Here is a 56,927-nt window from a genome sequence, read left to right as displayed (position 1 = left end):
ATCTAAAATAGAATTCATTAGTCTTTCCTTCATAAAATAGCTCATGTATTATCCCAATTTTAGCTATAGAAATAATAGATTAAAAAAGCTCACCGATACAATTGATGAGCTTTACAATATGAATAAGTTAATTACTGGTTCTGTTTTTAATAGTGCTGGAAGCACCTTCAATGTCTCTTACTTTTTTCACTTTCTGATTTCCAAAATTATAAGTGATGCTGAATGTCATTCCTTGTCTGTATTGGTCATTTCTGACATAATTGTAGTTTCCGTTAGATTGATAATCTTCTATTTCCACAATATTGGTTCTTAAAATATCATTTACATTTAGAGCAAAAGTCCAGTCGTTCCAGGTTTTTTTAATGCTTAAATCAAGGCTCATCAGATCTTTTAATAATCCAAGTTCTATCTGCTGTTTGTCCACATAGAAATAATTAACCCCTAAGAACCACGTTTTCTTTTTATCCAGACGGATCGTATTATTCGTCTGAATGATGAGGCTTGTAGTTTTTACCTTATTAATATAAGCTATAGGTCTTCCTTCAGCATCTTGGAAAGTGTCACCAGTAGTGGGATCTACGGCAAGCGTACCATTGTTGATGTTATGCTGCACACCTATATTGAAATTGGTTGTCCAATATTGTTTGAAGAAAGATTTTTGAAGTCCCAGCATAGCAGACATTTCCTGTTTGTTTCCAAAGTTGGTGCTTATATATCTCAAGACATTTTCTGTGCTTACCGTTCCGTTAGGAGAAATGGCATATCCCTGCAAAGGTACCTGAGTAATTACATCTTTGTAAAAGGAATGATTTAAAATTAAGAAATATGAATTTTTGTACATATAGGTTAATTCCTGATTATAGGTAGGAGATGCTTTTACAAAAGGATTGTTTTGAATATAATTCGTCTCTGTAAGATAAACTTTCACAGGATTTAATTGCCAGAAATTAGGCCTTCTCATTCTGCTTGAAAATGAATAGGAAATATTATTCTTATCATTAATAGCATAATTGGCGCTTAAGTAAGGAAGTAAATTATTATAGTTTCTTTCGATTCTCTGGTATTCCGGACTTGCATTGTCAGAGGTTCCCAGACTATTTGTGATTTCATATCTTGTTCCCACTTTTCCAGAGAATTTATCAGAAAACTTCTTTTCCAATGTTAAGTATACGCCATAGATATTTTCATCATAAATAAACCTGTTGGGTTCTGATGTGGAAACAGCTTCTGATAGTTCCTCATTATTATCATCTACATACTGATAAGTTGTATTGCCGGTATCATTATCAGTTTTGGTTTTATTATAATTTCCTCCTATAGAAACAGTGAAATCATTTTTAAATTTCTGGATATAGTCTACCGTTCCCGAGAAATTATTGATGATCTGAGGAATATTCTGTATGATTTTTTTACCTAAAATAAAATCTCCTGCCGGATTCTGAACAAGTGTTCTGTTGTCTGTAAACTGAAATCTTCTGTAGTTAAGATAAGAAGCATTAACGTTTAACTTACTGCCTAAGGAGTCCGTTTTCAGTTCATAGTTTAAATTTAAAGAGTTATTATAAGATCGTGAATTATCAAGGTTATCTGTTTTATTATATTGAGTAGAAGTTAAATTTCCATTAAGATCATATATTTTGACAGTATTGAATAGATTGATTGTTGATCCGTAGCTTCTATTAGCCCATGTGTTCCATGATAAAGCTAAATTACTTTTTTCCGTTAATTGATAATCAATATTCAGGTATCCTCCCAAGTTTTTATTAGGATCATCAACATCACCTACTGATTCATTTGTTGTAAGGGTTGTTCCGTTCCTTAATATATAACTTTGAGCCTGGATGTTTTCTCCTCCACTCAGGTTAGCACTGATTCCCAGCTTATCTTTTCTATAATTTAAAGAGAAACTTGCGGAACTTCCGTTATATTTGTTCTGAGAGTTGGACATTCTCATGTTTCCATTAAGGCCATCACTCATTTTTTTCTTTAACACAATATTAATGATTCCATCGGAAGACTCTACCTGATATTCACTTCCCGGAACCGTAATTACTTCAATTTTCTGAATGTTTTCTGCCGGAGTATTTTTCAGGAATTGCTCAAGGGAGTCAGCGTCCATATTGGTTTTTCTTCCGTTGATATAAATAACAGCATTGTTCTTTCCTGCAATTTTTAATGTCTTATCGTCTGTTGTAGATAGGAGAGGAGTTTGCTTTAAAAGATCGAATGTTGTATTTCCTTTTGCTACAGGTGAAGCTGCAACATCATATACGAAGCGGTCACTTTGTTTTTTGAATACCTGTTTCGTTAAAGTCACTCCTTCTATACTTTGAGTTTTTAAAGTATCTGTTTTTTTTTCCTGAGCGAAGGCAAATCCGCTGAAAAATAGGGCTGCTATGAGTAGAGGCGTTTTCATGACTGTAATTTTTAATTAGTAATAGCTTGTATTTGTTATTATTTTACATAGCAAAGATATATAATTAATTTAGTATCTTGCAATACAAAGTAGTAAATAAATCCAAAATAAATATTTAATTACTTGATAATCAGTAATTAAAATTTGGAATTAAATTTTCGATTAACTATATACTAAGACAACTATAATAGAGTTTCTATTACATTAAGAATGAAAATAAGCAAGAATTGAGTTCTTATTCTCTGTCGAAACGAGCTAATTTTTTATCTACCCAAATGGTAGCGAAAGGGAAAAATGCACATAATAATGCAATAACGAAATCTTCATCATCCCAAGTGAAAATCTTTCTTACCGGAAGACAAAGCAATAGATAAAGGGTAAAGAAAAGCCCATGAATATTTCCTATAAGGATAATGAAGAGAGTAGGCAGGAGACCTTCTTCATCATATCGTTTCCATACCATAGCCACACAATATAGCAGAAAGCATGAAATAGCTTCGGCTACACAAACCTGTCTGAACCATTTAATGATTTTTTCTTGTGGGTACTTTGAAAAGAATTTATCGATGAAGTTCATTGTGTTCAGTTATGAGTTATAAATTAGAGAATTCAATATAAATATTGATCTCCAGGTTTGATTTCTTGAATGCTAAATTACTTATAAAAGTTGCTTCCATCCAAATATTCGAAGACTTCCGGAGGAAGCATCGGGCGCACATTTTTACCGTCCTTTATCATATTACGGATTTCTGTGGCTGACAATTCTATGATGGGTGCTTTTACCAGATGAATATTGTCATGCTGAAAATAATTGGAATGTTGGTTTTCTTCCTGAAAAACTCTTGGATATACAATAATCTGGTGATTCTTAATAAGGGCTTCAGAATTTTTCCATTTGGGTAAACTCTTCAGATTATCTTCTCCCATAATTAAACTGAAGGAATATTCTGGATACTTTTCATGAAGGTAAGTAAGGGTGTCAACTGTATAGCTGGGTTTGGGCAAAGAAAACTCCACATTGGAAACTCTCATCTTTGGATAATTTTTAATAGCAAGCTGCACCATATCCAGCCGGTTATGATCATTCAATAATGATTTTTTATCCTTAAACGGATTTTGGGGACTTACCACAAACCATAATTCCTCCATGTCGGAATGTTCCAGAATGTAATTTGCTAAGATCAGATGTCCAATGTGAATAGGATTAAACGAACCGAAAAAGAGTCCAATTTTCTTCATTATATTGAGTTGGCATTTTAATCCCTGAACTTTACGTCTTTTATATTAAGATAGTGGGTAACATTCCCTTTCCAGTGATTCTCCTCCAAAGTGAAGGCTATGTCAAAGCTTTTATTTTTGAAATCCTCTGAAAACTGACCTAATTTAAAGCCGACACATTCGATATTTCTACCTGTTGATTCCTGTTTAATATAAAATTTAATGTGGTTGTTATCTTTTCCCATCGTTTTTATATAGCCTGAAACTTTTTGGTTTTTTAAAGCAAGAATGGGCTTCATATTATGAGGTCCGAAAGGAGCTAGTTTCCGATGGAAATTAATAAACTCCCGATTGATTTCATCAGCTTCAATTTCAGAATCAATAGTAATGGATGGTTCTTTCTGATATTCCTTTATTTTTTCTGAAACAATCTGCTCAAACTTGATTTTAAAATCTTCAAATTTCTCCTTTTCCATTGAAAGTCCGGCCGCAGCATGGTGTCCTCCGAATTTTAGAAAGTATTCAGAGCAAAGATCCAGTGCTTCGTGGACATCAAAATCTGAAACTGAACGGGCAGAAGCTACCATTTCCCCATTATTCCCATCTGTAAATACCAAGGTGGGCTTATAATATGTTTCAATAAGCCGGGAAGCAACAATTCCTATTACACCTTTATTCCATTCAGGATGATAAACGATAGTAGTAAGCTTACTCTGCTGCTGGGATTCAACAATCTGATCTAATGCAGCAAGTGTTGAATTCATATCCAGCTCTCTTCTTTCGTCATTGAGGTTCATGATATCATCTACAATCTGATGGGCATGTTTCAGGTTATCAGAAACCATGAGCTCTACAGCAGCTTTTCCATGAGAAATTCTTCCTGCAGCATTTATTTTTGGAGCAATCTCAAATACAATATTGGAAATTTCGAAGTGAGATAATTTTTCGTCAGGGATAAGTAATCTTAATCCTAAATTTCTTGTTTTTCTGAGTGTTTTTAATCCCATTTTTGCCAATACCCTGTTTTCTCCGGTCATGGAAACAATATCTGCAGCAATAGAAATCGCAAGAAGATCAGTAAGTTCAAACAGTTCAGCTTCCGGAATTTTATAGATGGTATTTAAACCCTGGCAGAGTTTAAATCCTACTCCACAGCCTGAAAGCTCTTTAAAAGGATATCTGCAGTCACTTCTTTTAGGATCTAAAACCGCAACAGCTTTTGGAATTTCTTCACCGGGTAAATGGTGATCACAAATAATAAAATCTATACCAAGGTCATTGGCATAGTTAATCATATCAATAGCTTTAATTCCACAGTCAAGGGCAATGATCAGTGAAAACCCATTTTCTTTAGCAAAGTCAATTCCTTCCGTTGAAATACCATATCCCTCAGAATTTCTGTCCGGAATATAAAAGTCAAGATATTTTTTCTCAACAATCTTGCTAAGATATAAATACATTAGGGCAACTGCTGTGGTTCCATCTACATCATAGTCTCCATACACCAGAATCTTTTCACCGTTTTCAATTGCTGTGGCAATTCGTTCTACGGCTTTTTGCATATCAGCCATTAAAAATGGACTATGGATATCATTAAGGTTGGGTTTGAAGAATTCTCTGGCCTTCTGATAGTTATCAATGCCACGTAGAACAAGCAATTTGGATTCAAAAGTTCCAAAACCGAGGGACGAAATTAATCCATCTACAATTTCTTCATCAGGTTCAGGTTTATAAATCCATTTTTGACTCATTTTACAAAAATAAGGAAAAAAAATAGCATTTTGAAGTGATGGGGAATAAGTTTTTAGTTTTGAATTTAACATAAAATACATACCTTTGTTGTCTGAAAAATATAAAATGATCATGAAAAAAATTACTCTCTGCCTGGTAATGCTGGGTGTATTCTCTACTGCTGAAGCTCAGAAAATCAATATTGGTAAAGCTGCCAATGCAGTTTCAAAAGGTGCTAAAGCTTTTACTTTCACAAACGAAGATGCGATCAAGCTTTCTAAAGAATCCGTAGACTGGATGGATAAAAATAATCCAGTAGCAACTGCTAAAGATCCCTATGCAATCCGATTGGAAAAACTTTTTGGAAAACATAAATCCCAGGACGGTTTGAATCTTAACTATAAAGTTTACAAAGTAATTGATATCAATGCTTTTGCCTGTGCAGACGGAAGTGTAAGAGTGTTCTCTTCCCTAATGGATATTATGACGGATAATGAATTGTTGGCAATAATTGGTCACGAAATCGGCCACGTTAAAAATCAAGATAGTAAGGATGCTATGAAGACGGCATATATGAAGGCGGCTGCAATAGAAGGTGCGTCTTCTGCTTCATCTACTGTATCTACACTTAACAATACTCAGATAGGGGAGATGGCTAATGCGATGCTGGATGCTTCATTCAGTAAAAAGCAAGAATCAGAAGCCGACGATTATTCTTATACCTTTATGAAATCAAATGGTTATGATGTAGTAGCAGCTTATACAGCATTCAGAAAATTAGCATTACTTTCAGAAAGTGGAGAAAAACAGTCCGGATTCCAGAAAATGTTTAATTCTCATCCTGATAGTGCAAAAAGAGCAGAGGCAATTAAAAAGAAAGCTGAAAAAGATGGCCTATGGAAGGATCCGGGAACAGTATCTCTTCCAAAAACTAAACTTACAAAATAGAAATTCTGACAATAAAAAATCCCACTTAAAGAGTTAAATGGGATTTTTTTTTATCATATAATTAAGTCTTAAGAATACATTTTATCTCTTAATTCTTTTACTTTTTTATCGGCAAGATATTCATCGTAAGACATTTCCCTGTCGATGATTCCTTTAGGAGTAAGTTCTACGATTCTGTTACAAACTGTTTGTAACATTTCGTGGTCATGGGAAGCTAATAAAAGGTTTCCTTTAAAGTTGGCCAAAGAGTTGTTTAAAGTCGTGATACTTTCCAGGTCTAAATGGTTCGTAGGCTCATCTAATAAAAGAACGTTAGCTTTTTGAAGCATCATTCTACTGAACATACATCTCATTTTTTCACCTCCGGAAAGAACTTTACAAGATTTTAAGGCCTCATCTCCGGAAAATAACATTCTTCCTAAGAATCCTCTCATAAATTCTTCATGACGCTCTTCATCATTTTTAGTGAATTGTCTTAACCAGTCTACAAGGCTTAAATCCTCTTGGAAGAAATCTGTGTTATCCAAAGGCATATAGGATTGAGAAGTGGTAACTCCCCATGCATACTGTCCCTTATCAGGTTCTGTATTTCCAGCTAAAATTTGGAAAAACTCAGTAATTGCTAAAGAGTTCTTGGAAATTACAGCTACTTTATCTCCTTTTTTAAGGTTAAGATCTATATTAGAGAAAAGCAATTCTCCGTCTTTTGTTTTCTCAAGACCTTTTACATCTAAAATTTGATCTCCGGCTTCTCTTTCCATATCGAAAATAATGGCAGGGTATCTTCTTGATGTGGGCTTAATATCATCTATATTAAGTTTATCGATCATTTTCTTTCTTGCAGTTGCTTGTTTAGCTTTCGCAACGTTTGAACTAAATCTTGCAATGAAATCCTGAAGTTCTTTTTTCTTTTCTTCAGCTTTCTTATTAGCCTGCGCTCTCTGCTTTGTAGCTAACTGAGATGCCTGATACCAGAAAGTATAGTTACCTGTATAAAGATTCAGTTTGGAATAATCCAAATCTCCAATATGGGTACAAACTGCATCTAAGAAGTGACGGTCGTGAGATACAACGATAACGGTATTTTCATAATCAGCAAGGAAATCTTCCAGCCATGCAATAGTATCGATATCCAAGTCATTGGTAGGCTCATCGAGGATAAGTACGTCAGGGTTTCCAAAAAGGGCCTGAGCCAAAAGAACTTTTACTTTGTCTTTATTTTCTAATTCACCCATCATCTGCCAATGCATGTCATCCTTAATTCCTACATTGGATAGCATAGTTTGAGCATCAGACTCAGAGTTCCATCCACCCATTTCATCATAAATAACCCCCAACTCTCCAGCTTTGATACCATCCTCATCAGAGAAGTCCTCTTTAGCATATAAGGCATCCATCTCTTCTTTTATCTCAAATAACTTACTATTACCTCTTAAAACAGTTTCAAGAACAGTATATTGGTCATAGGCAAAGTGATCCTGCTCTAAAACAGACATCCTTTTTCCCGGTTCGAGTGAAACATTTCCAGTAGTAGGTTCTTGTTTTCCTGTTAATATTTTCAGGAATGTAGACTTTCCTGCTCCATTTGCTCCGATAATTCCGTAGCAATTTCCTTTGGTAAACATGATGTTTACTTCATCGAAAAGAACTCTTTTCCCGAATTGTAAAGATAGGTTAGATACTGTTAACATATAGTTTTGTAAATTTGGTGCAAAAATACGAAAAGAATTTGGGTATTTTATAATAATGTAATACTCAACTTTTTAAATCACGGGTATTTTTAAGAGTTTCATTAATGAAAATTAACAGTAATGAAGATTGAAAAAACAGTAAATATATTAAACAGAAGAGCCAGGTTTGAATACGAAATTCTTGAGGAATATGAAGCAGGAATGGTTTTAACAGGTACAGAAATAAAATCTTTGAGGTCTTCTAAAGCATCCATTGCGGAATCCTTCTGTCAGTTTATTGATGGTGAATTATACATCATTAATATGATGATTGATGAATATAAATTAGGCACTTTTTATAATCACAAAACAAAAAGGGAACGGAAATTGCTCTTGCACAAAAGAGAATTGCAAAAACTTGAAAAAAAGTTAAAAGATGTTGGGAATACAATAATCCCCTTAAAATTATACATCAATAATAAGGGAAAAGCGAAAGTGCTCATAGCGCTGGGAAGAGGTAAAAAACTTTTTGATAAAAGGGATGCAATTAAAGATAGAGAAAACAAACGAAACCTCGATAGAATATTAAAGAAAAGTTAAAAATCATTTAAAAAACTTTGTGTATAAAGAAAAATTATATTTATTTTGCATTATCAATTATTTAATCATTTAATTCTATGAAAAATCTAAAATTAGGAATTTCAGCATTGGCACTTACTGTTGCCTCTACTGTTTTCGCACAGACTACCAATAATCCGTGGTTGATCGGGGTTGGTGCTCATGCGGAAAACCATATAGCGGCACGTACTAAATTTAGTAATACGTTCTCTGCTAGTAATTTAACGAAGAATATGTTCAATATGAACAACTTCTCCATTACTCCTCCATTATCTAAACTTACAGTTGCAAGAAATGTTGGTAAAGGATTAGTTGTTGACTGGCAAACTTCAGTAGGAAACGTTGAGAACCAGAAGTTCAATATGGGAAAAGAATTTTTCCTAATGACTGGTCTTGGTTTTCAAGCTAAAGCTGCAGGTCTTTTATGGAATGAAGAATCTTGGTTCGATCCATATTTAAGAGTTGGTGCTAACTACTTAAGACATGATTATACAGGTCTTAGCTTCCCTAGAGCTGCTGTTGATGGAAACGGTAATTATATGGAAACTGTTAGTAACGGAGATGCTGGAAACGAAAACGGAAAAGCTAACTTCTTTACAGTATCTACTGGTGCTGGTGCTAACTTCTGGGTGACTAAAAACTTCGGTCTTGGTATCCAAGGAGATTATGTTACAACTCCAGGGGATAAATCTACAGTTGCTAACTTCTGGCAAGCTTCTGCATCTTTATTATTTAGATTCGGAAACAGAGATAGAGATAAGGATGGTATCCTAGATAAAGATGACCTTTGTCCAGATACTCCAGGTTTACCAGAATTCCAAGGATGTCCTGATACGGATGGAGACGGAGTTCCAGATAAAGATGATCAATGTCCAGATGTTCCTGGTCCAGTTGAAAACAATGGTTGTCCTTGGCCAGATACAGATGGTGACGGTGTAATCGATAAAGATGATGCTTGTCCTACAGTTCCTGGTCCAGCTGAAAACAACGGTTGTCCTTGGCCAGATACAGACGGTGACGGAATCTTAGATAAAGACGATGCATGTCCTACAGTTCCTGGTTTACCAGAATACAACGGATGTCCTAAGCCTAAAGAAACTGCTGTTGTAGCTACTGAAGCGTTAAAAGATATCTTATTCGACTTTAACAAAGCTACTATCAGACCTGAATCTAATGCTAAATTAGATCAAGCTGCTAAAATCATTAAAGAAGCTCCAGCTGAAAACTTCGTTATCATCGGTACAACTGATGCTAAAGGAGCTGCTGCTTACAACTTGAACTTATCAAGACAAAGAGCTGCTTCTGTAGTTAAAGCTTTAGAAAGTAGAGGTGTTGATGGATCTAGATTAAAATCTATCGGTATCGGATCTCAAGAAGCTACAGTACCTGCTACTGCTTCTGATGCGGAAAGAATGATCGACAGAAAAGTTATTGTAAGAGCTATCTCTGGTTCAGAGTGGGAAACTTACAAAAAGTCTGATCTTCCAGCAAAAGCTACGCCTAAGAAAAAGGCTCCAGCTAAAAAAAGAAAATAATTGATTTTTCTAAATAATAAATACCTCCAAGTTTTTGGAGGTATTTTTTTTTAATTGACTTTTAAGTAATTTTGTAAAAATTTAAAATAAAATGGGAAGAGCGTTTGAATATAGAAAAGCTTCTAAAATGGCCCGTTGGGACAAGATGGCCAAAACATTCTCTAAAATAGGTAAAGATATTGCATTAGCTGTAAAAGCCGGAGGACCAGATCCGGAATCTAATCCCGCATTAAGAAGATGTATCCAAAATGCAAAAGGTGCTAATATGCCTAAAGACAATGTAGAAAGAGCTATTAAAAAGGCGAGTGGGGCAGATGCTGAAAATTATGAGGAGATTACTTATGAAGGATACGGGCAGGGTGGAGTAGCATTCTTTGTAGAATGTACCACTAATAACCCAACCAGAACTGTGGCTAATGTAAGAGCTGTTTTCAATAAGTTCGACGGTAACTTGGGAAAGAATGGTGAACTGGCATTTATTTTTGATAGAAAAGGAATCTTTAATATAGATTTGTCTCAGATTAAAATGGATTGGGATGATTTTGAAATGGAAATGATAGATGGTGGTGCGGAAGAAATCGATAAAGATGACGAAGAAGTAATGATCACTACAGCTTTTGAAGATTTTGGATCTTTATCACACAAATTGGATGAGCTGGGAATAGAGGTTAAAAGCGCTGAATTACAAAGAATACCTAATAATACCAAAGAGGTAAATGAGGAGCAATTTAAGGCTAATATGAAGATGCTGGAGCGTTTTGAAGAAGACGATGATGTACAGAATGTATATCATAATATGGAACTGACAGAAGATATGATGAACTCTTTGTAAAAAATAATATAACATTCATATACAGTTAACTTTCAATTAGTTTCTTTGCATAAAACTATGAAATGCTTTCTTTTGCTTTTATAAGTGAAAAAATAGAGAAGCGTTCCACCCAGCCCAATTAAAGCTGAAAATATACGGATGAAAAGAAACCTTGATTTAGTTGTTATTTCGGATGTTCATTTAGGTACTTATGGATGTAAGGCTAAGGAATTGCTGAGGTATCTGAATTCTATCAATCCTAAAACTTTGGTTTTAAATGGTGATATAATAGATATCTGGCAGTTTAAAAAGTCTTACTTCCCTAAACCTCATTTAAAGGTTATCAAGAAAATTATTTCTCTTGCTACCAAAGATACGGCGGTATATTATATTACAGGAAACCATGATGAGATGTTCAGAAAGTTTACTGATTTTGAGCTGGGAAAACTTAAAGTCTGTAATAAGCTTTGTCTGAATATGGACGAGAAGAATACTTGGATTTTCCACGGAGACGTATTCGATGCCTCGGTTCAGCATTCCAAATGGATTGCAAAGCTGGGTGGGAAAGGTTATGACTTACTTATAATTATTAATAATGTTGTAAATTGGTTTCTGGAAAAGATGGGTAAAGAAAAATACTCCTTTTCAAAGAAAATTAAAAACAATGTTAAAAAAGCAGTGAAGTATATTGGTGACTTTGAGCTTACAGCTTCTGAACTGGCAATAGATAATCATTACGACTATGTAATATGCGGTCATATTCATCAGCCCCAAATGCGTGAAGTTGTCAATAAAAAAGGATCATGCACCTACCTGAATTCCGGAGACTGGATTGAAAATCTATCAGCATTGGAATATGATAATAAAGAATGGAAACTTTTTTATTATGATGATCATAAGCATTTGCTGAAGGATGATGAAACAGAAGAAATACAGGATATGGATACTTCCGAGCTTTTCAAAATAGTAACCAATTTTTCTTCATGAAAATCTTATACGCATTTCAGGGAACCGGGAATGGGCATATGGCCAGAGCACAGGAAATAATTCCTATTCTTAAAAAATATGCTCAGGTGGATACTTTGATAAGTGGTCATCAATCTCAATTAAACGCTGATTTTGACATTAACTTTCAACATAAGGGAATTTCTCTTCTGTATAATAAATCAGGAGGATTATCCTATCGAAAAACCTTAATAGGAAATAACTTTTTAAGTGCCGTAAAAACGATCAAGGATTTGGATCTATCTCCTTATGATCTGATCATTAATGATTTTGAACCCTTAACGGGATGGGCCTGTAAATTGAAAAATTTACCAATGATTGAGTTAAGCCATCAGGCTTCACTGGCATTTAAGGAAACTCCAAAGCCTGATAAAAAAGATTTTTTTGGAGAAATGGTGCTGAAATACTACGTACCTAGTAAAGAGAAAATGGGTTTCCATTTTAAAAGTTATCACCCCAGAATCAAAAAGCCTGTTATAAGAAAGAAAATCAGAAATCTGGAACCGGATAAAAAGGGCTATTATATGGTTTATCTCCCTAGTTTTTCGGATGAAAATATTATGAAGGTTTTAAAACAGATTCCGGTTCAATGGAAAATTTTTTCTAAATATACTAAGGTTCAGGTAAAAGTGAAAAATATTGAAGTTTTTCCGATAGATGAAACCCAATATCTGAAATATTTTGAAAATTGTGAAGGGATTCTTTGTAATGCAGGTTTTGAAACTCCTGCAGAAGCTCTTTTTATGGATAAAAAGCTATTCGTTGTCCCAATTCATAATCAATATGAGCAGGAATGTAATGCTTGTGCTTTGGACCAGATGGGAATTTCGAACTCCTTAGTTTTGAAGCTGGAGGAAATTCAGGACTGGGTGGCTTCTGATCATCATGTAAGGGTAAGTTATCCTGACGACATAGAAGAAATTCTGGTGAATGAAGTTTTAATTCTTTAGGAATATGTCGTCTAAATCATTCATTCTTAGCATTACTGATCTTGCATAGGAGCAATGGGGATAAACTTTCCAGCTATTTTCCCTTGCAAACTTTATAGCTTCATCGACTAAGAATTTCCCCATTCCTCTTCCTTCAAATTCCGGATGTACTAATACAAACGAAATAATGAATTTACTTTCATCGGGAAAAATAGTGTAAGTGAGCCTGCCTACTTCTTTGACATCATTATTAAGTGTAATAACTCCACCATTTCCGGATTTATTATTTTCAAATCTCATAATTCAAAACATTATTAATTAAAGATACAAAATTTATTAATTATCTTTTCCAGTATAATAATTATAATCTTTAATAATAACTCCTATGAATTGCCTTTCTGTCATTTTAGTAGGGTCGATTTCAAGCTTTAAGATATTTTTGATCTTATCCGAAAGTTTAGTGATAATCTGTCTGTCGTCAATTCTTAAGGCCTTTGTATAATTATCCTTAATAATTCTCATGTCATTATCACTTAGAGCAATCACCTGAGGGAATAAAGGAATATAATCTTCATGAATATTTTCAAGAATGGTATGAGAGATATTAATGCTGTTTTTTAGAGAGATTACGGCTGTTCCTGATGCAATATCACCGAGGCGCTGGTTATTTTTGGAAACAATCATAGTGATTAGCCCGATCAATCCGCCCATCATCAAGATGTCTATCAGCCTGAAAATCCATCTGATCATATAGTCTCCGAAGCTGGCCTGGTAGCCGTCAATCTTTACCACTCTTATTTTCATGATTTTTTTTCCGGGAGTCTGTCCTTCCATAAGGCTTTCCAGTACCAGAGAATAAATGTGTATAGGAAATGTAATAGCGATGTATATAGCCATTTGGGACCACTGATCCAAGCCATTGAGTAAATAGCCTAAATCTAAAATGCCAAAGAACATATAAAAAATAATAAATACATAGGCCGCTTTTATTAAGAGGTCAATAATGAAAGCCAACATCCTTTCTCCTACACTTGCAGTAGTGAAATTAATATTTACATTTTGTGATGTATTAATCGCAATTTGAGACATATTTTTTACTATTTTAGCCTAACAATTATGAGAGAGATTTATTTCATTAAACAAAATAAAGAAAAATGGTTGGGAATTGAACAGGTTATCCAGGGGAAAGTCAAAAAAAATCCTGATGACCTCTCTTCTTTGTACATTAATCTCATTAATGATCTGGCTTTTGCCCAGACGTACTATCCAAAAAGTAATACTACCGTTTATCTGAATCACCTGTCATCACAGATTTTTCAAAAGATTTATAAAACCAGGAGAGTAGAACAAAACAGACTTACTTATTTTTTTAAAACGGAAGTGCCTTTACTTGTCTATCAATACAGAAGATATTTAGGGTACGCTTTTTTATTTTTCATTTTGTTCACCCTGATAGGAATTATTTCTGCAATTTACGATAAAGATTTTGTTAATATTATTCTGGGTGAAACTTATGTGAATCAGACTATAGAGAACATCAAGAACGATAATGCCGTAGGAGTTTACCAAAGTGGTTCTACATGGGGAAGTACTATTGGAATTATTTTTAATAATATCGGTGTTGGGGCTAAACTTTATATTTATGGAGTATTCGGAGGGGTAGGGACATTGTTTGCCTTACTTTCCAACAGTGTTATGCTGGGGTCTTTTCAGTATTTCTTTTATGATTATGGAGCTTTAAAAGAAAGTGCCCGCGGAATATGGCTTCATGGAGTTTTTGAGATCTTTGCTATGGTTGTGGAGGCAATGTGCGGTTTGATATTGGGAGCGTCTATCTTATTTCCTAAAACCTTATCGAGATTCAATTCTTTTAAAATTGGATTTAAGGATTCATTCAAGATATTTTTAAGTACGATTCCATTCACCATCTGTGCGGGAATCATTGAAGGCTATGTCACCAGACATGCATTAAAAATGCCTTTGGCTTTAAACCTTATTATTATTTTTGGTTCTTTGGCTATTATTGGATTTTACTATTTTGTGTATCCTTCCATTGTTAATAAAAAAATTAATACCCCCATACATGATGCAGTTTTATAAAAAAAGGGACTTCGGTACTTTTATAAGTGATAGTTTCAGCTTTTTCAAATTTTACGGCAAAAACTATTTTAAAGGTTATACCCTTATTAATGGTTTTCTTTTAATATTAATGGTTGTAATTACTATCATCGGTTACAGGGAGCTTTTTTTACAGCTGATGGGTTCCAACCTGAGTGGAGAAAGCTATTATTTTGAGCAGTATTTTTCAGAAAATACAGGAATGCTTATCCTCGTAGGATTTCTTCTGTTTTTGCTGTTTTCGGCTGTAAGTATAGTTTCCTACCTATATCCGGTTTTTTATATGAAAAGACTTACAGAAGGAAAAACGGATATTAAAACCGATGAGATTCTGGGGGACTTTAAAAAGAATGCTAAAAAGATAATCATCTATTATCTGGGAATGATGTTTGTAGTAATGCCGCTTTGTATTATTGTTATTTTGATTTCTTATGTGCTGATCTTAATTTTGATTGGGATTGTTTTAATGCTGTTTGTCTTCCCGTTTATATTTAATTTCATAACTTTCTTGTCCTACGATTATTTTAATACTGATAAGGGCTTTTTTGAAAGTATGGGTTATGCGATGAGAGCTCAGTTCTCTTATGATAATAAAAGGGAAAATAGCCCTTTCTGGAAATATTGGGGAGCAACTATAATCAATTTTCTTATTTATAACATCATCACTTCGATATTTACAATGATTCCAATGATGTTCTTTTACGCAGCTCTTTTAACCAATACCTCCAGCGGAGATTTTGAACAAAATCCTCTAACCGGAACTTTTGGAATTGTAATTTTTATAATTTATGGAGTATCCCTTCTTGTTTCGTTTATCCTGATGAATTTATTATATGTTAATTCTGGGTTAATGTACTATGACAGTAGAACAGATCTTCATCAAAAAATGGAATTTGCGGAAATAGAAACAATAGGTGTTAATGAATAAAATTCTTTTTTTCTTATTTTTTTTCTTCTCCATAGGGTTTCTGGTGGCTCAGGATGATGTGGAACCGACCGTCGTGGAAGAACAGGTAATATTGGATTCTTTACATGGTTATCCTTATAAAGGAATGATCTCTGCAGACTCCCTGTTAAAAAGAAAGCCTGTATCTGAAAATAAGGTATATCCTAAAAGATTTAAAGAAAATTTCCAGTCCAAATATCAGGGAAATGAATATGATTATTCTACCTCGAAACCGCGGGAATCTTTTTGGCAGAAACTCGAAAGAAAGATAGCGAAGATTATTCAGAGTATTTTTGGTGAGAATAGTTTTAGAAACTCCTCTGAAGTAACATGGGTTCTTATTCGTTTGTTTGCGATTATTTTAGTTGGCTTTCTGCTGTACTTTATCGTTAAATATATCATGTCGAAAGATGGGAGTTTTATTTTCGGAAAGAAGAATAAGAAAGTGATGATTAATGAGCAAGAGCTTCATGAAAATATCCACGAAATTAATTTCCCGGAAAGTATATCCAATTTTGAAAGAATCGCTGATTTTCGTTCGGCAGTTAGGTATCAGTTTTTATATACCCTCAAAAAACTGAGTGATAAAAAATTAATTATCTGGAATCCTGAAAAAACAAACAAAGATTATGTGGCAGAATTAAAAGCTCCGCATTTAAAAGAAGAGTTTTCTAAACTCTCTTATATTTTTGATTATGTATGGTATGGTGAATTCAGTATTAATGAGCAAGAATATCTCATATTTAAGAATCAATATCAATCCTTTAAAGCTTAATATAATTTTGCAATGAATAAGACCTTCAAAATATATGCTGCAATTTTCATCATTATTATGGTGATTTTGGCATTGCTTGAAGTGAATAAAAAAGAGGTCACGGATTGGCGGAAAAATTTTGATGTTTCTCAGAAATCACCTTTTGGATTGTACGTATTCAATGAGGAAGCTAAAGATCTTTTTAAAAATAAACTTAAAAAAATCAATCAGTCACCTTTTGAATATTACCAGGAAAAAAGAACTCCTCATAATATTTTAGTGATAGAAAGTGATCTGGATAGTGAGTCATGGCTCAAGATTTTAAATGAAGTAGCTAAAGGGTCGGATGCCATGTTACTGGTAAGTCGTATGCCAAAGGAAATTTCGGATACTATTGGGTATTATAGTGCACAGCTGTCGTTTGAAGAAAAAAGTGTATTAAAGTTTACAGATAAAAAATACTTAAATGATTTCATTATCCTAGATAAATTTCCTTCTGGAAGAGGATTCTCTTATGTAAAGAATCAGGTGGAGGTATTGGGTAAAACAGTTGACGAAAATAACCCAGATAGGGCTAATTTTATTAAAACCAAATTTGGGAAGGGAAACATCTATGTTCATTCTGAACCACTTTTCCTTACCAACTATTATTTGCTGAAACCCGGAAATATAAAATATGCTCAGAATGTATTTTCTTACCTTGATGATAAGGAAGTCCTTTGGTTTTCAGAAAGGAATTCTAAAGAATCACAATTCTTTATGAGGTTTATTTTATCCAATCCGGCGCTTAAATATGCCTGGTGGATATTTTTGGGAGGATTGATCTTATTTATTTTCTTTAATGCCAAACGGAAACAACGGATTGTTCCGGTAATTGAACCCTTGAAAAACACCTCGGTTGATTTCGTGAAAAGTATCGGTAATCTCTATTTACAGGAAGGGGATTTCCATGATATGATGGCTAAAAAAGCTCAGTATTTCCTAAATAAAGTGAGAATGGATCTTCTGATCGATACCAAAAATCTGGATGAAGAATTTGCTAAAAGACTTCACCTGAAAACAGGAAAACCTATGGAGATGATCAATGAAGCGATCAGCTATATTAAAAAAGGTCAGGATCCTTATGACAGTGTAATGAAAGAAGATCTTGGAAGAATGAATAGATTGCTGGATGAAATTTTAAAATAACTTAAATAATTATAACAGTTTGGTAGTTATAACTATTGAATTGGTAAACTAAATCATATGGAAAATTTTGAGAACCAGAATTTAGAAAATCAAACATCGACACCGCTTGATCATAAAGAAAACGAGTTTCAATCCAGAATTGATATGATTGAACTTCGTGAAAGTTTGAAAAAGGTAAAGTCTGAAATTGCAAAAGTGATTGTAGGTCAGGAAGATATGATAGAGCATCTTTTAGCAGCACTTTTGTCGAATGGACATGTGCTGATTGAAGGAGTTCCGGGAGTAGCTAAAACAGTAACTGCAAAATTACTGGCAAAAACCATAGATGTAGACTTTAGCAGAATTCAGTTTACACCGGATCTAATGCCTTCAGATATCTTAGGGACATCGGTTTTCAGTGTCAAGGATTCAGAATTTGAATTTAAAAAAGGACCGATTTTCTCCAATTTTATACTGATTGATGAAATTAACAGATCGCCGGCCAAAACACAGTCTGCATTATTTGAAGTAATGGAAGAAAGGCAGATTACGATGGATGGTACCCGTTATATAATGGAAGAGCCATTTTTAGTGGTGGCTACTCAAAATCCGATTGAGCATGAAGGAACTTACAGACTACCGGAAGCACAGCTGGATCGTTTTCTATTTAAAATTAATGTAGGTTATCCTAATCTTGAGCAGGAAGTCACCATTATCAAGAATCAGCACGAAAATAAAAAAGAAGATAAAACTGAAGTTGTGGAAAAAGTGGTTACTGCTCAGCAGCTTAAAAATTATCAGCAGCTGGTAAAAGATATTGTTGTAGAATATCAGTTGATAGAATATATTGCAAAGATTATTGTTAATACAAGAGAAAACCAGTTTCTATATCTTGGAGCTTCACCAAGAGCCAGTCTTGCCCTGCTTACGGCTTCGAAATCTTTTGCAGCCCTAAGAGGAAGAGACTTTGTTACACCTGAAGATATCAAAGAAGCCAGCTATGCAGTTTTAAGACACAGGGTAATAGTTTCTCCGGAAAGAGAAATGGAGGGACTGACAGCAGATGAAATTATACGTCAGATTTTAGAAGGAATAGAGATCCCGAGATAAAAAATGATCAAAAACCTGTATATCAACAATCGCTTTTTTTTCGCACTCATAGGAGTGGGGATAATATATGTTTTTGCATTTTTTTTCCCGCTTCTAATGATGGTTGCCCACATTATGTTATTGGTAATCTTTCTGGCGGTGATGGTTGATTATCTATTGCTGTTTAATCAGAAAGAAGGGATATGGGCACAACGGGTATTACCCGAAAAATTATCCAATGGAGATGAAAATCCTGTAAAAGTTGATATCAAAAATAATTATCAGTTTGATATTCGTGTAAAAGTGATTGATGAGATTCCTTTCCAGTTTCAGAAAAGAGATTTTTTAATTGAAAAGGGTATTAAGTCGGGAAAAAATACGTATTTCCAATATCTTTTAGAGCCTAAAGAGAGAGGAGAATATCACTTCGGAAGCTTAAATGTTTTTGCTACATCACCTTTAGGCTTGGTATCCAAAAGATATACTTTTCAAAAAGATGCAAATCTACCTTCTTATCCTTCCTTTATTCATCTCCGGAAATATGAACTGATGGCCCTGCAGAATGAATTTCTGTTAGGAGGAATCAAGAAGATCAGGAAGTTGGGGCATACTATGGAGTTTGAACAGATCAAAGAATATGTTCCCGGAGACGATATTAGAACCATTAACTGGAAAGCAACTTCTAAAACCAATCGTTTAATGGTGAACCAGTTTCAGGATGAAAAGTCTCAGAGGATTTACATGCTAATCGATACTGGAAGAACCATGAAGATGCCTTTTAATGGATTAAGTCTTTTGGATTATTCCATTAATGCAACGATGGCTTTGTCTCATATTATTCTGAAAAAGGGAGACAGAGCGGGTATGATGACCTTCTCGAAAAAAACTGAAAATAAAATTGCTGCCGATAACAAATCTGGACAGCTGAAAAAAATATCGGAAGCACTTTATAATATCAAAACCAATTTCTTTGAAAGTGATTATAATCGTTTATATCAGGATGTGAAGTTTTCTATCAATCAGAGAAGTCTTATCCTGCTTTTTACCAATTTTGAAACTTTAGACGGTCTCAACAGACAATTGAAATATCTCCGGGGAATAGCAAGAAATCACTTATTGGTAGTTGTTTTCTTTAGAAATGCAGAACTTCATACATTACTTCATAAAAATCCTGAAAACATGCAGGAAATTTATGATGAGATTATTGCTGAAAAATTTGAATTTGAAAAAAAACTGATCATACAGGAACTTAGAAAGTATGGAATTTATACAGTGTATACCCTTCCTGAAAATTTGAATATTGATGTCATCAATAAGTATCTTGAGATAAAAGCAAGGGGAATTTTATAAATACCTACACAAAATAAAAATAATATAATGGAATTAAAAGAAAAAGCAGGCTCCCTATTAAAAGTGGCAGCCTTAAATGAAGGTGCAAAAGAATATCTGCTTAATAATCCTGACCTTTTTAAGCTATTATTAAAAGCTGCTAAAAGATATATCGGAGGAGAGAATAGAGATGAGGCAATAGCTACAGCCAAAAGAATTAATAGGAAAGGGATTCCTGTTTCTTTAGAATTTATGGGGGAAAGTACTCGCTCAGTTGAAGAGTCAGAATCGGTAACAAAGCATTTCCTTGATTTGATTGGGAAGGTAAAAGAAGAACGTGTTAATTCTATTATTTCTCTGGATTTATCTCATATTGGGCTTGCTATAGATAAAGATATGGCGTATAATAATCTGCTGTCATTAGCCCAATCAGCAAAAGAAAAAAATATTGAAATTGTAATCAGTGCGGAAGGAATTGAAAGAACGGATGATATCATCAATACTTTCTGTAAGATTTCCCCAGACTATTCAAATGTGGGCATTACTCTTCAGGCTTATTTAAACCGCACTCCTGAAGATCTTGAAAGAATACTAAACGAAACACAGGGAAAAATAAGAATAGTAAAAGGTGCTTTTGCAGTTCCTCCAGGGCATGCTGTGGATAGAGGAGGCTATCTGGATGATCTTTATATTAAGTATGTGGAAACTCTTTTTCATAAAAACAGAAAATGTTCTATTGCTACTCATCATGATGAAATTCAAAGCAGGGTAAAAGAATTAATTAAACAATATGATGTTCCGGCATCTCAGTATGAATTTGAAATGTTATTGGGAATTAGGGAAGATTTGTTGAATAAAATTCATGAAGAAAACTATTCATGCAGACAATATATTGTCTACGGTGATGAATGGTATTTGTATATGTGTAACCGGATTGCAGAAAATCCTGATAACCTGTTTCAGGCTGTTGTGGATATTATGTCTTAGTATAGGTATTTCTAATATTTAAAGTTTTTTTATATTTGAATAACGATATTGAAAAATACTGAAATATAAATCCTTACAATGAAAATCACGCTCAACAGAATAAATGACGACTTTTTATTTGAATGTACCAATTCACAAGGGAATTCAATTTTACTGGATAATACCTCTCAGCCGGGAGCAAAAGGGGTTTCCCCTATGGAAAGTGTTTTAATGGCTGTAGCTGGCTGTAGTGGGATAGATGTTGTTTCTATCTTAAAAAAACAAAGGCAGGAAATTAAAAGTTTTAAAGCTGAAGTAGAAGGAGAAAGAGTACCTGTGGATGATGCTAAACCATTCAAGTCAATAACGGTAAAGTTCTTTTTGGAAGGAGATATTGATCCTAAAAAAGCATTGAAAGCAGCTCAGCTTTCTTTTGAAAAATATTGTTCTGTATCTAAAACATTGGAACCTAAGGTTCAGATCAATTATGAAGTCTATCTGAACGAAGAAAAAATATAGATAGTGACTAATGAAAAATAAGCGGGCGGACCTTTAGGTCCGCCCGCTTATTTTTCAAGTAGCTTGTTATATTGATAATCTTGGTTTCAAAAGTTTGGCAACTGTTGCTGTCCATCCCGTTTGATGGGAGGCTCCTACACCCCGCCCATTGTCACCATGGAAATATTCAAAAAAGGTAATATAATCCCTGAAATGTTCATCATAGTTGAGCTTATCATTTTCTCCGTTAAATGCTCTTTTGCCATCCTCATTTCTTAGGAAAATGGAACACAATCTGTTGCTTATATTGTAAGCTACTTCATCAAGATTTCTTTTATCCCCGCTTCCTGTAGGAAGTTCTACTTTTAGGCTGTTTCCATAATAATAATGAAATCTTTGTAAGCTTTCCACAATTAGGAAATTGATAGGAAACCAGATAGGCCCCCTCCAGTTACTGTTTCCTCCAAACATTCTGCTGTCGCTTTCCGCAGGAGTATAATAAACCATATTTTCATTTCCGTGAACAGAAAAGACAAAAGGATTCTCTTCATATACTTTGGACATTGCTCTGATTCCATAAGAGCTTAGAAATTCTTTTTCGTCCAGCATTCTGTTTAAAACTTTTTTAAGTCTGTTTTTCCTCAGGATACTCATTAAATGTTTTCTTCCTCTTCCCTCTTCATCCCAATGGGAAACCAGTTTAGTCAGTTCAGGCTTGTTCTTTAGTACCCAGTCCATTCTTTCTTTAAAATTGGGCATCTTTTCGAGAAGCTCGTGATCAATAATTTCTACAGCAAACAGGGGAATAAGCCCTACGATTGACCGTAGTCTTAAAGATACACTTTCACCATTTCCCAGTTGTAATACATCGTAAAAGAAACCATCCTCTTCATTCCACAGACCTTGCTGCTTATCTCCCATGTTTTCCATGGCTTCAGCAATATACAGATAATGTTCAAAGAATTTAATGGCCATATCCTCGTAAACCTGATAATATTGGGCAAGCTCCATGGCGATTCGCATCATATTCAGGGCATACATGGCCATCCAGCTGGTTCCGTCGGCTTGTTCCAGATGTTGTCCGTCTTTCAATTCCATATTACGGTCAAAAGCTCCGATATTATCCAGACCTAAAAATCCGCCTCCGAAAATATTTTTTCCGTTTTTATCTTTTCGGTTTACCCACCATGTGAAATTAAGAAGCAGTTTTTGAAAAACTTTTTCAAGAAACAGCAAATCCGGTTTTCCATTTGTTTTTTCATCAATTTTAAAAACTCTGAAACATGACCATGCATGTACCGGAGGATTAACATCGCTGAGGTTCCATTCATAAGCAGGAAGCTGGCCGTTAGGATGCATATACCATTCTTTTGTTAAAAGAAGAAGTTGGTTTTTAGCAAATTCAGCATCAATAATGGCAAAAGGAACGCAATGAAATGCAAGGTCCCATGTAGCATACCATGGATACTCCCATTTATCAGGCATGGAAATTATATCCTTGTTGTGCATATGATTCCATTCTGTATTCCTTACATAATCGTCGAAATTTCTGGGCGCTTCAAAATTAGGATCCCCTTTCAGCCATTTTCCAACATTATAGTGATAGAATTGCTTATTCCAAAGTAATCCTGCAAAAGCCTGTCTCTGAACATTTTTTTCATCCTCATTGTTAACATCATTCTGTATATCATCGTAGTATTCATTACATTCAGAGATTCTTTCATTGAAAATTTGATCAAAATCGTCAAATGGGGTTGCTGTTTCTTCAGGAGATAATCTGAATTCAAATGTTTTGGACCCTAGCGCCGGAATAATTTCATCAGCTAAAAAAGAAGCTTTAGTTCCTCTGTTTTCTGGGTTAACTGTATTTTTTTGTTGAATGATGTATTCATTAATCCCATCCTTAAAAAAAGAGTTGTCTATAATCGGAGTCCCATAAAGTTTAGGAGTATTGGTTTCATTATCACAAAATATACTCTTAACGCCGGCATTCCGGGAGTACAGTTTTTTTATAGGAAGACTTTCATGTACAATATCAATAGCTCCGTCCACTCCCTGAGTAAGTTCCGGGCGGTAAGTATTATAACCCCATTTCCAGTTATTCCTGTACCAAAGGGTAGGAGATACTACAATAGGAGCGTCTGTGTTGCTTCTGTTATGGATAGTAACCCTTACGAGAATATCATTAATTCCGGCTTTGCAGTATTCAATGAAAATATCAAAATATTCATTGTTGTTAAATATTCCGGTATCTATTAATTCATATTCCGGCTCCTTTTTGCTGCGGCTGCCATTTTCAGTGATGATCTGCTCATAAGGAAATTCATTAATAGGATATTTGTACACCATCTTCATATAGCTGTGAGTAGGCGTATTATCCAGATAATAGAATATTTCTTTGATGTCTTCCCCATGGTTTCCCTGGTGATTGCTTAAACCAAAAAATCTTTCCTTTACCATTTTATCTTTCTTATTCCAGAAAGAAAGAGCAAAGCATAGAAGTTGTTTAGTATCTGAAATTCCGGCAATACCTTCTTCCCCCCATCGGTAAGTGTAACTTTCCGCCTTATCATGTCCTGTAAATTCCCACGCGTCGCCATTAGGGCTATAATCCTCCCGGACATTCCCCCATTGGCGGTTGCTTACATAAGGTCCCCAATTTTGCCAGTTTTTATCTTGTAATCTTTGTTTTTCAGCATTCATAATCCACATTTTTCAACACGAAGGTAATTTTTTTGAAAAATAATTCCAATTTTTTCAATTTAAAGAATATTTAAGATTTGTAAAGTCGCCGTATTCAAAGGTTTTTCAGAATAAAATATTTTTTTTGTTTCATTTAAGAGAAAAATAAGTATCTTTGTCCCATCGTTCATTCAAATATTGAAAATGTTATCCAGAAAGGTTGAGGGAATAGACCCTGTGAAACCTTAGCAACCCTTTACGTAAGTAAAGAAGGTGCTACGTTCTACCAAAGTAATTTGGACAGATAACTTACTGAATTTTTTCAGCCATTTCTTGTGGCATTTTCAATTGTATTATCAAATAGTAATAGAATTGAAAACAGAACTTTTACATATAAATTTTACTTATCAGACCAATTCCGGAAAGGAATATCATATCCCGTTAAGCTATCAGCTTTTTGGGACAGAATTGTTTACAGCACCCATAATTTTAATTAATCATGCTTTAACCGGAAACTCTGATGTTTCAGGAGAAAAGGGATGGTGGAAAAAATTAATAGGAGAAGGGCAGGTAATAGATACTAATGCATATACTGTTTTATGCTTTAATATTCCTGGAAATGGATATGATCAGTTTCTTATTGATCAATATGAGGATTTTACAGCTTCGGATATAGCCGATATCTTTTTAAGGGGGCTTGAAATTCTTAAAATTAACCAATTATATGCTATTATCGGGGGTTCTTTAGGAGGTGGAATTGGATGGGAAATGTTGACCAAGAGTCCGTCACTTTCTCAATACTTTATTCCAATTGCCTGTGATTTCCGTACTCATGACTGGCTTCATGCGCAGTGCCTTGTTCAGAAATTTTTATTGGATAGTGATAATGAGCCTTTACAGAAAGCGAGAATTCATGCGATGCTTTGCTACAGAACACCTGAATCATTAAATCAGAGATTTCAGAATCAATATAATCAGGAAAAGAAACGGCTGGAATCTGAAGACTGGCTAGTTTATCATGGAAATGCATTGAATGGAAGGTTTAGCTTGCAATCCTACAAACTGATGAACCATCTTCTGATGAATATTAATGTGAAGGAAAATTTATTAGACAGGATAGAAGCGGAAATTCATTTAATATCAGTCGATACGGATTTATTTTTTCCACCTTCTGAAATCAAATCCTGTTTTGAAAAACTGAAAGAAAAGAAAAAGAATGTTTTCTATCAGGAAATACAATCTATCCACGGGCATGACGCTTTTTTAATGGAATACGAACAATTAAATAATATAATAAAAAACATTTTATAGGGATGAAAAATCATAACGAAATAAAGATTCTGAAAAACAGATCAATTATAAAATTTGAAGGGGAAGATTTTCTGGGGGAAATCGGTATTGATGGAAGAATTTTTAAAGCACTTACTTTAGCAAGAATCAGTGTGGGAGTAATTTCACAACAGGCTATAGAAAATGGAATTTCAATTCTGGTTCATGAAAATGACTCCGAGAATGCAGTGAACTGTCTGATTAATGAATTTGAAGAAGAAAGAAAATCAGGAAAAGTTTCCCAGATTTACAGTATTAATAATGTATCTGTACTAGGTTTTGTTGCAGAGGACTTTAATAAAATCTTAGCTGAATTAGCAAGGAACAACGTTTTTCCATTGCTTCTTAATCAGAATTCAAGCGAAAAAAGAGTGAATATAGTGGTGACTTCCTCACAGGATGAAAAAACCAGAAATATTATTGAATCTGAGATTTTCAAAAAACCTAAAACAGTTCATCTGGCAATTATAGGTCATGGGAATGTAGGAAAAACACTAATTGATCAGGTACTTGAATCTGCAGAAGAGATTAAAAGACGTAAAAAGATTGATCTGAAAGTAGTAGCAGTAGCCAATTCAAGAAAAATAGCATTCAATAAGAAAGGTTTTGATGAAGGATGGAAGAATGAAATTCAGGGAGCGGAAAGTCCGTCAGATATTAAAGAGTTGATTAGTTTCTCTAAAGATAATCAATTGGAAAACCTGATCGTAGTAGATAATACGGCAAGTAAAGATTTTGTAAAGAATTATCAGGCATTGGCAGAAAATGGGTTTGATCTGGTTTCTTCCAATAAAATCTTTAATACACTTCCGATAGAAGAATACAGAAAATTGAGATACACATTAAATAAAAATAACAGAAGGTACCTTTATGAAACCAATGTAGGAGCAGGTCTGCCCTTAATTGACACCATCAAACTATTACATCTCTCAGGGGAAAATATCACAAGAATAAAAGGGGTGTTTTCCGGATCTTTGAGCTATATATTTAATAATTTCTCTGTGAGAAACGATAAATTCTCTACGATAATCGGGGAGGCCATGGAAAAAGGATTTACAGAACCTGATCCGCGTGAAGATCTGTCAGGGAATGATGTGGCCCGTAAACTCTTGATTTTAGCAAGAGAGCTGGATCTGATTAATGAATTCACCGATATCAATATCCAGAATCTGATCCCTGAACATCTTCTTGCTGTGGATAAAAACGAATTTATTTCAAGATTGGAAGAGCTGGATGAAGAATATCAGAAGATTAAAGACCATCAGGAAAAGGATCATGTTTTACGTTATGTAGGAGATCTGCATGGAGATTTACAACAGGAGAAAGGTTTACTTGATGTGAAACTGGTTTCTGTTCCTGCAAGCTCAGCCTTAGGACAGTTGAAAGGTTCCGATTCTATCTTTGAAATTTATACTGAAAGCTATGGTGAAAATCCGATTGTAATAATGGGAGCCGGTGCCGGTGCAAAAGTTACGGCAAGAGGTGTTTTCGGAGATATTTTAAGAGTAAGCGAAACAAAATAAAAAATAAATAATGGAATAGTGTAACACTTTGCTAATGAGATTCTTCATTTCGTTCCGGATGACCAAACCTCATTTATTGCTACATTGTTAAACTGCTTCATTGTTATATTATATAAATTAAAACTATATGGAAAATTTTGAAACATTTGCAATAAGAACTCAGACTGAGAGAAGTCAGTTTGATGAGCATTCCACACCATTATATCTTACATCCAGTTTTATTTTTCAGGATGCTGAAGATATGAGGGCAAGTTTTGCAGAAGAAAAATCCAAGAATTTATACAGCCGTTTTTCCAATCCGAATGTTACCGAATTTACGGATAAGATCGTGAAAATGGAAGGTGCAGAAGCTGGATATGCTTTTGCTACAGGAATGGCAGCAATTTATTCCACATTTGCTACCTTATTAAATGCAGGAGATCATATTGTAAGTTGTCAGTCTGTTTTTGGATCTACCCATACCTTATTTACCAAGTATTTCCCAAAATGGAATATTGAAACCACTTATTTCAAAGCGGAAGATGCAGAAAATGTAGAAAAATATATTCAGGCTAATACTAAGATTTTATATCTGGAAACGCCTACCAATCCCGCAATTGAAGTTTTGGACCTTGAATATTTAGGGAAAATTGCCAAAAAACATAATCTGCTTTTTATTGTAGATAATTGTTTCGCAACTCCTTACCTTCAGCAGCCTATCAAATACGGAGCCGATGTTGTCGTCCATTCCGCTACAAAACTGATTGACGGACAGGGAAGAGTATTAGGTGGTGTAGCTGTAGGGAAGGCAGACCTGATAAGAGAAATTTATCTTTTTGCAAGAAATACAGGGCCGGCAATGTCTCCATTCAATGCATGGGTACTATCTAAAAGCTTGGAAACACTTGCTGTCAGAGTAGATAAGCATTGTGAAAATGCTTTGAAAGTAGCAGAGTTTTTGGAAGCCCATCCTAATGTGGAATTGGTGAAATATCCATTCCTACCTTCCCATCCTAATTACGAAGTTGCCAAGAAGCAGATGAAATTGGGAGGGAATATTGTAGCCTTTGAAATAAAAGGAGGCATAGAAGGAGGAAGAAAGTTTTTAGATAAAATAAAAATGTGTTCGCTTTCTGCCAATTTGGGAGATACGAGAACTATTGTAACGCATCCTGCATCTACAACGCATTCTAAGCTGAGTGATGAAGAGCGAAATGAAGTAGGAATTACCGCTGGACTGGTACGCTGTTCGGTAGGTTTGGAGAATGTGGAAGATATTATTGCAGACTTAAAGCAGGCATTAGATTAACTCAAAAATTTAAATCCATTTACTTGAAATAAGGTAAGTGGATTTTGACTGAAATGTAGACAATGAAAAATTCAAAACAATTATACAAAGCGCTTTCAGAAAGAATTTTAATTCTGGACGGAGCTATGGGGACCATGCTTCAGCGTTATAAGTTTGAAGAAGAAGATTACCGCGGGGAACGTTTCAAAGATTATCCATATCTGGTAAAGGGAAATAATGATCTTTTGTCCTTGACTCAGCCTCATGCCATAGAAGAAGTTCATAAGAAATACCTTGAAGCAGGAGCAGATATTATAGAAACAAATACATTTTCCGGAACGACTATTGCGATGGCAGATTATCATATGGAAGATCTGGTGTATGAACTCAACTATGAATCCGCAAAAATAGCAAGAAAAGCCTGTGATGAGTTTACGGCAAAGAATCCTGATAAACCAAGGTTTGTGGCAGGATCAATCGGTCCTACTAATAAAACAGCAAGTTTAAGTCCGGATGTTAATGACCCCGGATATAGAGCGATTACTTTTGATGAATTGAAAACAGCCTATAAGCAGCAGTCTGAAGCTTTGTTAGATGGTGGTTCGGATATCCTGTTGGTAGAAACCATTTTTGATACTTTGAATGCAAAAGCAGCTCTTTTTGCTATCGATGAAATTCAGGATGAAAGAGGAGTTGAAATTCCCATTATGGTTTCAGGTACAATTACAGATGCCTCAGGAAGAACATTAAGCGGACAGACAGCAGAAGCATTTTTAATTTCAGTATCCCATTTGAATTTGCTGAGTGTAGGATTTAACTGTGCTCTGGGGGCGAATCAGCTAACACCTTATCTGGAAACCCTGGCACATAATTCCGAGTTTTATATATCCGCCTATCCGAATGCCGGATTACCTAATGCTTTTGGACAATATGATGAAACTCCTGAGCATATGGCGGCACAGATAAGAGAGTATGTAGAAAAAAAATTAATTAATATAATAGGAGGTTGCTGTGGTACAACTCCCGATCATATTAAGGCGATCGCAGATCTTGTAAAAGGTTATAAACCAAGACAATTGGAAAAATTTTCATAAGAAAATAGTTTTTTTTGACTAAATTGAGTGTGAAAAAGAAGATTAGTAAAATAATATCTTGATTTACACGCACCAAAAAAAATAATAGTCATGGAAAAACCTAGTTATCTTAAAAATCCCGAGGAGATTAAATTATTTAACGAATTGAGAAAAAGAGTAAACGAGAGAATAGAAGCGATCCCAGAAAACCGGGATATTTATATCCGGATTAAGGCAATCCTTTTACCTGTAGTTTACTTTGGGCTGTATTTTATTGCTGTGTTTAACGGAGATCAGTCATGGGTGTATATTACAAGTTTTGTATTGATGGGAGTAACTCTGGTATTGATCTATCTGAACCTCATTCATGAGGCTGCTCACAACAATATTTATAAAAGCAAGAAAATGAATTGGCTGATCTTACATATTTTTGATTTTATAGGAGCTAATTCCTATATCTGGAAAAAAAGGCATATTTCGAGTCATCATGCTTACCCTAACGTAGACGGGTGGGATACGGATATTGAGCAGAGTGGACTCATATTGATTGTTCCCGGAGAAGAAGCAAAAGGAATACAAAAGTACCAGCACAAATTTTTCTTTTTTGTTTATCCGTTATATCTTTTTAATTGGATGTTTATCCGTGATTTCCGTGACTTTTTTGATAAAGACAGGGCGATTATTAAAACTCAGGGAGCTATTCCTGTAGGTGAAAAGATTAAAATGATAGTCTACAAGTTGTTTTATTTCACATATCAGATCATACTTCCAATTATTTTATTTAAAGTATCGGTAGGATTAGCTTTAGGAGCCTGGTTTTTACAAATCATCATAGCAAGTGTATTTGCCCTGTTTGTTTTGTTACCACTTCACCCTCTTCCGGATAATGCATTTCCGAAACTGGATAAGGAAAAGAATTTGCCTTTTACCTGGGTTCGCCATCAATTGGAGGTAACTAATGATTTAGCAGAAAATAACTGGTTGGTGAGAAATATACTGGGAAACTTTAATTTCCATGTAGCTCATCATCTGTTTCCTAATTATAGTTACGTTTACTATAATGAAATAACAGAGGAGATAGAAAAATTTGCAGAAGAGAACGGTTTAACTTATAAGAGATTCCCCTTGCTGAAAGCATTAGGCAAGCATCGGGATTTACTGAAACAAAATGCAACCAATGCATATTATATTTTAGAAGAATAGATATTAATGAAATACCTAAGATTATCGGGTCTTGAACCCCTTATTATAACCCCTCAGAGTAATTTTATCAATGTTGGCGAAAGAACAAACGTCGCTGGCTCAAAGAAGTTTCTGAGACTTATTAAAGAAGAGAAGTTTGCAGAAGCGTTAGATATAGCAAGGCATCAGGTAGAGGGTGGTGCCCAGATTTTAGATGTCAATTTTGATGATGGTCTGATAGATGGAAAGGCATCTATGATCAAATTTCTTAATCTCATTGCATCAGAGCCGGATATTGCAAGAATTCCTATCATGATAGATTCTTCCAAGTGGGAGATTCTGGAAGCGGGCTTACAGGTGGCACAAGGAAAATGTGTTGTGAACTCTATCAGCCTGAAAGGAGGTGAAGAAGAGTTTATCAGACAGGCAAAGGCAATCAAAAGATATGGTGCAGCAGTTATTGTCATGGCTTTTGATGAAGAAGGTCAGGCTGATAATCTGGATCGAAGGATCGAAATTTCAAAGAGATCCTATGATATTTTAGTTAATAAGCTAAAATTTCCGCCTGAAGATATTATTTTCGATCTTAATATTTTCCCGGTAGCAACTGGAATGGAAGAACATAGAAGAAATGCTCTGGATTTTATCGATGCTACAAGATGGGTAAGACAAAATCTTCCTTACGCTTCCGTAAGCGGAGGAGTCAGTAATGTATCCTTTTCATTCCGTGGAAATGATACAGTAAGAGAAGCCATGCACTCGGTTTTTCTTTATTATGCGATTCAGGCCGGAATGAATATGGGGATTGTAAACCCGGCCATGCTTGAAGTATATGATGAAATTAATAAAGAACTTTTAGAACTTGTAGAGGATGTTATTCTTGATAGAAGAGATGATGCTACAGAGAGGCTTTTAGATTATTCCGAAAAACATAAATCGGTTAAGAAAGAGAAAGTCGAGGATCTTGAATGGAGAAACCATCCGTTGCAGGATCGTATTACCCATGCTTTGGTGAAAGGAATTGACCGTTTTATCGAAGAAGATGTAGAAGAAGCGAGAAAACTTGCTGACAAGCCTCTGCATGTTATTGAAATTAACCTGATGACAGGAATGGGAGTGGTTGGAGACCTGTTTGGAAGTGGAAAAATGTTCCTGCCTCAGGTGGTAAAATCAGCCAGGGTAATGAAGAAAGCAGTAGCATATCTGCAACCTTTTATTGAAGCAGAAAAAGATGGGTCCAAGCCGGCCAACGGAAAGATTCTGATGGCTACGGTGAAAGGAGATGTTCACGATATCGGGAAGAATATTGTAAGTGTCGTTTTAGGATGTAATAACTATGAAATTGTAGATCTCGGAGTAATGGTTCCTGCAGAAAAAATCATTCAGACAGCTATTGAGGAAAAAGTGGATGTCATCGGATTGAGTGGTTTGATTACTCCTAGCTTGGATGAAATGGTTTATATCGCTGCTGAGTTGGATAGGCAGAATCTCAATTTTCCGTTATTAATAGGAGGGGCAACTACATCCAAAGCCCATACAGCAGTAAAAATTGACCCTAAATATAAAAATTCCGTTGTTCATGTAAATGATGCATCAAGAGCGGTAAATGTCGTAAGCTCTTTATTAGGAGACAGAAATAAAGAATATGTAGAAGACCTTAAAAGTGAATATTCCGATTTCCGTGAAAAATTCCTTAACAGGCAGGTTGAAAAAGAATATGTTTCTATAGGAGAGGCAAGGAAAAAGCATTTTACAATAGATTGGGAAAAGGAAAATATTTTCGTTCCTAAAAACCTGGGAGTAAAAGTTGTACAAAATCAGGATTTAAAGGATTTGGAGCCTTTTATCGATTGGTCACCTTTCTTCAGAAGCTGGGATTTGCATGGTAAGTTTCCTAATATTCTGGAAGATGAGATTGTGGGTGAACAAGCCAAAGAACTTTATCAGGATGGAAAGAAAATTCTAAAGAAAATAATAGATGAAAAATTACTTACGGCGAAAGCTGTTTTTGGAGTTTTTAAAGCGAATTCCAATGAGACAGATGATATTTTGATCCTTGATGATCATGATCAACCGATAAATAAATTTATTACTTTAAGACAGCAGGTTCAGAAGTCACAGGGGAAAGAATATCTCGCTTTAAGTGATTTTATTGCACCTCAAAGTTCAGGAAAGACTGATTATGTAGGAGCCTTTTGCGTAACTACAGGATTTGGTACCGATGAACTGGCTTCCCAATATGAAAAAGCGAATGACGATTATAATTCTATCATGGTGAAAGCGATTGCAGACAGATTAGCGGAAGCCTATGCGGAATTCTTGCATAAAAAAGTGAGAACCGAATATTGGGGATATGCGAATCAGGAGCAGCTTAATAATGAAGATCTTATCGCTGAAAAATATAAAGGAATAAGACCCGCTCCAGGGTATCCTGCATGTCCCGACCACTTGGAAAAGCACACCATTTGGGACCTTCTTAAAGTAGAAGAAAATATAGGAGTATTCCTTACTGAAAGCCTGGCTATGTTCCCTACGGCCTCTGTTTCCGGGTATTATTTCGGAAATCCGAATGCCAAATATTTCGGAGTGGGAAAAATAGCAGAAGACCAGTTGAAAGATTACTCAATAAGAAAAGGAATTACAGAAGAAGAAGCCAGAAAATGGTTGTCACCTAATTTAGCAGATTAATAAAGATATGAAGATTACTGAACATATAAAGAATGCCAATGGAAAAACGCTCTTTTCTCTGGAAGTTATTCCTCCGACAAAAGGGATTGGAATTGAAGATTTATATAAAAATATAGATCCATTGATGGAATTTAAACCTCCTTTTATCGATGTAACCACTTCTAGGGAAGAATACATTTATATCGATAAAGGAAACGGATTGATGGAGAGGAAAACTACCAGAATGCGCCCGGGAACATTAGGGATTTGCGCAGCTATTCAGCATAAATATGATGTGGATACAGTTCCTCACTTACTTTGTGGAGGATTTACAAAAGAAGAAACAGAATATCTTCTGGTAGATTGTATGTATCTGGGAATAGAGAATGTGATGGCGCTTCGCGGAGATGCTATGAAAGGGCATCAGTATTTTGAGCCAACGCCTGGAGGACATGAAAGTGCGATGGATCTTGTACATCAGATCAATGATCTGGGAAGAGGGAAATACCTTCATGATGAAGACCAGGTGTGTGATGAATTCAATAAATTCTGCATAGGAGTTGCCGGATATCCTGAAAAGCATATTGAAGCCCCTTCCATGAATTATGATTTGAAATGGCTGAAGCAAAAAGTAGATGCCGGAGCAGATTATATCGTAACTCAAATGTTTTTTGATAATAAAAAATACATAGAGTTCGTAAAGAAGGTCCGTGAAATGGGAATTAACATTCCTATTATTCCGGGAATTAAGCCTATTGCAACTAAAAAACATTTAAAAATATTACCTCAGGTATTTAAGATAGATCTTCCCGAAGATTTGATCACAGCAGTGGAAAGTGCTAAAAATAATGAAGCGGTTAAACAGATCGGTATAGAATGGGCAATTAACCAGTGTAAAGAGCTTCTTGATTTTGGAGTACCTGTACTGCACTTCTATTCAATGGGAAAAAGTGATAACATTAAAAAAGTAGCTAGTGAGCTATTTTGATATACATTTAACTAGGCTGCTTAATGAGCAGCCTTTTTTATTTCGATTTTAGAATAATGAAATAATAATGTAATCGGAATCGAAAATAAATCTAGTCTACTATTGGATGCCTTTCAAACTCTTTATTTCTGTCAAATAAATACCTGTAAGTAGCTAATCGTCTTGTAACAGTTGTATCCAGAGTTTCTGCAATTTTGATCATTTTAGGATTGAAATCGCCGATCCATTGCAGTTCTGTAACAGTAAAATCTGTGTTTTTTCTAAGATGTTGGGTGCCTTCCCAGATCATATAGCCTTCGATACCTTTCTTCTGCCATGCGGGAATTACTCCAAATACTAAACCCACCATCTTTTCATTTTTCTTAAAACTTTTATACCACAAGAATTTCAGTTTTTGAAGGAATCCGAATTTTCCATTCAGATATTTAAACCATTGGTTCAGATCCGGAATGTTTATCCACATGGCAATCGGCCTTTCGTTCTCATAGACAAACCATGAAATATGTTCATTGATGATAGGTTTCATTGTTTTGAATATCCTTATGGCTTTCGCTTTTTCCATCTGCTTTCCACCACCATGAGATGCCCAGGCCTGATTATAGATTTCAACGAAATCTGCTGCAAACTTTTCCAGATTATTTTTTTTTAAAGGTTTTGCAGAAATGGCAGGGTTTCGTGAATGTTTAGCGTGCATAAGGGTGAATACTCTAGAAACCTCAGCAAAAATGGGTCGTGAGAAACAAAGCTGCTCATAATAAATACGGAAACCGTAATTTTCAAGAAGTTCTTTATAGTAAGGGAAATTATAATTCATGCCGTATAAAGGTTCCATATAGCCCTCGGTGAGTAATCCCCAAAACTTATCCCGTTCCCCAAAGTTAATAGGGCCGTCCATCGCCTCCATTCCTCTTTCTCGCAGCCATTCCTTGCAATAATCAAATATAAAGTCGGCAGTTTGTTGATCATTGATACAGTCGAAAAAGCCAATCCCTCCTGTGGGTTGGTCTTGTTCGTAAAGTGTATTAATGAAAACGGCTACTTTACCTACAGTTTCATGGTCCTTGTTCAGAAACAAAAATCTTTTACATTCCCCGCTTTTAAAAAATTTATTTTTAGTAGGGTCGAAAAAAATTTCAATTTCGTGATTAAGGGGTCGGATATAATTTTTATCATGCTGGTAAAGCCTTACCGGAAATTCTAAAAATTCTTTTTTCTGCTTTTCATTTTGTACTTCTTCAACAAAAATCATGGTTAATATACAAATAGAATGGGAAGGTAATATTTTTTAGGCGAATTTAAAATATAATGAAGAAATATTATCCGTATTTTTGTCCCAAAATAAATGGAAATGGTTGATTTTACTGATAACGACGATGATATTTTTACAGGGAAAGAGCATACACCTATAAGGAAGGATGCTTTTGATAAATCGCCACAGGAAAAAGTAGAAAAAATTACTCAGCTTTTCGGAGAAATTATGGAAACATTGGGATTAGATATGACTGACGATTCCCTTAAGGATTCTCCGAAGCGTGTTGCTAAAATGTATGTGAATGAAATTTTTGGAGGACTTCTTCCCGAAAATAAACCGGGAATTTCTACTTTCTCCAATAAATATAAATATAGACAAATGTTAGTGGAAAAGGATATTACAGTTTATTCTTTCTGCGAGCACCATTTTTTACCTATTATTGGAAAAGCTCATGTTGCTTATATTTCCAATGGAGAAGTAATAGGGCTCTCTAAAATTAATAGAATTGTAGACTATTACGCTAAAAGGCCACAGGTTCAGGAAAGGCTGACCATGCAGATAGTGGAAGCTCTTAAAGAAGCATTAGGAACTAAAAATGTAGCGTGTATTATAGATGCCAAACATTTGTGTGTAAATTGCAGAGGAATAAAAGATACGGCAAGTTCTACCATTACAGCGGAACTAAGTGGTATTTTTAGAACAAACCCTATTACAAGACAGGAATTCCTGCATTACGTAGGAAGTCATGCTAAATTTGATTAAATTAAATCTATAATGAACTATCAGATTCTCAAAAATATAATAGAAAGTGAACTTCAAAGATTTGAAAAAATCTCTGAAGAGGATTGGTCATATAAACCTCAACCCGAAAAATGGTCTAAAAAAGAAGTTTTGGGACATCTGTGTGATAGTGCTTTGACTAATATCAGACGATTTGTAGTTACCCAATATAAAGAAAATGAAAATATCATTTATGACCAGGATTTTTGGGTAAAAGCTCAAAACTATCAGAATATTCCTACGGCTGAGGTGATCAGTTTATGGAAAGTTTTAAACCTTCAGATTGTACATACCGTTGAAAATATACCTGATGAAGCTTTAACCCGTATTTGTGATACTACGAAAGGGAAACCACAAGTTTTTACGCTGGAATTCCTCATCAGTGATTATGTAGATCATATGAATTATCATCTAAAAGCTATTTGATTATGATAAAATTTAAAAAAGTTTCAGACAAAATATTTTTAGTGACAATTGTCTGTTGTTGCTAATATCCTATGGACCGAACTCAATTAAATTTTAAAAATTAAAAAGAACATAATGCAGTTAAAAATATATAACTCGCTTACAGCAGAAAAAGAAATATTTAAACCTATTTTAGAAGGAAATATAGGGATGTATGTTTGTGGACCTACAGTTTACAGTAATGTGCATTTAGGAAATGTGAGAACATTCCTTTCCTTCGACTTTATCTACAGAACACTGATACATTTAGGATATAAGGTGAGATATGTAAGAAATATTACGGATGCAGGACACCTTACGGATGATGGGAATGTGGAAAATGACAGGTTCGTCAAGCAGACCCGTCTTGAAAAATTAGAACCCATGGAAATCGTACAGAAATATACGGTTGATTTTCATAAGGTACTTGAAATGTTTAATTTATTACCTCCTAATATAGAGCCTACGGCAACAGGACATATTGTAGAGCAGATTGAGCTGACTCAAAAGCTGATAGAGAAGGGATTTGCTTATGAAAGTAATGGTTCCGTTTACTTTGATGTAATTGAATATAATAAAAGAGGAATGAACTACGGAGAACTTTCCAAAAGAAATATCGAAGAATTGTTCGCTAATACCAGAGATCTTGATGGTCAGGGTGAAAAGAAGAATCCTCAGGATTTTGCTTTATGGAAAAAAGCATCTCCTGCTCATATCATGCGATGGAACTCTCCTTGGGGAGAAGGATTTCCTGGATGGCACCTCGAATGTACTGCAATGAGTACAAAATATCTGGGAGAGAACTTTGATATCCACGGAGGAGGAATGGATCTTAAATTTCCACATCATGAATGTGAAATAGCACAGGGAAAAGCCTGCAATGATACAAGTCCGGTAAATTACTGGATGCATGCCAATATGCTTACCATGAACGGGCAGCGTATGAGTAAATCTACAGGAAATTATATCCTGCCTATGCAATTGGTTTCTGGAGACAATAATTTCTTTGAAAAACCTTTTCATCCCACGATAGTACGTTTCTGCTTTTTACAGGCTCATTACCGAAGCGTATTGGATATTTCCAATGATGCAATGGTAGCCAGTGAAAAAGGGTATTTAAGATTAATGGAGGCCTATAAACTTCTTAATTCTATTACACCCGATGAGGTTAAGGAATCAGGATTTAATCTTCAGGATTGGAAAAATAAATGCTATGAAGCATTAACAGACGATTTTAATTCCCCGATTCTTATTGCTCATTTATTTGAAGTGGTAAAATATATTTTTGCTTTGAATGATGGAAAAGAAACAATTTCTACAAAAGATTTAGAGGAACTGAAAGAAATACTTAAGGCCTTTATTTTTGATGTGCTTGGATTACAGGCGATCGAAGAAAATAATAATGAAAAGTTAGACCAGACTTTGCAGGTTTTAATTGAATTGCGAAACCAAGCCAGAAAAGCCAAAAATTTTGAACTTTCCGACCAAATCAGAGACAGGCTTTTAGCAGAAGGGATTGAGCTGAAAGATGGCAGAGACGGAACATCTTATGTCCTGAACTAAATAAGAAATTAACAAATTATATATTCTCGCAAATTGAACAAATAGTATCATCTCAGTTTGCGAGATATTTTTTATACACAATTTGAAATTATGTAACTTAGTGCTGATAAAACCTTGTATATGAAAAAAAGATTACTACCTGTTTTTCTACTGTTATTGAATATTACTGCTCAGGCACAGCAGGATTTTTTTGCAATTACCGGGAAAGATTCCTCTAAAATAGCTTTTAATGATTTCAGAAGCCTTGATATGGGAAACGGGATGCAGGGGCAAAGTATATTTGGTGCTGATTCAGAGGCTAAAGTCTTTTCTCAAAACAGGAGAGGTGTTGTTACAGAAGATAAAAATACTTCTAATAATGCCCAGGCTCACATTATCGCTACATTAGGTTATAATTCCCTTGATAATACCTTGGTGTATATACCCTTATTATCATCAAATATTTATATCTTGAATCCGCAGACAAAAGAAATTGTGCTGGTGGAGAACAATGCCATCAATGTCACAGAATCTGATGTTAATTCGCAGATGACGAGAATGTCTTCTGGTTATGATGGAAATATATACGCTCTGAGTAATGCAGGAAACCAGTTTATTCAGATTACGAAAGTAAATAACCTATATATTGCTAATAATCTGGGATCTGTTAAAGATGATATCAATAATGGGATTAATTCATTTACCAATATAAAAACGGGGTTTGGTGGTGATATGGTAGGTGATACAGAAAATAATTTCTACGTTTTTTCAGCTTCGGGAAATGTTTTTAAAATCATAACCCCGGAATTAAGAGCTGTATTTGTCGGCAAAATTACCGGACTGCCCAATAACTATCCGATCAATGGTGCCGCAGTAAACTTCGATGGGAAAGTAATTATAGGAAGTGAAAAAGGAGGTGTACTCTATGAAATAAATTTAGAAACCCTTCAGGCCATGAAACTTCAGGGAAGTTTAAAGCTTCCGGTGTATGATCTGGCCAGCAAATATTATGTGAATTTTCAGGACGGACTGAATACCCTTTCTAATATTGATGTATATCCTACCAGAGTAGTGGAAGGTTTTATTACAGTGAAGGTAAATGATAGAACGGTAAAAGGAAATATAAAAGTTAATATGCTTGATAGCGTAGGCAGGAATGTTTTAAGCCAGACTTTATTTGTTAAAGACGGTTATCTGGATGAGCCTGTATATTTGAAAAATGTTAAAGCTGACAGCTATTTTTTAAATATTTCCGATGAAGCTGGCAGAATATTGTTGAATAAGAAAATACTGGTAACAGAATAATCTGTTAAATTTGTGATATAATACGACCTTTTCAAGTATTTGAGGAGGTTTTTTAATGAATATTTGATATTCAAGAAGTTTTATTTTTCGAGATTTAAATGTACTTTTATAAAAAATTGTAATGAAGTTATACTTTAATATAGGCTACATCGCAAAAGTCGGGGAGAACTTGCAGTTGCTGATCAATGAAGGAGCCACACCTCAGGTCCATACTATGTATTATACAGAAAATGGATGGTGGAAATGTGAAGTAGACTATTTTTCCAAATCAATTTCCTATCAGTATCAATTGATAGATGAAAAAGGAAATTTAGTTCGGGAAGAATTTGTCCAGCATCATCTGAATTTTCCGCATAATTATAAGGAATTTTTGATTTTTGATGAGTGGAATAATAAAAATTTCCCGGAGAATTATCTTAATAATAAAGTATTTCATAATAAACTTAATCAGTTTAGTCCCGATAAGTTTACAGTTCTAAAAAAACATACCCATCTGTTTAGAATAGAAGCACCCATTTATAATCCTGACTGGCATATCGTGCTCTTTGGAAATACAGAGTCTTTAGGTAAATGGGATTATGATAAAGCACTTCATTTAGCCCAGACCGATTTTGGAATCTGGGAAACCTCAGTTGAAATTCCGGAAGAACAGTCAGTGGAATACAAATATTGTATTTATGATAAAAAAGAAGGCAGAATTATAGATGTTGAAACCGGAGAAAACAGAACGACGATTCCGAATCTTCAAGATGATATCTTACAGATTGTTTCTAATCATTATTTTAGATTTAAAGCCTATCAGATGTACCATGCAGCAGGAGTAGCTGTCCCTGTTTTTTCATTAAGAAGTGAAGATGGCTTTGGAGTGGGAGAATTTTCCGATATAAAAAAATTGGCGGATTGGGCAAAAGTAACCAATCTGGGAATTATCCAGGTGCTTCCTATTAATGATACGACGGCTAATTATAGCTGGACAGATTCTTATCCTTACGCTGCCGTGTCTGTGTATGCATTACACCCACAATATATTTCTTTAGAAAGTTTAGATTTTCCTTTACCTGCTGAGGTTCAGGAAAAATATCAAGCGGATAAAAAAGCATTGAATGCCCTTGAACTGATAGATTATGAAAAAATGATCTCAGGAAAATGGAACTATTTAAAAGCTGTTTTTAATGCCGAAAAAGATAAAATTTATAAAGACAGGAGCTTTAAGAAATTCATAAAAGATAATGAAGATTGGCTAATTCCTTACTCTGCTTTTTGTGTTTTAAGAGATAAATATAAAACTCCAAACTTTAATGATTGGAAAACGCATAAGAAATATATAGCAGGGAAAATATCCCCTTTTTTCTCTGTAGGTAATAAAGAATATGATGACTCTATGCTTCATGCATGGGTACAGTTCCAATTACATAAACAATTAAAAGAAGCTATTGATTATGTGCATAGTCTTGGGGTTTCTGTTAAAGGGGATTTACCGATAGGGATTTACCGTTATTCTGTGGAGGCCTGGACAGAGCCTGAATTGTTTGGAATGGATTTCCAGGCAGGAGCACCACCTGATCAGTTTACGGAATTAGGACAAAACTGGGAATTTCCAACTTATAACTGGGAAGCCATGAAGGCTGAAGGATATAAATGGTGGAAGAACAGATTCAAAGCATTGGAGCAGTATTTTGATGCGATGAGAATCGATCATATTTTAGGATTCTTTAGAATATGGAGAATGCCTATTTCTGCTACTCAGGGAATTTTAGGATATTTTTATCCGGCTGTACCTATCGTTACTGATGAATTCAAAGCATGGAATATTCCTTTTAATTTTGACAGATATTGTAAACCCTTTATCAACGATGAGATTCTCTGGAACTATTTTGGTGAAGATAAGAATGAAGCTCTTCACTTTCTGAATGATCATACGGATGGGACTTACTCTTTTAAAGAAGAGTTTGATACCCAAAGAAAGTTGTCGGATTATTTTAAAGTTAATAGTAATGAAGAGCTGAAAGAAAAATTAATTTCTTTGTGTGCGAATGTCCTTTTCTTAACAGAAGAAAGAAACGGAGAAATTGTTTATCATCCCAGATTCAACGTTGCAGGGACTGATTCTTTCCGATACTTAACGGAATGGGAACAGAAAGCAATTTATGAACTGTATCATGATTACTTTTTCAGAAGGCAGGATTATCTTTGGTATGAGCAGGCTATGGAAAAGCTTCCAATGATATTAAATGCAACACAAATGCTTATTTGTGGGGAGGATTTAGGCTTGGTTCCGGCATGTGTACCTGTTGTAATGGATGAATTGGCTATTATTGCTTTAAAAGTACAGCGTATGCCTTCTGAGAATATCCCTTTCTATGATCCTAAAAATGCCAATTATATGAATGTGGTTACAGCATCTTCTCATGACAGCTCTACCTTAAGACAATGGTGGAAAGAATATCCTGCTTTAACTCAGAAATATTTTAATCAGCAGCTAGTTCAGTACGGAATGGCTCCTCAGGAACTAGATGCTCATTTGGCTGAAATCATTATGAAACAGCATCTTTATAATGATGCTATGCTTGCTATATTCCCATTACAGGAATTTTTGGCTACAGATAAGGAACTTACCAATGTTAATATGGATAATGAAAGAATTAATAATCCTGCAGTTTTTCCACATTATTGGAGATATCGAATGCATTTGAATCTGGAGGATCTTAAAGATAAAAAATCCTTTAATGAAAAAATAGCTTACTGGATAAAAGATAGTGGTAGGTTTTAATAATTTAATAATTGATTATCAGTTATTTATTGATAAATTAAAAGAAGTTTGATCAAATGATTTAACTTCTTTTTTTTATTTCCATCAAAGTAAATAGAATAGAGATATTCAACTATATGTAACCGATAAGATTATACCGATGAAAAAAATACTTTTAGGAATAGCGATGGGCTTAGCGACAATGTCGTTTGCTCAACAATATCCGGATAACAACGGATGGGGCGATGGCTCAGGGTATAGCAATGACTATTATGGAAATGATCAGTATGGAAATAATTTCCCAGATGATTACTATTATAATTACCCTCAGGATTATTATCCGAATTCATATTACCAAAGTTATTATAACGACTATAGAAACAGTATTGTTTCAATTAACTGGAATGTCTTCTTTCGCCAAAACAGATTATCCAATTGGCAGATTAATCAGATCATTCAGCTGAATGGGCTATATGCTAATTTTAGTGTTTGGAATAACTATTACAGATATAATCCGGACAGATGGTATTATGACAGATATTATGCTATGGAAAGAATTCTGGGCCCTAGATTATTTATTGTTTTCCAGAATAATTATTACAGAGGAAGCAGTCCTGTCGTTTACTTCCAAAATTACAGAAGAACGTACTACGCTCCAAGATATAGTGTAATGCCTCGTTATAGAAACGTTAATATTAATATTTATAGGGTAGACAGAAATAAATTCAGTCATAATAACAACCCGACATATAATATTGTAAGAAATAATAGACCCGGTAATAATGGTGGATTTAGAAATAATAATGATTCAGGATTCCGCAACCAGTCTAATAATGGGGTAAGAAATAATAACAACAATAATCAGGGAGGTTTCCGAGGTTCTAATAATAATTCCGGTAATAATAATGTTAGAAATAACAACAATAGCGGATTTAGAAACGGAACAGCTGATAACAGTGGTATAAGAAATAACGGAAATCAGGGAATAAGAAGAGAAGCAGCTCCTAGAACCAATAATGGTAATAGCGGATTTAGAAGTGAGAATAACAGAACTCAGCAAAGAACTGAAAACTCTGCTCCGAGAATTAAAAACTCAAGGGAGAACAACGGAAATGATAACAGAAATTCTGGGTTCAGACAGAGATTAGCAAATAATTAATATTTCATATATTATATTTTTAAGTGGTGTGAAGAGCAGATTTATCTGCTCTTTTTTTATTTTATGTTTTCAATAATAAAAATTAACATTTTTTATGAATATTCCCATTTAACTTGTTATTTATTTTGGTATCAAAAAGATGTATAACAATTATTTAAATATTTTTAAAGATGAAAAAATTAGTTTTAGCCATAGCGTTTATGGGAATGGGAAGTTTTGTAATGGCTCAGCAAACCCCATCGCAAGATAAAGACCGAGAAGCAAAAAGAGCTGAAATGCAACAGAAAAGACAACAAAAACAGCAGGAACATTTAGCGCAGATGCAGAAAGATCTTAACTTAAACCAATCTCAGGTTTCACAGATCAAAGCACTTCATGAAAAAAGAGATGCTGAAATGAAAGCCGAATTCGAACAGAATAAAGCGAAAAGACAAGCAGATATGGATAAAATGAAGCAGAAAAGAGAACAGATGGATGCTGATATGAAGAAAATATTGTCTACGGAGCAATATAACAAATGGCAGGCTGACAGAAAATCCAAAATGGAACAAAAAAAAGGAGATATGAAAGGAAAAGGAGGAAAGGGAATGAAAAAGCAAATGCAGGGAACATCTTCTGAGCAGACTAAATAATAGTTTATAATTTTGATTTTTTAATGTGAAAAAGAGCGAAACGAATTCGCTCTTTTTTATTAAATTTCATTAAAGTTTTGAGATTGGATATTTATTTCCTTAATTTTGGATATTAACTTTTTATTATGGTAAGCGAAAAAATAGCACAATTGATTAACGAACAGATTGCTAATGAACAATATGCTGCGCAATATTATCTTTCTATGTCTGCGTGGTTTTCTGCAAAGGATCTGGATGGAATTGCGAATTATTTCAGAGTACAAAGCAAAGAAGAATTAATGCATGCTGACAAAATGTTTGACTATTTAGATGATGTAGGCGGAGAAATTATTATAGGAGAAATTCCAAAACCCCCTCATGTATTTAAAGATGCAATAGAAATTTTTGAAAAAGCATTGGAACATGAAAAAATAGTAACAAAAAGTATCTTTAATATTGTGAAGAATGCAAATGATGAAGGTGATTTTGCAACAACTTCTTTCTTGCAGTGGTTTATCAATGAACAGGTAGAAGAAGAATCAAGTGCTTCTCAGTTGGTTACTAAAATCAAGATGGTCAGCGATAATCCTTCTGCATTATACCTTTTTGATCAGGAATTGGCTCAAAGAGTATTTACTGCGGATGAGGAAGCTTAAACTTTTATTAGAATTTCATATATAAAGGGGAACATGATTGTTCTCCTTATTTATTTATGACTTATGTAAGTATGTATTAGTAAATAAATATTTTATGATGTGTATTTGTGTAGTTGATTTTAGTTTGTTTTCGATTTTATGCATTAATTTTGTAAAAAATTCAGTGGTTGATTTTAAATTAAGCGTATGAAAAAACAATTTTTACTTATAATAACATTATTTTCTTGTATAGAAATTTCTGCTCAGATTTATACTCCATCAGGAGCAGTGACAGGAGCTACTACCAATCCCACCACGGGAAATATAGGAATTGGAATTTCAACACCCAAAAGGAAACTTCATATTGCGGGAGGTGATATCTGGGCTGAAGGATATGCAATGGTTAATTTCGGAGATGATGCAAGATTTTCGGTTACTAATACAGAGGTTCCCAACTTAAGCTCTTCTACATTTTCAATGGGACAATATGGAATTGCAGCAGTTCCCAGTCCTTATTCCGCAGAACTTTGGATTTCCGGAAATGATGGAATCCGAATGTTTACAAGAGGGTATGGAAAGCCGAGAATGACTATTCTGAATAATGGATATGTAGGAATAAATTCGACTACTCCTGATTCGGAATTAACAGTGAATGGTAAAATACATGCAAAAGAAGTTAAAGTGGATTTGAGCGTCCCTGCTGATTATGTGTTTGAAAAGTATTATACAGGAAAGTCCTCTTTAAATCCTCAGTATAAAATGCTGTCATTGGAAGAGGTAGAAACATTTACGAAAGACAATAATCATTTACCGGGAATACCTTCAGCAAAAACAATTCAGAAAGAAGGTTTAAATGTAGGGGAGGTTACCAATTTGTTATTACAAAAAATTGAAGAACTCACTTTATATACTATAGAGCTTAAAAAAGAAATCTCTGAGCAAAATAAAGAAATAGAAAAGTTAAAAAGTCTGAAAGACTAAGTTTTTCTATAAATTTTCAAAATATAAAATCATTCTAAAATAAATTAGGGTGATTTTTTATAAATAAATAAGCTGTGTGGTAATCACCTTTTTACCAAGACTTTCCAATACCCTTTTATAAGTTTCAATCTGAACTTCATGTTTTTCAGAAGCCTCTCCTGTTTTAAAATCTATAATAATATAATCTTCCCCATTTTTTAAGATGCGGTCGGGACGATAAACTTTACTTTCTCCATTTGTAGAGATCATAATATCCTGCTCATTGATAACTTCCCATTTCTCATCAAAGAAATCCGAATAAGTTGTAATGATACCTTTTAATATAGAGCTGATCTCTTCTTTTTCTTCCAGAGTAATCTGTCCCTCCAGAACATAGCTGCCCAAAACTTTCTGAATATCCTTTTCAGTATTGATTTTAGATAGGAGTTCGTGAACAAAAATACCGGTTCTCACTTTTTCATTTCTTACCTGATAGTTTTTGGAAGGAGTGGCAATTTTAATCGAAGTATTTTTCTCATTGATGTTTTTCAGATTCTGAATATCCCTGGTCTGAAAAGAAGAGGTTTTACTTTTGGAATGCTTTAATAATGTTTCAGGTTTTACTTCATAAAGATCAAATTCATCTTTATTCTCCGGATTTCTGGATTGAAGAAAGTCTAAAAGTTCTAGATTGTTAGAGGTTTTATTGGCTTTCTGAATAAAGAAAAATAATTGTTCAACAGGTCGGGTAGTGGCTACATATTGAAGGCATAGCCTGTCGATAAAATTTTTATATGAATTTTGCTGGTTAAATTTTCGTATTTCCTCATCATATACCTCTAGGTTTTTACTGAACTGATTGATATTAACAGATTTCAAAGCCTCATCATTATTCGTTTCAAACCAGTTGGTAAATTCATTATCACGGTTTTTGTTCATCATGGGAATGAAAACAATGGGAAATTCCAACCCTTTCGCTTTATGAATGGTCATGATCTGGATGGCATCAATATTTTCAGAGGCCTGAATAGTATATCCCGAAGCTTCTTCGTTCCAGTATTTCAGAAATTCTTTAACGCTGGCACCCGCATTTTGAGTAAAATTGAAAAGCATTTCCAAAAAATTCAACAGGAAATCGGTTTCTTTGTTTTCTACAGAAAATTCATTGATATAATATTCTACAAAATTGTATAGATTGAATTTAGGGAAGCTATCCTGTTTCAGGTGTAACTGATACCGGGATTTGATAAACTCTATAATTTCCTCATGTGCTTCTATACTTAGGATTTCATCCATTTCCCATGTGAAATCCAGCATATGGATTCGTCCCAGTCTGTTAAGATAATACATCATCATAATCAGATTCGGCTTACTTTTCGGATTGATTTCCCAATTTAAAAATTCAATGACAGCCTGCAAAGTATGAGATAGTTCTAAGGTAAGCCCTTTTTCTGAAATGGTTTTAATATTTGTTTCTTCACCCAGGTAATTGACTTTAAGGTTTCCCAATTTTTGGGAATAGCTGAAAATATCAAAATTTCCTCTACAAAGGATGGTGATATCAGAGAATGAAAAGCCATTATCCAAGCATTCCTGAATATCCCTTTGCATACTTTCGGAAGTGTCATTGTAGAAATCCTCGTTAGTAAGGTTTTCAATAAGATTAACTTTTACTCTTCCCTCAATAGATGACCTGGGATTCTGCTCGGCATCCATTCCAAAAATAGCCTTATGCTCTTCTTCTAAAGTTTCAGAATGATACCGATAGAGTTCATTATTAAACTGAACGATATTTTTTGCACTTCTCCAATTATCTTTTAAAACCAATAAATCTGCTTCTTTGGGAGAGAGTTCCTTTTTATTAATGATATCGAGCATGAGCTTGCTTTCTCCACCTCTGAATCGGTAAATACTCTGTTTAGGGTCTCCCACCAATGTAAAAGAAGTATTTTCTGTGGATACACTATGATCCCTCAGAGGAATAAAATTTTGCCACTGAAGCTCAGAAGTGTCCTGAAATTCATCGAAAAAGTAATGCTGGAACTGAGAGCCCACTTTCTCATAAATGAAGGCAGATGGTTCATTTTTGAGGTTTTCATTGATCAGGATATTGAATTTTGAGAGCAGTACAAGATCATTTTCTTCTTCGATCTTTTTGAGCTCATCCTGTATATCTTTATTTACTTTTAACGGGAGAAGGGCTGAAAGTATTTTTTCCTTTTTCTGTGTTTCGATGTACAGTACAATAAGCTGCATTCTATTTTCTAAAAGCTGATCGAGAATTTCAAAAATTTCAGGTTCTTTACTTTTAGATTTTGAAGAAGCACCTTTTCTGTAATTATTTATAACTGCTTCTTCCTGAGACGTAGGAAAAGGAAAACCCGGTCTTTTTTGCTGGTAGAAATCCAGAACTTTAGTGAAGAAACCTCCGATTCCGTTTTTTCCCTGGGCAAAATCTTCTACTTCTATGTTTCTGGATTTAAACAGCTCAATGGATTGGGTGGCTATGGCAAGCGATTGTTTTTTATTAAAAATAATTTCCTTCCGGATAGTATTTTTAATGTTTTCGTAATGATTCTCATCAAAGCCTTTATTATCCTTCAGATGTTCATAATGAATATCTTTTACAAACTCCTTTGCAGAATCATACAGGTTTTTATTAAGATTAATTCTCTCATTATTTTCCAGATTATAATCTACATAATCCATAAAAGAATGAGAAATAGCTTCATTTTCTCCGATTTGGTCCAGCATTTTATCAACAGCTTCAATCAGGAAAGGTTCCGCTTCGATTTCGAGGTTGAAATTTTTGGCTAACCCTAATTCATAAGAAAAACTTCTTACCAATCTGGAATTGAAACGGTCGATAGTTCCAATATTGAGTGTGGAATAGTTATGAAGAATGTAATCCAGTAATTTTTTAGACCGGAAGTGTAATTCATCCAGTGTTATTTTTATGCCTTCCTCCCCAAATGCTTTTTGGATGTTTTTAAGGTCGGTGTTCTCAGCATAATTATCAGAAGAAAAATTCCCCAGCCAGGTCAATATCCTTTCCTTCATTTCATTGGCTGCTTTATTGGTAAAAGTCAGAGCCAGTATATTCCTTATGGTTTGTTGCTGGTTAGGATAGCGAAGGCAGATCATTAAAAGTCTCTGTACCAGTGCGTAGGTCTTTCCTGACCCCGCAGAAGCATTAATGACTGTATAAGAATTTTGCATTGTATCCGAGAAATTTAAATGGCAAGTTAATTAAAATTTAAGTGAAAAGTCGACAAATTGGAATAGTGAAAATCTAAAATAAATGCTAAAACGCGTTAAGTGTGGTTAAACTTGTGAATTAATTTAAAAATATTTTTAGTTTTGTCTTAAAATTATAGCCTGTGAAACTTAAACTATTCTTTTTAATTTGCTCCCTCTTTTTTGTCGACACCTATGCTCAAGAATATATTTTCGGAAAAGTGACTTCTGAAGAAAATACAGAGATCGCAGGAGTTACCGTAATCAATATCAGAACAGATGAACGGGTTTCCACAAACCGTGATGGGCACTTTATGGTCTCAGGAAGGGTAGGTGATGAACTTCGTTTTATTAAACTAGGCTATGAACGTACCAGTAAAAAGATTACAAAAGAGAATATAGCGGGATCAGTTAATGTAATATTAGTGAGAGCAGCTCAAGATATTGCAGAAGTTCAGATAAAGAAAGGGCTTACAGGTGATTTGAAAATAGATGCCAAGAGTGTCGATAAATCTGATAAAGTAAAAAAGCTCTTGAGTGATATGGATCAATATATGGCTAAAAAGTCAGATCCCAGAATTCTGGCACCACGAGGCGGAGAGTTTGTACAGCCTGTTACCAAAGGAATATTTACGCTTGGTAAAGTCAAGAATAAATGGGATGATGTAGACTTTATGAACTATCTTATAGCCCATCTTGGAGAAAAATATTTTACTGATTTACAAATAGATAAGCCTTTGATTCAGAATTTTATATACTATGTTTTTGCAGGTGGATTTGAAAGAAAAAATATATTGAAATACGGGTATTGCAGCGATGCAGATCTGATAAGGTTTCAAAGGGCGGTTTTAACGAGGATAGCGTCCTATAGAGCACCTCAAACTCAAAAATAATTATATGGACATATTGAGAAAAGTGCTCTCTATAATGCCATATTTTATATTTTCTTATATGTTTTCCCAGATAAAAGTTACGGGTGAAGTTACGGATGATAATAAAATCAGTCTTGGAGTGGTTACTATTGTTAATATGTCTACCAATGAGAAGGTAACGACTAATAGTTCCGGACAGTTTTCCATTGAAGCCTCTTTCAATGATGAATTACGGTTTGTAAAAGCCGGATACGAAAGAGTTTCCCGAAGAGTTCCCGGAAATGGACTTAATTCTATGCTGTTTATTACACTAGTGAAGATTCCTGAAGATATTGAGGAAGTTAAATTACATCAGAAGCTTAGCGGTGATTTAAGTAAAGACTCCAAACTTGTCGCCAAAGTAAATAAAGGGGAAATTATACAGCAGGCAGTGGGACTTCCTCAGCCTGTAGGCAAGATGCGTGAAAAACCTGCGGAGGTAAAGCAGGTGCTCTTACCTATTCTCGTAGGGCACCTGGATGTTCAAGGGGCTTATGATCTGATAAGCGGTAAGGCCAGAAGACAAAAACGAAAATATAAATACGATGATCTTCAGTCTGATATCATGTGGATTAAAAGTCGGGTAGAAGAATTCTATTTTACAGAAAATGGAATTCCTAAAGAAAGAATATCTGAATTTCTGGAATTTTCCTTTACGACAAAACCTCACGTGCGGACGTATGTAAAAGCGAAAAACTTATCCGGAGTACTCCTAAGCCTGGAAGATACAATACCTCCTTATGTAGAAAGGTTAAAGTCTAAAGGAGGCCACAGTTCGGAATAGAAATTGATGGATTGATTCCACCAAATTAATTCACAAAACATGAGTAAAACTATTATTGCAATAACCATTGCTGCCCTGGGGTTTATCATAGGGCTGGCATTTTTAGGAAATGCTATTAAAAACAGGAATAAATTTGAAAATACAATTTCAGTAACAGGCTTGGGAACTAAGCAGTTTACCTCTGACCTTATTACATGGTCAGGGAGTTTTTCCAAAAATAATATCGATCTGAAGTCAGCATACGATGAGCTGGCATTGGATAGGAAGATTATTAATGATTATCTTATTTCAAAAGGAATAAAACAAAATGAGATTGTCTTTTCGGCAGTGGATATCCAGAAACAGTTCAGAAGTTATAATGATAGTAACGGGAACTATGTTCAGGGAGAATTTTCAGGTTATAACCTTACCCAAAAGGTCTCCATAGAAAGTAAAGAAGTTGCAAAGATTGAGAACCTTTCCAGAAATATTACAGAGATTATTAACCGTGGAGTAGAGTTTACTTCCTCATCCCCTCAATATTTTTATACAAAGTTAGCCAGTGTAAAACAGGAAATGATTGCCAATGCAACTAAAGATGCCAAAGAAAGAGCTGAAAAAATTGCAGAAAACTCAGGAAGCCATTTAGGAAACCTGAAAAAAGCAAGTATGGGAGTAATACAGATTACGGCACCTAATTCCAATGAAGATTATTCCTATGGAGGGACCTTTAATACTTCATCTAAAGAGAAAGAGGCAAGTATTACCATCAAGCTGGAATACGAAGTCGATTAGAAATATAATACGAATATCTGTGTAATCAGTAAAGTAAAAAAGCCGGATTTATTTCCCGGCTTTTTATATTCTAATGATAAACAATATCATAAATCTCATCCTTTACCTCTGTGAGGTTATCAGGTGTGTAGTTTGCCAATAGCCAGAGATCGAGTGGCTTTTTCCCTTCTCCATAGCTTGGCTGCACATACATTTCATCAATGAGCTTAAAACCATTTTTCTGATAAAATGAATAGCGTCTTTTTGCATCTTCTCCCAAATGTTCCGGCTCTATTTCTAAAATAATACGAGGATAATTTCTGAATAAATAACCTGTAATATGAGAACCCAGTTTCTGGCTTCGGAATGCTTCAAAAACCTCAAAATGTTCTACGAAGATATAATTACTCAGTTCCCATAAAATGAGATATCCGATAGATTGGGATCCATTTAAAACTGAAATTACTTTTACATAGGGATTAGAAAATAATTCAATAAATTGCTCATCATCTCTCCTTTCACTTTCCGGGAAAGTGGTGGAATAAGAATCGTAAATATTCTGTACCAGATAATGATCTGATGAGGTAATAGGTAAAAACTCCATAATTATAAATCAAAAACACTAGGCCTTCTTGTAATAAAAATATCTTTAATCCATAATGTAAACGCCAATCCCAGATAGATCAGGAAGAAAAATCCAGCGGTAGCAAAAGTGGAATAAATGAAAAAGATTCTTAGTCTCGATACAGGAATTCCCAGTTTAGCTCCCATTCTTGTTAAGACACCAAACCATTCCCTTTCCATTTTATGGCGAATATTGTCAAACATTTTATTTCTCTTTTAAAAGTCTAAAACCAATATCGCAATTTAAGCAATTTTTTTGTTCACAATAGTTTTTATTATGATAAATAAGGCTTTGGCTTTCTAACGCGTTCTGAGGAATCATTCCCAGTTTTTTCCATTGATTGATGACAGTATTTTTTTCCGGAGGCAGTTCACGGTAAACTTGTAAAATAGCATCCATAACATCTTCATTATGGTATTGATGATAAACATATTTTACAGGAAGAATAGTATTTAATAAGAGCAGTTCAATAAATTCTCTGCTTATGGTTTTAGTCTGATCAACTTCAGATATTTTCCCAAAAGTAAAACGGGTATTCCAATATTCTGAAGCATGGATATCTTTAAAAATATTCATCAGTTCGGTGAAGTCATTGGCCAGAACCAGTTTTGAAAATAAATTTTGGTGGGAGGAATAAAGATGGGCGAGCTGAGATAGACGGATGGTAGGGAAGTTGGGAGGGCGTAACCTTAAAAATTTAGGATGAAACTGCAGATCGGGAAGATTAAACTTTATTTTAATAAACTCAAATTCTTTTTTCCATAATTGTGTTTGTTCATCTACCGGGTTTTCCAGCCAACCCGAGAGACCGAATAATAAAGCTTCCAGTTGCATATGATTCTGACGGATTTTATTAATCACTTTAAAATCTATACTTTCTGCAATAAGTCTGAATAGAGAAGCATTCACTTTTAAACCAAAAGAATAGGCAAGATTATGGAAAAGGACTGCTTCAAAATCATTTTTATACTGCTGTAAGCTATTTTCCAATTGGGTGGTTTTCTCATTAAGCTTTTTCAGGAGATTCTTTTCATGGAAGTTAGAAGGAACCTTATCAATAGTGAAAATTTTTTCACAGCTGATGAATTGATGCTCTTCTGTCCAATACTTATAGCTTTCCAATTTGTTTTCATCAATATGATTTTTGAGCTCCAGTGTTGGAATTTGGCTAAGATTGAATTCCGGAATTTCTACATCATGATGATAAACAACATGAAGGATGATGTTTTGATAATTAGGGTCTTGGGAATGATTGTGGAAGATCCAGTCGGAAGATTTTAAGTGTAATTCAATATTACCTGCTAAAATAATTCCTTTTATCCTGATTTTAGCCGTTAGAAAATCAGGTCCTGCATTGGTATTCCATTGCCCGGAATCTAAGATTTCAACCGGATTTCCTTCAATATCCTTGAAGTCAAAATTTTTGAAAACTTTAAAGTTCCAAAGATATTGAAGTAATTTTTCTGTCATAGGTGTTTAAGGCAAATATAATAGAATATATTATACCTTAGACACTTCTTTTTTAAAATTTTCAATAGTGGTCTTATACATTTCTTCGTAGACCGGAAGAACATTTTTAAGATCGAATTTAACGGCCTGCTCTTTGGCATTTTGCTTCATTCGGACTAAAAGATCATCGTTGCTTAATAATTTGATAGTATAATTACTCATAGCCTCTACATTTCCGATTTCGGCCAAATATCCGGTTTCCCCCTGAATATTCACCTCGGGAATTCCTCCGGCATTGGAGCTGATAACGGGTGTGTAAGCGGCCATTGCTTCTAAAGCTGCTAATCCGAAACTTTCCTGCTCAGAAGGAAGAAGGAAAACATCAGATAATTGTAATATTTTATATAAATCATTAACCTTTCCTAGTAAGCGTATCTTGGAAATCAGTTCAGGATTCTCTTCTAAGAACTGATTGATTTTCTCCATATCAGGTCCTTCTCCGATGATAATCAGTTTGGATTTTACCTTTTTCTGAACATTTTTAAATATCTGAAGTACTTCATCCACACGCTTAACCGGTCTGAGGTTGGATACGTGAATTAATATTTTTTCATCAGGATCCGCAAATTGGGTTCTTTGACATTCTGTACAGTCATCGAATTCTGAATTATCTATAAAATTGGTAATTACCTGAATATCCTTTTTTATTTTGAAAAACTGGAGTGTATCCCTTTTTAAGCTTTCCGAAACAGAAGTAATGGTGTCAGACTGATTAATGGAGAATTCAACAGCGTGTTTATAACTTGGATGTTGACCAACCAATGTGATATCTGTTCCGTGGAGAGTGGTTACCAGGGGAACGTCATTATTGTCTTCTTTAAGCATTTGTTTTGCTGTAAATGCAGCATATGCATAAGGGATGGCATAATGTGCGTGAAGAAGATCAAGCTTATATAAATTAACCACACGGTAGATCATCGAGCTTAGTGCAATATCATAAGGCTGATACTGAAAAAGCGGATAGGTCTGGACATTTACCCGGTGAAAGAAAATATTAGGGTTGGTAATATCTAATCTTGCAGGAAGAGCATTGCTTATAAAATGTACTTCATAGCCTTTATTGGCCAAGGACATTCCAAGCTCTGTTGCTACTATTCCGCTTCCTCCATAGGTAGGATAGCAAAGGATACCTATTTTCATTATAGTATTTTCTATTTTGATGTTGTTGTAAATATAACCGGATTAGAAGATGAATCAGTTGCTTCAAGATCCATTCCCATTCCGGCCTTTAAATTATCATTAACCAAAACCGGAAGCCTTCCCCAGATTTTAGTTTTTCCCTGAAGTGCATCAGCAGTTGCATTCATCGAATCGTCGTTGTTCTCATAAGAGATCAGCACCGTAGAGATATTGGAGATATTGATGTCTTTTAATGCATAAGCACTTCCGAAAACATTTAAGATGATATTTTGATTTTTGCTCAGATTAGCTAATACTTTTTTGGAAGCATCTGAGATTTTATAAGGTTTATATGCTGTTGAATTATCTTTATGAAATCCTACAATTACTGTAGAGTTGGCAGGAATCGTATTAATCTCATCTGCTTTTTTTAGGATCACCTTTGAACCTAGCCGATCGGCAAAAGTTTGAAAGGGAGCTTCTTCCAGAGGAACATAATAAATGGTTTCATCTTTCCTAAGGGGAAGCAGTTTTTTATCGTCTTTTAATAATGTTAAAGCATTTGAATAAAGATTCTGAACCAATGCTTTATGAGAATCATTATTAAGGTCATTATTGATATTTTGAGGATTTCGTGGAGTGTAAGAATCAAGTCCCAGAAAATATTTTGTCAATAAAATTTTCTTTACGCTTTCCTCTACTCTGGATTGAGGAATTTTCCCATTTTCTATAGCATTTTGAATGAGCCTTTTTCCTTCTGCCACTCCCTGAGAAAATAACATGATGTCATTTCCGGCTTCAAAGGCCATGGCATCAAGTTCACCGGGCTTGTATTTGTTAGCAACAGCTCCCATATTTAAAGCATCTGTTATGATAAGACCTTTATATCCCAGGTTTTCTTTTAATAATCCGGTGATAATGTTTTTTGAAACCGAAGCAGGAATCCCTTTTCCTGATTCGAGGTTTGGAACATAAAGGTGGGCTACCATTACTCCTCCTATTCCTTTATTCATTAATGCTTTGAACGGTGCCAGCTCCACAGCATTCAATCGGTCTATCTTATGTGATACAACCGGTAAATCTAAATGAGAATCCGTATTGGTATCTCCATGTCCGGGAAAGTGCTTGATGGCAGCCAGTATATTATTATCCTGCAATCCGTTGGAATAAGCTAATGCAGAACTAATAACATTGGGAACTTCAGAACCGAAACTTCTATTACCGATAATAGGATTATTGGGATTGGTATTGACATCTACCACCGGGGCAAAATCCCAGTTGATCCCCATTCTTTTACAATCTTCTGCTATTTTGGCAGACATTTGATGAATAAGGCTTTTGTCCTGGATGGCTCCCAAAGTAATAGCCCATGGAAATTTATGTGCTGTAGCAATTCGTTGATACAATCCCCATTCAGCGTCCATCCCTATTATTAATGGCACTTTTGATTTTTGCTGGAATTCGTTAACCAGATTAATTTCTCTGGCAGCATCATCCTGCATAAGAATCAAACCTCCGATTTTATCTTTTAAAACAATATTTCTTACCTCATTAATGTAGCCTTCGCCTTTATTAGTATATAATGCAATAATGAACAATTGTCCCAGCTTCTCATCTTGTGAAAGAGAATTGTAGGTTTTGTTAACCCACTCATGAGCTTTATTAAGATCAGATGGACTCATACTCTTAGGCTGATACTGTGCAGAGAATTTTGTGCTGATTAATGAAAATATGAAGAGGGAGGTATAAATTATTTTGCTCATAATTTTGAATATGAACAAAAATACGATTAAAAAAATCATGATAAAAAATGTTTTTTGATTTTTTGGTATATGTTTTGAATATGCTTATTGAATAACAACTAAACTTTTGTGAAAATGAAAAAACTACTTCCCTTTTTTCTTATGGCTTTCGTAAGCTTTTTTATTTATAGCTGTGATAGTAATGATGATGTGATTGTGCAGCAAGGCTCAGATACTTATCCTGTAGCATATGATATCAATAATGCTGTTTTTACCAAAAATACTGATTACGAATATGTATATAATAAAGAATTCAAAAGTGCCTTAGTGGAGTCAGATATGGTTCTTATT

General features: G+C 34.6%; 48 protein-coding genes, 1 pseudogene and 1 riboswitch. Of the genes and pseudogenes, 34 read left to right on the top strand and 15 right to left on the bottom strand.

Annotation, left to right across the window (positions count from 1 at the left end):
- Positions 1-127: 127 nt before the first annotated feature.
- From Q0A18_RS04685 to recJ, 4 genes are all read right to left on the bottom strand, one after another.
- Complete coding sequence (locus tag Q0A18_RS04685) at positions 128-2,416, bottom strand: outer membrane beta-barrel family protein (protein ID WP_292009013.1); 2,289 nt, start codon at positions 2,414-2,416, stop codon at positions 128-130.
- A gap of 235 nt (positions 2,417-2,651) precedes the next feature.
- The gene (locus Q0A18_RS04680; RefSeq protein WP_292009012.1) at positions 2,652-2,993 is read right to left on the bottom strand and encodes a DUF3817 domain-containing protein; all 342 of its coding nucleotides are present in this window, start codon (positions 2,991-2,993) and stop codon (positions 2,652-2,654) included.
- Positions 2,994-3,070: 77 nt separating this feature from the next.
- The gene (gene nadD, locus Q0A18_RS04675) at positions 3,071-3,655 is read right to left on the bottom strand and encodes a nicotinate (nicotinamide) nucleotide adenylyltransferase (RefSeq protein ID WP_292009011.1); all 585 of its coding nucleotides are present in this window, start codon (positions 3,653-3,655) and stop codon (positions 3,071-3,073) included.
- 17 nt (positions 3,656-3,672) lie between these two features.
- Complete coding sequence (recJ, locus tag Q0A18_RS04670; protein WP_292009010.1) at positions 3,673-5,385, bottom strand: single-stranded-DNA-specific exonuclease RecJ; 1,713 nt, start codon at positions 5,383-5,385, stop codon at positions 3,673-3,675.
- 112 nt (positions 5,386-5,497) lie between these two features.
- Between recJ and Q0A18_RS04665 the strand changes: the two genes are divergently transcribed.
- Positions 5,498-6,313: a M48 family metallopeptidase gene (locus Q0A18_RS04665; protein ID WP_292009009.1), complete on the top strand. Its 816-nt coding sequence runs from the start codon at positions 5,498-5,500 to the stop codon at positions 6,311-6,313.
- Positions 6,314-6,381: 68 nt separating this feature from the next.
- Here the strand turns inward: Q0A18_RS04665 and Q0A18_RS04660 are convergent, their stop codons facing one another.
- Positions 6,382-8,004 (bottom strand): ATP-binding cassette domain-containing protein, encoded by a 1,623-nt coding sequence (locus tag Q0A18_RS04660; protein ID WP_292009008.1) that lies wholly within the window; start codon positions 8,002-8,004, stop codon positions 6,382-6,384.
- 120 nt (positions 8,005-8,124) lie between these two features.
- Here Q0A18_RS04660 and smpB point away from each other — a divergent pair, with 120 nt between their 5' ends.
- From smpB to Q0A18_RS04635, 5 genes are all read left to right on the top strand, one after another.
- Positions 8,125-8,583, top strand: coding sequence for an SsrA-binding protein SmpB (smpB, locus tag Q0A18_RS04655; protein WP_292009007.1), 459 nt, complete (start codon positions 8,125-8,127; stop codon positions 8,581-8,583).
- Positions 8,584-8,660: 77 nt separating this feature from the next.
- Positions 8,661-10,136 carry an OmpA family protein gene (locus tag Q0A18_RS04650; protein ID WP_292009006.1) on the top strand — a complete coding sequence of 492 codons (1,476 nt, stop codon included), beginning with the start codon at positions 8,661-8,663 and terminating at the stop codon, positions 10,134-10,136.
- A gap of 91 nt (positions 10,137-10,227) precedes the next feature.
- On the top strand, positions 10,228-10,968 hold the full coding sequence (locus Q0A18_RS04645; protein ID WP_292009005.1) for a YebC/PmpR family DNA-binding transcriptional regulator: 741 nt from the start codon (positions 10,228-10,230) through the stop codon (positions 10,966-10,968).
- Between the two features lie 138 nt (positions 10,969-11,106).
- The gene (locus Q0A18_RS04640) at positions 11,107-11,934 is read left to right on the top strand and encodes a UDP-2,3-diacylglucosamine diphosphatase (protein WP_292009004.1); all 828 of its coding nucleotides are present in this window, start codon (positions 11,107-11,109) and stop codon (positions 11,932-11,934) included.
- Positions 11,931-12,902, top strand: a complete 972-nt coding sequence (locus Q0A18_RS04635) for a glycosyltransferase family protein (RefSeq protein ID WP_292009003.1) — start codon at positions 11,931-11,933, stop codon at positions 12,900-12,902. Before Q0A18_RS04640 ends, Q0A18_RS04635 begins: the two co-directional genes overlap by 4 nt.
- Here Q0A18_RS04635 and Q0A18_RS04630 read toward each other — a convergent pair.
- Both Q0A18_RS04630 and Q0A18_RS04625 read right to left on the bottom strand, forming a co-directional pair.
- Positions 12,891-13,181, bottom strand: a complete 291-nt coding sequence (locus Q0A18_RS04630; protein WP_292009002.1) for a GNAT family N-acetyltransferase — start codon at positions 13,179-13,181, stop codon at positions 12,891-12,893. The two genes, Q0A18_RS04635 and Q0A18_RS04630, sit on opposite strands and share 12 nt — an antisense overlap.
- Positions 13,182-13,217: 36 nt before the next feature.
- Entirely contained in the window at positions 13,218-13,970 is a 753-nt protein-coding gene (locus Q0A18_RS04625; RefSeq protein ID WP_292009001.1) for an RDD family protein, read from the bottom strand.
- Positions 13,971-13,997: 27 nt separating this feature from the next.
- On the opposite strand from Q0A18_RS04625, the gene Q0A18_RS04620 reads away from it, so the two are divergent.
- The 8 genes from Q0A18_RS04620 (at position 13,998) to Q0A18_RS04585 (ending at position 21,769) form a co-directional block, all read left to right on the top strand.
- Complete coding sequence (locus Q0A18_RS04620; RefSeq protein ID WP_292009000.1) at positions 13,998-14,981, top strand: stage II sporulation protein M; 984 nt, start codon at positions 13,998-14,000, stop codon at positions 14,979-14,981.
- A 109-nt stretch (positions 14,982-15,090) separates the two neighbouring features.
- Entirely contained in the window at positions 15,091-15,927 is an 837-nt protein-coding gene (locus Q0A18_RS04615; protein ID WP_292008999.1) for a DUF4013 domain-containing protein, read from the top strand.
- Positions 15,920-16,720 (top strand): DUF4129 domain-containing protein, encoded by an 801-nt coding sequence (locus tag Q0A18_RS04610; RefSeq protein ID WP_292008998.1) that lies wholly within the window; start codon positions 15,920-15,922, stop codon positions 16,718-16,720. The genes Q0A18_RS04615 and Q0A18_RS04610 overlap by 8 nt, the downstream gene beginning before the upstream one ends.
- A 12-nt stretch (positions 16,721-16,732) precedes the next feature.
- On the top strand, positions 16,733-17,887 hold the full coding sequence (locus tag Q0A18_RS04605; protein WP_292008997.1) for a DUF4350 domain-containing protein: 1,155 nt from the start codon (positions 16,733-16,735) through the stop codon (positions 17,885-17,887).
- 57 nt (positions 17,888-17,944) lie between these two features.
- Complete coding sequence (locus Q0A18_RS04600) at positions 17,945-18,976, top strand: MoxR family ATPase (RefSeq protein WP_292008996.1); 1,032 nt, start codon at positions 17,945-17,947, stop codon at positions 18,974-18,976.
- 6 nt (positions 18,977-18,982) lie between these two features.
- Entirely contained in the window at positions 18,983-20,305 is a 1,323-nt protein-coding gene (locus Q0A18_RS04595) for a DUF58 domain-containing protein (RefSeq protein WP_292009014.1), read from the top strand.
- A 27-nt stretch (positions 20,306-20,332) separates the two neighbouring features.
- Positions 20,333-21,271, top strand: a complete 939-nt coding sequence (locus Q0A18_RS04590; RefSeq protein ID WP_292008995.1) for a proline dehydrogenase family protein — start codon at positions 20,333-20,335, stop codon at positions 21,269-21,271.
- Positions 21,272-21,349: 78 nt separating this feature from the next.
- Positions 21,350-21,769 carry an OsmC family protein gene (locus tag Q0A18_RS04585; protein ID WP_292008994.1) on the top strand — a complete coding sequence of 140 codons (420 nt, stop codon included), beginning with the start codon at positions 21,350-21,352 and terminating at the stop codon, positions 21,767-21,769.
- Between the two features lie 66 nt (positions 21,770-21,835).
- On the opposite strand, the gene Q0A18_RS04580 is transcribed toward Q0A18_RS04585, so the two are convergent.
- Complete coding sequence (locus Q0A18_RS04580; RefSeq protein ID WP_292008993.1) at positions 21,836-24,451, bottom strand: glucosidase; 2,616 nt, start codon at positions 24,449-24,451, stop codon at positions 21,836-21,838.
- Positions 24,452-24,634: 183 nt separating this feature from the next.
- A riboswitch (SAM riboswitch) is annotated at positions 24,635-24,741 on the top strand.
- 61 nt (positions 24,742-24,802) lie between these two features.
- Between Q0A18_RS04580 and Q0A18_RS04575 the strand changes: the two genes are divergently transcribed.
- The 7 genes from Q0A18_RS04575 to metF all read left to right on the top strand — a co-directional run bounded on the left by Q0A18_RS04575 (position 24,803) and on the right by metF (position 34,459).
- Positions 24,803-25,741: an alpha/beta fold hydrolase gene (locus Q0A18_RS04575; RefSeq protein WP_292008992.1), complete on the top strand. Its 939-nt coding sequence runs from the start codon at positions 24,803-24,805 to the stop codon at positions 25,739-25,741.
- A 2-nt stretch (positions 25,742-25,743) separates the two neighbouring features.
- Complete coding sequence (locus Q0A18_RS04570; RefSeq protein ID WP_292008991.1) at positions 25,744-27,282, top strand: homoserine dehydrogenase; 1,539 nt, start codon at positions 25,744-25,746, stop codon at positions 27,280-27,282.
- A 127-nt stretch (positions 27,283-27,409) separates the two neighbouring features.
- A complete protein-coding gene (locus Q0A18_RS04565) occupies positions 27,410-28,570 on the top strand; it encodes an O-succinylhomoserine sulfhydrylase (RefSeq protein WP_292008990.1) in 1,161 nt (386 codons plus the stop codon).
- A gap of 62 nt (positions 28,571-28,632) precedes the next feature.
- A complete protein-coding gene (locus Q0A18_RS04560) occupies positions 28,633-29,643 on the top strand; it encodes a homocysteine S-methyltransferase family protein (protein ID WP_292008989.1) in 1,011 nt (336 codons plus the stop codon).
- 90 nt (positions 29,644-29,733) lie between these two features.
- Positions 29,734-30,825 (top strand): fatty acid desaturase, encoded by a 1,092-nt coding sequence (locus tag Q0A18_RS04555; RefSeq protein ID WP_292008988.1) that lies wholly within the window; start codon positions 29,734-29,736, stop codon positions 30,823-30,825.
- 6 nt (positions 30,826-30,831) lie between these two features.
- Entirely contained in the window at positions 30,832-33,492 is a 2,661-nt protein-coding gene (gene metH / locus Q0A18_RS04550; protein WP_292008987.1) for a methionine synthase, read from the top strand.
- Positions 33,493-33,499: 7 nt separating this feature from the next.
- On the top strand, positions 33,500-34,459 hold the full coding sequence (gene metF, locus Q0A18_RS04545) for a methylenetetrahydrofolate reductase [NAD(P)H] (protein WP_292008986.1): 960 nt from the start codon (positions 33,500-33,502) through the stop codon (positions 34,457-34,459).
- A gap of 91 nt (positions 34,460-34,550) precedes the next feature.
- Here the strand turns inward: metF and Q0A18_RS04540 are convergent, their stop codons facing one another.
- Positions 34,551-35,708: a hypothetical protein gene (locus Q0A18_RS04540; RefSeq protein ID WP_292008985.1), complete on the bottom strand. Its 1,158-nt coding sequence runs from the start codon at positions 35,706-35,708 to the stop codon at positions 34,551-34,553.
- A gap of 99 nt (positions 35,709-35,807) precedes the next feature.
- Between Q0A18_RS04540 and folE the strand changes: the two genes are divergently transcribed.
- From folE to Q0A18_RS04495, 9 genes are all read left to right on the top strand, one after another.
- Positions 35,808-36,473 carry a GTP cyclohydrolase I FolE gene (gene folE / locus Q0A18_RS04535; protein ID WP_292008984.1) on the top strand — a complete coding sequence of 222 codons (666 nt, stop codon included), beginning with the start codon at positions 35,808-35,810 and terminating at the stop codon, positions 36,471-36,473.
- 12 nt (positions 36,474-36,485) lie between these two features.
- Positions 36,486-36,917: a DinB family protein gene (locus Q0A18_RS04530; RefSeq protein ID WP_292008983.1), complete on the top strand. Its 432-nt coding sequence runs from the start codon at positions 36,486-36,488 to the stop codon at positions 36,915-36,917.
- 114 nt (positions 36,918-37,031) lie between these two features.
- On the top strand, positions 37,032-38,498 hold the full coding sequence (gene cysS, locus Q0A18_RS04525; RefSeq protein WP_292008982.1) for a cysteine--tRNA ligase: 1,467 nt from the start codon (positions 37,032-37,034) through the stop codon (positions 38,496-38,498).
- Between the two features lie 120 nt (positions 38,499-38,618).
- Positions 38,619-39,782 carry a T9SS C-terminal target domain-containing protein gene (locus tag Q0A18_RS04520; RefSeq protein ID WP_292008981.1) on the top strand — a complete coding sequence of 388 codons (1,164 nt, stop codon included), beginning with the start codon at positions 38,619-38,621 and terminating at the stop codon, positions 39,780-39,782.
- Between the two features lie 121 nt (positions 39,783-39,903).
- Positions 39,904-42,552 carry a 4-alpha-glucanotransferase gene (locus tag Q0A18_RS04515; protein WP_292008980.1) on the top strand — a complete coding sequence of 883 codons (2,649 nt, stop codon included), beginning with the start codon at positions 39,904-39,906 and terminating at the stop codon, positions 42,550-42,552.
- A gap of 139 nt (positions 42,553-42,691) precedes the next feature.
- Positions 42,692-43,690, top strand: a complete 999-nt coding sequence (locus Q0A18_RS04510) for a hypothetical protein (protein WP_292008979.1) — start codon at positions 42,692-42,694, stop codon at positions 43,688-43,690.
- 170 nt (positions 43,691-43,860) lie between these two features.
- Positions 43,861-44,322, top strand: coding sequence for a hypothetical protein (locus Q0A18_RS04505; RefSeq protein ID WP_292008978.1), 462 nt, complete (start codon positions 43,861-43,863; stop codon positions 44,320-44,322).
- A gap of 125 nt (positions 44,323-44,447) precedes the next feature.
- Entirely contained in the window at positions 44,448-44,957 is a 510-nt protein-coding gene (locus Q0A18_RS04500) for a ferritin (protein WP_292008977.1), read from the top strand.
- Between the two features lie 186 nt (positions 44,958-45,143).
- A complete protein-coding gene (locus Q0A18_RS04495; RefSeq protein WP_292008976.1) occupies positions 45,144-45,917 on the top strand; it encodes a hypothetical protein in 774 nt (257 codons plus the stop codon).
- 57 nt (positions 45,918-45,974) lie between these two features.
- On the opposite strand, the gene Q0A18_RS04490 is transcribed toward Q0A18_RS04495, so the two are convergent.
- Entirely contained in the window at positions 45,975-49,115 is a 3,141-nt protein-coding gene (locus Q0A18_RS04490) for a UvrD-helicase domain-containing protein (protein WP_292008975.1), read from the bottom strand.
- A gap of 161 nt (positions 49,116-49,276) precedes the next feature.
- Here Q0A18_RS04490 and Q0A18_RS04485 point away from each other — a divergent pair, with 161 nt between their 5' ends.
- Genes Q0A18_RS04485 through Q0A18_RS04475 form a run of 3 tightly spaced genes read left to right on the top strand, consistent with a single transcriptional unit; the run spans position 49,277 to position 51,602 of the window.
- Entirely contained in the window at positions 49,277-50,026 is a 750-nt protein-coding gene (locus Q0A18_RS04485; RefSeq protein WP_292008974.1) for a carboxypeptidase-like regulatory domain-containing protein, read from the top strand.
- A gap of 58 nt (positions 50,027-50,084) precedes the next feature.
- Positions 50,085-50,828 carry a carboxypeptidase regulatory-like domain-containing protein gene (locus Q0A18_RS04480; RefSeq protein WP_292008973.1) on the top strand — a complete coding sequence of 248 codons (744 nt, stop codon included), beginning with the start codon at positions 50,085-50,087 and terminating at the stop codon, positions 50,826-50,828.
- Positions 50,829-50,867: 39 nt separating this feature from the next.
- Positions 50,868-51,602, top strand: a complete 735-nt coding sequence (locus tag Q0A18_RS04475) for an SIMPL domain-containing protein (RefSeq protein ID WP_292008972.1) — start codon at positions 50,868-50,870, stop codon at positions 51,600-51,602.
- 70 nt (positions 51,603-51,672) lie between these two features.
- Here the strand turns inward: Q0A18_RS04475 and Q0A18_RS04470 are convergent, their stop codons facing one another.
- Genes Q0A18_RS04470 through Q0A18_RS04450 form a run of 5 tightly spaced genes read right to left on the bottom strand, consistent with a single transcriptional unit; the run spans position 51,673 to position 56,597 of the window.
- Complete coding sequence (locus Q0A18_RS04470) at positions 51,673-52,185, bottom strand: N-acetyltransferase (protein ID WP_292008971.1); 513 nt, start codon at positions 52,183-52,185, stop codon at positions 51,673-51,675.
- 2 nt (positions 52,186-52,187) lie between these two features.
- Entirely contained in the window at positions 52,188-52,409 is a 222-nt protein-coding gene (locus Q0A18_RS04465) for a PspC family transcriptional regulator (protein WP_101240658.1), read from the bottom strand.
- A gap of 1 nt (position 52,410) precedes the next feature.
- Positions 52,411-53,676 (bottom strand): DUF2851 family protein, encoded by a 1,266-nt coding sequence (locus Q0A18_RS04460; RefSeq protein ID WP_292008970.1) that lies wholly within the window; start codon positions 53,674-53,676, stop codon positions 52,411-52,413.
- Positions 53,677-53,706: 30 nt separating this feature from the next.
- Entirely contained in the window at positions 53,707-54,855 is a 1,149-nt protein-coding gene (gene bshA / locus Q0A18_RS04455; RefSeq protein WP_292008969.1) for an N-acetyl-alpha-D-glucosaminyl L-malate synthase BshA, read from the bottom strand.
- Between the two features lie 11 nt (positions 54,856-54,866).
- The gene (locus Q0A18_RS04450) at positions 54,867-56,597 is read right to left on the bottom strand and encodes a glycoside hydrolase family 3 protein (protein WP_292008968.1); all 1,731 of its coding nucleotides are present in this window, start codon (positions 56,595-56,597) and stop codon (positions 54,867-54,869) included.
- A gap of 114 nt (positions 56,598-56,711) precedes the next feature.
- Here Q0A18_RS04450 and Q0A18_RS04445 point away from each other — a divergent pair.
- Positions 56,712-56,927, top strand: a pseudogene (locus Q0A18_RS04445) (hypothetical protein); the annotation flags it as partial.

Source organism: Chryseobacterium sp., assembly GCF_022712095.1.
Lineage (GTDB): Bacteria > Bacteroidota > Bacteroidia > Flavobacteriales > Weeksellaceae > Chryseobacterium.
The sequence above is the reverse complement of the archived record's forward strand: the minus strand, read 5'-3'. Positions and strand labels throughout refer to the sequence as shown.

Excerpts from the sequence above, each read along its gene's own strand:
- Q0A18_RS04510 (WP_292008979.1), top strand. The coding sequence starts at position 42,692 with ATGAAAAAAATACTTTTAGGAATAGCGATGGGCTTAGCGACAATGTCG.
- Q0A18_RS04645 (WP_292009005.1), top strand. The coding sequence starts at position 10,228 with ATGGGAAGAGCGTTTGAATATAGAAAAGCTTCTAAAATGGCCCGTTGG.
- nadD (WP_292009011.1), bottom strand. The coding sequence starts at position 3,655 with ATGAAGAAAATTGGACTCTTTTTCGGTTCGTTTAATCCTATTCACATT.
- smpB (WP_292009007.1), top strand. The coding sequence starts at position 8,125 with ATGAAGATTGAAAAAACAGTAAATATATTAAACAGAAGAGCCAGGTTT.
- Q0A18_RS04490 (WP_292008975.1), bottom strand. The coding sequence starts at position 49,115 with ATGCAAAATTCTTATACAGTCATTAATGCTTCTGCGGGGTCAGGAAAG.
- Q0A18_RS04600 (WP_292008996.1), top strand. The coding sequence starts at position 17,945 with ATGGAAAATTTTGAGAACCAGAATTTAGAAAATCAAACATCGACACCG.
- Q0A18_RS04620 (WP_292009000.1), top strand. The coding sequence starts at position 13,998 with ATGAGAGAGATTTATTTCATTAAACAAAATAAAGAAAAATGGTTGGGA.
- Q0A18_RS04470 (WP_292008971.1), bottom strand. The coding sequence starts at position 52,185 with ATGGAGTTTTTACCTATTACCTCATCAGATCATTATCTGGTACAGAAT.
- Q0A18_RS04570 (WP_292008991.1), top strand. The coding sequence starts at position 25,744 with ATGAAAAATCATAACGAAATAAAGATTCTGAAAAACAGATCAATTATA.
- Q0A18_RS04565 (WP_292008990.1), top strand. The coding sequence starts at position 27,410 with ATGGAAAATTTTGAAACATTTGCAATAAGAACTCAGACTGAGAGAAGT.
- folE (WP_292008984.1), top strand. The coding sequence starts at position 35,808 with ATGGTTGATTTTACTGATAACGACGATGATATTTTTACAGGGAAAGAG.
- Q0A18_RS04520 (WP_292008981.1), top strand. The coding sequence starts at position 38,619 with ATGAAAAAAAGATTACTACCTGTTTTTCTACTGTTATTGAATATTACT.
- Q0A18_RS04650 (WP_292009006.1), top strand. The coding sequence starts at position 8,661 with ATGAAAAATCTAAAATTAGGAATTTCAGCATTGGCACTTACTGTTGCC.
- Q0A18_RS04585 (WP_292008994.1), top strand. The coding sequence starts at position 21,350 with ATGAAAATCACGCTCAACAGAATAAATGACGACTTTTTATTTGAATGT.
- Q0A18_RS04590 (WP_292008995.1), top strand. The coding sequence starts at position 20,333 with ATGGAATTAAAAGAAAAAGCAGGCTCCCTATTAAAAGTGGCAGCCTTA.
- Q0A18_RS04555 (WP_292008988.1), top strand. The coding sequence starts at position 29,734 with ATGGAAAAACCTAGTTATCTTAAAAATCCCGAGGAGATTAAATTATTT.
- Q0A18_RS04615 (WP_292008999.1), top strand. The coding sequence starts at position 15,091 with ATGGTTGTAATTACTATCATCGGTTACAGGGAGCTTTTTTTACAGCTG.
- Q0A18_RS04495 (WP_292008976.1), top strand. The coding sequence starts at position 45,144 with ATGAAAAAACAATTTTTACTTATAATAACATTATTTTCTTGTATAGAA.
- Q0A18_RS04465 (WP_101240658.1), bottom strand. The coding sequence starts at position 52,409 with ATGTTTGACAATATTCGCCATAAAATGGAAAGGGAATGGTTTGGTGTC.
- Q0A18_RS04680 (WP_292009012.1), bottom strand. The coding sequence starts at position 2,993 with ATGAACTTCATCGATAAATTCTTTTCAAAGTACCCACAAGAAAAAATC.
- Q0A18_RS04660 (WP_292009008.1), bottom strand. The coding sequence starts at position 8,004 with ATGTTAACAGTATCTAACCTATCTTTACAATTCGGGAAAAGAGTTCTT.
- Q0A18_RS04530 (WP_292008983.1), top strand. The coding sequence starts at position 36,486 with ATGAACTATCAGATTCTCAAAAATATAATAGAAAGTGAACTTCAAAGA.
- recJ (WP_292009010.1), bottom strand. The coding sequence starts at position 5,385 with ATGAGTCAAAAATGGATTTATAAACCTGAACCTGATGAAGAAATTGTA.
- cysS (WP_292008982.1), top strand. The coding sequence starts at position 37,032 with ATGCAGTTAAAAATATATAACTCGCTTACAGCAGAAAAAGAAATATTT.
- Q0A18_RS04560 (WP_292008989.1), top strand. The coding sequence starts at position 28,633 with ATGAAAAATTCAAAACAATTATACAAAGCGCTTTCAGAAAGAATTTTA.
- Q0A18_RS04580 (WP_292008993.1), bottom strand. The coding sequence starts at position 24,451 with ATGAATGCTGAAAAACAAAGATTACAAGATAAAAACTGGCAAAATTGG.
- Q0A18_RS04475 (WP_292008972.1), top strand. The coding sequence starts at position 50,868 with ATGAGTAAAACTATTATTGCAATAACCATTGCTGCCCTGGGGTTTATC.
- Q0A18_RS04450 (WP_292008968.1), bottom strand. The coding sequence starts at position 56,597 with ATGAGCAAAATAATTTATACCTCCCTCTTCATATTTTCATTAATCAGC.
- Q0A18_RS04685 (WP_292009013.1), bottom strand. The coding sequence starts at position 2,416 with ATGAAAACGCCTCTACTCATAGCAGCCCTATTTTTCAGCGGATTTGCC.
- metF (WP_292008986.1), top strand. The coding sequence starts at position 33,500 with ATGAAGATTACTGAACATATAAAGAATGCCAATGGAAAAACGCTCTTT.
- bshA (WP_292008969.1), bottom strand. The coding sequence starts at position 54,855 with ATGAAAATAGGTATCCTTTGCTATCCTACCTATGGAGGAAGCGGAATA.
- metH (WP_292008987.1), top strand. The coding sequence starts at position 30,832 with ATGAAATACCTAAGATTATCGGGTCTTGAACCCCTTATTATAACCCCT.
- Q0A18_RS04665 (WP_292009009.1), top strand. The coding sequence starts at position 5,498 with ATGAAAAAAATTACTCTCTGCCTGGTAATGCTGGGTGTATTCTCTACT.
- Q0A18_RS04480 (WP_292008973.1), top strand. The coding sequence starts at position 50,085 with ATGTTTTCCCAGATAAAAGTTACGGGTGAAGTTACGGATGATAATAAA.
- Q0A18_RS04630 (WP_292009002.1), bottom strand. The coding sequence starts at position 13,181 with ATGAGATTTGAAAATAATAAATCCGGAAATGGTGGAGTTATTACACTT.
- Q0A18_RS04460 (WP_292008970.1), bottom strand. The coding sequence starts at position 53,676 with ATGACAGAAAAATTACTTCAATATCTTTGGAACTTTAAAGTTTTCAAA.
- Q0A18_RS04515 (WP_292008980.1), top strand. The coding sequence starts at position 39,904 with ATGAAGTTATACTTTAATATAGGCTACATCGCAAAAGTCGGGGAGAAC.
- Q0A18_RS04625 (WP_292009001.1), bottom strand. The coding sequence starts at position 13,970 with ATGTCTCAAATTGCGATTAATACATCACAAAATGTAAATATTAATTTC.
- Q0A18_RS04605 (WP_292008997.1), top strand. The coding sequence starts at position 16,733 with ATGAATAAGACCTTCAAAATATATGCTGCAATTTTCATCATTATTATG.
- Q0A18_RS04500 (WP_292008977.1), top strand. The coding sequence starts at position 44,448 with ATGGTAAGCGAAAAAATAGCACAATTGATTAACGAACAGATTGCTAAT.
- Q0A18_RS04635 (WP_292009003.1), top strand. The coding sequence starts at position 11,931 with ATGAAAATCTTATACGCATTTCAGGGAACCGGGAATGGGCATATGGCC.
- Q0A18_RS04505 (WP_292008978.1), top strand. The coding sequence starts at position 43,861 with ATGAAAAAATTAGTTTTAGCCATAGCGTTTATGGGAATGGGAAGTTTT.
- Q0A18_RS04610 (WP_292008998.1), top strand. The coding sequence starts at position 15,920 with ATGAATAAAATTCTTTTTTTCTTATTTTTTTTCTTCTCCATAGGGTTT.
- Q0A18_RS04540 (WP_292008985.1), bottom strand. The coding sequence starts at position 35,708 with ATGATTTTTGTTGAAGAAGTACAAAATGAAAAGCAGAAAAAAGAATTT.
- Q0A18_RS04640 (WP_292009004.1), top strand. The coding sequence starts at position 11,107 with ATGAAAAGAAACCTTGATTTAGTTGTTATTTCGGATGTTCATTTAGGT.